Source organism: Streptosporangium sp. NPDC002721, from assembly GCF_042888905.1.
In the GTDB taxonomy this organism is placed as follows: Bacteria; Actinomycetota; Actinomycetes; order Streptosporangiales; family Streptosporangiaceae; genus Streptosporangium.
The window spans coordinates 483728-541398 of the sequence record NZ_JBIAQI010000001.1 but is presented as its reverse complement, the minus strand read 5'-3'; the positions used below and the strand labels follow the sequence as shown (position 1 = coordinate 541398).

At 72.0% G+C, this 57671-nt stretch carries 43 protein-coding genes (2 of these 43 running past the window's edge); 20 read left to right on the top strand and 23 right to left on the bottom strand.

Annotation, left to right across the window (positions count from 1 at the left end):
• Window positions 1-367, top strand: the 3' end of a protein-coding gene (locus tag ACFYWM_RS02185) for a 3-hydroxybutyryl-CoA dehydrogenase (protein WP_389907474.1). 494 nt of this gene lie to the left of the window's left edge; the window shows 367 of its 861 coding nt (coding positions 495-861); the start codon falls outside the window, past its left edge; it ends in the stop codon at window positions 365-367.
• Window positions 368-1057: 690 nt separating this feature from the next.
• Here ACFYWM_RS02185 and ACFYWM_RS02180 read toward each other — a convergent pair.
• Complete coding sequence (locus ACFYWM_RS02180) at window positions 1058-1852, bottom strand: thioesterase II family protein (protein ID WP_389907472.1); 795 nt, start codon at window positions 1850-1852, stop codon at window positions 1058-1060.
• A 613-nt stretch (window positions 1853-2465) separates the two neighbouring features.
• On the opposite strand from ACFYWM_RS02180, the gene ACFYWM_RS02175 reads away from it, so the two are divergent.
• The gene (locus ACFYWM_RS02175; RefSeq protein WP_389907470.1) at window positions 2466-5246 is read left to right on the top strand and encodes an AAA family ATPase; all 2781 of its coding nucleotides are present in this window, start codon (window positions 2466-2468) and stop codon (window positions 5244-5246) included.
• Window positions 5247-5412: 166 nt separating this feature from the next.
• On the opposite strand, the gene ACFYWM_RS02170 is transcribed toward ACFYWM_RS02175, so the two are convergent.
• On the bottom strand, window positions 5413-6939 hold the full coding sequence (locus tag ACFYWM_RS02170; RefSeq protein WP_389907468.1) for an MFS transporter: 1527 nt from the start codon (window positions 6937-6939) through the stop codon (window positions 5413-5415).
• A 446-nt stretch (window positions 6940-7385) separates the two neighbouring features.
• On the opposite strand from ACFYWM_RS02170, the gene ACFYWM_RS02165 reads away from it, so the two are divergent.
• A complete protein-coding gene (locus tag ACFYWM_RS02165; RefSeq protein ID WP_389907466.1) occupies window positions 7386-8153 on the top strand; it encodes a TetR/AcrR family transcriptional regulator in 768 nt (255 codons plus the stop codon).
• A gap of 110 nt (window positions 8154-8263) precedes the next feature.
• Here the strand turns inward: ACFYWM_RS02165 and ACFYWM_RS02160 are convergent, their stop codons facing one another.
• Window positions 8264-8605 carry a DUF5988 family protein gene (locus tag ACFYWM_RS02160; RefSeq protein ID WP_389907464.1) on the bottom strand — a complete coding sequence of 114 codons (342 nt, stop codon included), beginning with the start codon at window positions 8603-8605 and terminating at the stop codon, window positions 8264-8266.
• 107 nt (window positions 8606-8712) lie between these two features.
• Window positions 8713-9585: a glucose-1-phosphate thymidylyltransferase RfbA gene (rfbA, locus tag ACFYWM_RS02155; RefSeq protein WP_389907462.1), complete on the bottom strand. Its 873-nt coding sequence runs from the start codon at window positions 9583-9585 to the stop codon at window positions 8713-8715.
• Between the two features lie 378 nt (window positions 9586-9963).
• On the opposite strand from rfbA, the gene rfbB reads away from it, so the two are divergent.
• On the top strand, window positions 9964-10947 hold the full coding sequence (rfbB, locus tag ACFYWM_RS02150; protein ID WP_389907460.1) for a dTDP-glucose 4,6-dehydratase: 984 nt from the start codon (window positions 9964-9966) through the stop codon (window positions 10945-10947).
• Between the two features lie 100 nt (window positions 10948-11047).
• Here the strand turns inward: rfbB and rfbC are convergent, their stop codons facing one another.
• Together rfbC and ACFYWM_RS02140 are read right to left on the bottom strand one after the other, a co-directional pair.
• A complete protein-coding gene (rfbC, locus tag ACFYWM_RS02145) occupies window positions 11048-11647 on the bottom strand; it encodes a dTDP-4-dehydrorhamnose 3,5-epimerase (RefSeq protein WP_389907458.1) in 600 nt (199 codons plus the stop codon).
• 207 nt (window positions 11648-11854) lie between these two features.
• Window positions 11855-12571, bottom strand: a complete 717-nt coding sequence (locus tag ACFYWM_RS02140) for a DUF1996 domain-containing protein (RefSeq protein WP_389907456.1) — start codon at window positions 12569-12571, stop codon at window positions 11855-11857.
• Window position 12572: 1 nt separating this feature from the next.
• Between ACFYWM_RS02140 and ACFYWM_RS02135 the strand changes: the two genes are divergently transcribed.
• A complete protein-coding gene (locus ACFYWM_RS02135; protein ID WP_389907454.1) occupies window positions 12573-13043 on the top strand; it encodes a hypothetical protein in 471 nt (156 codons plus the stop codon).
• A 341-nt stretch (window positions 13044-13384) separates the two neighbouring features.
• Here the strand turns inward: ACFYWM_RS02135 and ACFYWM_RS02130 are convergent, their stop codons facing one another.
• The 3 genes from ACFYWM_RS02130 to ACFYWM_RS02120 are packed head-to-tail and all read right to left on the bottom strand — an operon-like array spanning window position 13385 to window position 16257.
• Window positions 13385-14050 (bottom strand): LuxR C-terminal-related transcriptional regulator, encoded by a 666-nt coding sequence (locus ACFYWM_RS02130; RefSeq protein ID WP_389907452.1) that lies wholly within the window; start codon window positions 14048-14050, stop codon window positions 13385-13387.
• A gap of 19 nt (window positions 14051-14069) precedes the next feature.
• Window positions 14070-15335: a sensor histidine kinase gene (locus ACFYWM_RS02125; RefSeq protein ID WP_389907450.1), complete on the bottom strand. Its 1266-nt coding sequence runs from the start codon at window positions 15333-15335 to the stop codon at window positions 14070-14072.
• Window positions 15336-15348: 13 nt separating this feature from the next.
• Window positions 15349-16257, bottom strand: coding sequence for a hypothetical protein (locus ACFYWM_RS02120; protein WP_389907449.1), 909 nt, complete (start codon window positions 16255-16257; stop codon window positions 15349-15351).
• 357 nt (window positions 16258-16614) lie between these two features.
• Here ACFYWM_RS02120 and ACFYWM_RS02115 point away from each other — a divergent pair, with 357 nt between their 5' ends.
• The 3 genes from ACFYWM_RS02115 (at window position 16615) to ACFYWM_RS02105 (ending at window position 21112) form a co-directional block, all read left to right on the top strand.
• A complete protein-coding gene (locus tag ACFYWM_RS02115; protein WP_389907447.1) occupies window positions 16615-16758 on the top strand; it encodes a hypothetical protein in 144 nt (47 codons plus the stop codon).
• Window positions 16755-17858 carry a mannose-6-phosphate isomerase, class I gene (gene manA / locus ACFYWM_RS02110; RefSeq protein ID WP_389907445.1) on the top strand — a complete coding sequence of 368 codons (1104 nt, stop codon included), beginning with the start codon at window positions 16755-16757 and terminating at the stop codon, window positions 17856-17858. Before ACFYWM_RS02115 ends, manA begins: the two co-directional genes overlap by 4 nt.
• Before the next feature lie 1004 nt (window positions 17859-18862).
• Window positions 18863-21112, top strand: a complete 2250-nt coding sequence (locus tag ACFYWM_RS02105) for a hypothetical protein (RefSeq protein WP_389907443.1) — start codon at window positions 18863-18865, stop codon at window positions 21110-21112.
• Window positions 21113-21320: 208 nt separating this feature from the next.
• Here the strand turns inward: ACFYWM_RS02105 and ACFYWM_RS02100 are convergent, their stop codons facing one another.
• Window positions 21321-21596, bottom strand: a complete 276-nt coding sequence (locus tag ACFYWM_RS02100; RefSeq protein WP_389907441.1) for a hypothetical protein — start codon at window positions 21594-21596, stop codon at window positions 21321-21323.
• Window positions 21593-22264 carry a DUF1524 domain-containing protein gene (locus tag ACFYWM_RS02095; RefSeq protein ID WP_389907439.1) on the bottom strand — a complete coding sequence of 224 codons (672 nt, stop codon included), beginning with the start codon at window positions 22262-22264 and terminating at the stop codon, window positions 21593-21595. The genes ACFYWM_RS02100 and ACFYWM_RS02095 overlap by 4 nt, the downstream gene beginning before the upstream one ends.
• Window positions 22265-22586: 322 nt before the next feature.
• Between ACFYWM_RS02095 and ACFYWM_RS02090 the strand changes: the two genes are divergently transcribed.
• Complete coding sequence (locus tag ACFYWM_RS02090) at window positions 22587-23087, top strand: calmodulin-binding protein (protein ID WP_389907437.1); 501 nt, start codon at window positions 22587-22589, stop codon at window positions 23085-23087.
• A 79-nt stretch (window positions 23088-23166) separates the two neighbouring features.
• Here ACFYWM_RS02090 and ACFYWM_RS02085 read toward each other — a convergent pair whose 3' ends face one another.
• The 3 genes from ACFYWM_RS02085 to ACFYWM_RS02075 form a co-directional block, all read right to left on the bottom strand.
• On the bottom strand, window positions 23167-23508 hold the full coding sequence (locus ACFYWM_RS02085) for a hypothetical protein (RefSeq protein ID WP_389907435.1): 342 nt from the start codon (window positions 23506-23508) through the stop codon (window positions 23167-23169).
• Between the two features lie 149 nt (window positions 23509-23657).
• A complete protein-coding gene (locus tag ACFYWM_RS02080) occupies window positions 23658-24269 on the bottom strand; it encodes a glyoxalase (protein WP_389907433.1) in 612 nt (203 codons plus the stop codon).
• Window positions 24270-24333: 64 nt separating this feature from the next.
• Window positions 24334-24690, bottom strand: a complete 357-nt coding sequence (locus ACFYWM_RS02075) for a VOC family protein (protein ID WP_389907431.1) — start codon at window positions 24688-24690, stop codon at window positions 24334-24336.
• A gap of 263 nt (window positions 24691-24953) precedes the next feature.
• Here ACFYWM_RS02075 and ACFYWM_RS02070 point away from each other — a divergent pair, with 263 nt between their 5' ends.
• On the top strand, window positions 24954-27770 hold the full coding sequence (locus ACFYWM_RS02070; protein WP_389907429.1) for an ATP-binding protein: 2817 nt from the start codon (window positions 24954-24956) through the stop codon (window positions 27768-27770).
• A 9-nt stretch (window positions 27771-27779) separates the two neighbouring features.
• On the opposite strand, the gene ACFYWM_RS02065 is transcribed toward ACFYWM_RS02070, so the two are convergent.
• The 3 genes from ACFYWM_RS02065 to ACFYWM_RS02055 all read right to left on the bottom strand — a co-directional run bounded on the left by ACFYWM_RS02065 (window position 27780) and on the right by ACFYWM_RS02055 (window position 35880).
• The gene (locus ACFYWM_RS02065; protein ID WP_389907427.1) at window positions 27780-28736 is read right to left on the bottom strand and encodes a cyclase family protein; all 957 of its coding nucleotides are present in this window, start codon (window positions 28734-28736) and stop codon (window positions 27780-27782) included.
• A 221-nt stretch (window positions 28737-28957) separates the two neighbouring features.
• Window positions 28958-29926, bottom strand: a complete 969-nt coding sequence (locus tag ACFYWM_RS02060; protein WP_389907425.1) for an NAD(P)-dependent alcohol dehydrogenase — start codon at window positions 29924-29926, stop codon at window positions 28958-28960.
• Between the two features lie 260 nt (window positions 29927-30186).
• Window positions 30187-35880 (bottom strand): GH92 family glycosyl hydrolase, encoded by a 5694-nt coding sequence (locus ACFYWM_RS02055; protein WP_389907423.1) that lies wholly within the window; start codon window positions 35878-35880, stop codon window positions 30187-30189.
• A 526-nt stretch (window positions 35881-36406) separates the two neighbouring features.
• On the opposite strand from ACFYWM_RS02055, the gene ACFYWM_RS02050 reads away from it, so the two are divergent.
• The 8 genes from ACFYWM_RS02050 (at window position 36407) to ACFYWM_RS02015 (ending at window position 47800) form a co-directional block, all read left to right on the top strand.
• Window positions 36407-37420, top strand: coding sequence for a LacI family DNA-binding transcriptional regulator (locus ACFYWM_RS02050; RefSeq protein WP_389907421.1), 1014 nt, complete (start codon window positions 36407-36409; stop codon window positions 37418-37420).
• Window positions 37421-37995: 575 nt separating this feature from the next.
• Window positions 37996-39543: a multiple monosaccharide ABC transporter ATP-binding protein gene (gene mmsA / locus ACFYWM_RS02045; RefSeq protein WP_389907419.1), complete on the top strand. Its 1548-nt coding sequence runs from the start codon at window positions 37996-37998 to the stop codon at window positions 39541-39543.
• 5 nt (window positions 39544-39548) lie between these two features.
• On the top strand, window positions 39549-40838 hold the full coding sequence (mmsB, locus tag ACFYWM_RS02040; RefSeq protein ID WP_389907417.1) for a multiple monosaccharide ABC transporter permease: 1290 nt from the start codon (window positions 39549-39551) through the stop codon (window positions 40836-40838).
• A gap of 66 nt (window positions 40839-40904) precedes the next feature.
• Window positions 40905-42026 (top strand): substrate-binding domain-containing protein, encoded by a 1122-nt coding sequence (locus ACFYWM_RS02035; RefSeq protein WP_389907415.1) that lies wholly within the window; start codon window positions 40905-40907, stop codon window positions 42024-42026.
• 215 nt (window positions 42027-42241) lie between these two features.
• Entirely contained in the window at window positions 42242-43210 is a 969-nt protein-coding gene (locus tag ACFYWM_RS02030; protein WP_389907413.1) for a GlxA family transcriptional regulator, read from the top strand.
• A 346-nt stretch (window positions 43211-43556) separates the two neighbouring features.
• Window positions 43557-45275, top strand: a complete 1719-nt coding sequence (locus ACFYWM_RS02025) for an ABC transporter ATP-binding protein (protein WP_389907410.1) — start codon at window positions 43557-43559, stop codon at window positions 45273-45275.
• Window positions 45272-46999, top strand: a complete 1728-nt coding sequence (locus ACFYWM_RS02020) for an ABC transporter ATP-binding protein (RefSeq protein WP_389907408.1) — start codon at window positions 45272-45274, stop codon at window positions 46997-46999. Before ACFYWM_RS02025 ends, ACFYWM_RS02020 begins: the two co-directional genes overlap by 4 nt.
• Window positions 47000-47026: 27 nt before the next feature.
• A complete protein-coding gene (locus ACFYWM_RS02015; RefSeq protein ID WP_389907406.1) occupies window positions 47027-47800 on the top strand; it encodes a TetR/AcrR family transcriptional regulator in 774 nt (257 codons plus the stop codon).
• Window positions 47801-47972: 172 nt separating this feature from the next.
• On the opposite strand, the gene ACFYWM_RS02010 is transcribed toward ACFYWM_RS02015, so the two are convergent.
• The 3 genes from ACFYWM_RS02010 to ACFYWM_RS02000 form a co-directional block, all read right to left on the bottom strand.
• The gene (locus ACFYWM_RS02010; RefSeq protein WP_389907404.1) at window positions 47973-48671 is read right to left on the bottom strand and encodes a GNAT family N-acetyltransferase; all 699 of its coding nucleotides are present in this window, start codon (window positions 48669-48671) and stop codon (window positions 47973-47975) included.
• Complete coding sequence (locus ACFYWM_RS02005; RefSeq protein ID WP_389907402.1) at window positions 48668-49588, bottom strand: NADP-dependent oxidoreductase; 921 nt, start codon at window positions 49586-49588, stop codon at window positions 48668-48670. The genes ACFYWM_RS02010 and ACFYWM_RS02005 overlap by 4 nt, the downstream gene beginning before the upstream one ends.
• A gap of 140 nt (window positions 49589-49728) precedes the next feature.
• The gene (locus ACFYWM_RS02000) at window positions 49729-50676 is read right to left on the bottom strand and encodes a TauD/TfdA dioxygenase family protein (RefSeq protein ID WP_389907400.1); all 948 of its coding nucleotides are present in this window, start codon (window positions 50674-50676) and stop codon (window positions 49729-49731) included.
• A 400-nt stretch (window positions 50677-51076) separates the two neighbouring features.
• On the opposite strand from ACFYWM_RS02000, the gene ACFYWM_RS01995 reads away from it, so the two are divergent.
• Complete coding sequence (locus ACFYWM_RS01995) at window positions 51077-52897, top strand: ABC transporter ATP-binding protein (RefSeq protein ID WP_389907398.1); 1821 nt, start codon at window positions 51077-51079, stop codon at window positions 52895-52897.
• A gap of 348 nt (window positions 52898-53245) precedes the next feature.
• Complete coding sequence (locus ACFYWM_RS01990) at window positions 53246-54934, top strand: PQQ-dependent sugar dehydrogenase (RefSeq protein ID WP_389907396.1); 1689 nt, start codon at window positions 53246-53248, stop codon at window positions 54932-54934.
• Between the two features lie 133 nt (window positions 54935-55067).
• Here ACFYWM_RS01990 and ACFYWM_RS01985 read toward each other — a convergent pair whose 3' ends face one another.
• The 3 genes from ACFYWM_RS01985 to ACFYWM_RS01975 form a co-directional block, all read right to left on the bottom strand.
• Window positions 55068-56642: a carboxylesterase/lipase family protein gene (locus tag ACFYWM_RS01985; protein WP_389907394.1), complete on the bottom strand. Its 1575-nt coding sequence runs from the start codon at window positions 56640-56642 to the stop codon at window positions 55068-55070.
• A gap of 115 nt (window positions 56643-56757) precedes the next feature.
• Window positions 56758-57081, bottom strand: coding sequence for a DUF4387 domain-containing protein (locus ACFYWM_RS01980; protein ID WP_389907392.1), 324 nt, complete (start codon window positions 57079-57081; stop codon window positions 56758-56760).
• Window positions 57074-57671 carry the 3' end of an acyclic terpene utilization AtuA family protein gene (locus ACFYWM_RS01975; RefSeq protein ID WP_389907390.1) on the bottom strand. It continues 788 nt past the right edge of the window, so the window shows 598 of its 1386 coding nt (coding positions 789-1386); its start codon lies off the right edge, out of view; its stop codon occupies window positions 57074-57076. Before ACFYWM_RS01975 ends, ACFYWM_RS01980 begins: the two co-directional genes overlap by 8 nt.

Below are 57671 nucleotides of genomic sequence, written 5' to 3'. Positions count from 1 at the left end.
CCGCGTCCGCGCCGAGGCGTTCGTGGTCGGGACACTCGGCAAGCAGGTGATCCGCTCCCCCGACCGGGCGGGCTTCGTGATCAACGCCCTGCTCATCCCGTACCTGCTGTCGGCCATCCGGATGGTGGAGACGGGTTTCGCCACCGCCGACGTGATCGACAAGGGGATGGTGCTGGGCTGCTCGCACCCGATGGGACCGCTGAAGCTCGCCGATCTGATCGGGCTGGACACGGTGGCCTCGATCGCCGGCGCGCTGTACGAGGAGTTCAAGGACCAGCAGTACTCGCCCCCGCCGATCCTGCTGCGCATGGTCGAGGGCGGCCTCCTCGGCAGGAAGACCGGCCGGGGGTTCCACACCTATCCGTAGGTTCCTCAGGTTCTCCCCTCCGCCTTCGAGAACGGCGCCCGGACACCGTCCGGGCGCCGTTCTCGCGTCCGGCGCGGGATCCCCGGGAGGACGTCCGGGAGCGGCGGCGTCGAAACATTTCGACGCGGACACCGGAACGGTTCCGACGCGGCGGCAGTCATTTCGACACGGGTGGACAGTGTACGGAATGAGATAAAGACGTTTTTCAACACGAAGGCCACGGAGAACGCGGAGACCAGGGAGACCGTGAAGGCCAGGGAGACCGTGAAGGCCAGAGGGACCGCTAAGGCCAGGGAGACCGCAGAGACCGGGAAGACCGCGGGGTCACACTTCGCCCCGCGAAAACACGCCAGATGGCGACACGCGGACACACGGACACACGGACACACGGACACACGGACACACGGACACACGGACATAAGGACATGCGGACATGCGGACCCGGAACCGGCGGTGGCGCGCGGCCCGGTAACAGGCACGCGGCCCGATGCGCGCCGACCGCCACGACACCCCGGGCGCGAGGCCCGTGGCCCCCTGGCGCGCGCCAGGACGCCCCCACGACGTTCACAGGACGTCCCACAGAACCGTCCCACAAGGCGACAGGACGGCCCGCAGCACGTCCACGGTCGCTCCACGGAGGACTGGGCGGGAAACACGGCCGGGGCGCCTCGAAGCGCCCGTGCGGCGGGCTCAGCGCCCCGGGTTCCCCACGGCCAGGGCCGACGAGACGCGCGAGGCGACGATGCCGACGATCTCCTCGACATGGTCGGTGAGGTAAAAGTGGCCGCCGGGGAAGAGCCGCATCTCGAACCCCGCCTCCGTGTGGTCGCGCCACACCCCCACGTCGGCGGGCCGAGCCTTCGGGTCGTCGGTGCCCGACAGGGCCACGACCGGGCACGACAGCCCCGGACCCGGCCGGTAGCGGTAGGTCTCGACGGCCCGGTAGTCGCTTCTCACCATGGGGAGCACCGCGCGCATGAAGTCGTCGTCGCCGAGCACCTTCGCGGCGGTCCCGCCCAGCCCGCGCAGCTCCGCCAGGAACCCGTCGTCCGGCCTCAGGTGTGCCCGCTCGTCACGGTGGATCGACGGGGCGCGCCGCCCGGAGGCGAACAGCACCAGCGGCGCGGTGCCGCGCTCCTGCAACCTGCGGGCCACCTCGAAGGCGACGAGGGCCCCCATGCTGTGACCGAAAAGGGCGAGGGGGCGGGTGGTCCACACCTGGAGCGCGTCGGCGATCCGGTCGGCCAGCTCGCCGATGTCGTCCAGGCACCTCTCGGCCCGCCGGTCCTGCCTGCCCGGGTACTGCACCGCGAGCACCTCGATGCCGGGCGGCGCCAGGCGGGCCACCGGGAGATAGAAGCTGGCCGCGCCTCCGGCGTGCGGAAAGCACACCAGCGCGGCCGGCGCGCCGGCCGCCTCGGCTCCCGCGGGCCCGAAGAGCAGACGCCGGACCCACGCGTCGTCGCCGCTTCTGACGTCGTCCATGACACCGTCCCACTCTCGGTTTCGCCACCCGGCACCCGGCCGGTTCGCCGGCCTCGCGCCGATCCCCGTACAACCGTTTTCGGCCGTCACGAACCCGGGAACCATCAATCCGTTTCACAATTGCGAGCGAAGAAAAGTGATCCAGGTCACCGTCGCCCGCACGGATTCATTCACCACCGAACGTGATCCGCCAATCACAAATTGGCAATACATGGCCGTCTACATGCGCCACGATATCCAAACCCACCTGCGGGGATCCAGCGGAACGGGACCGGGCGACCCCCCTAAATCAACCTTCTGCATAAGGGTTGATAGGGGGTTTGCATTTTTCGCGGAATAAGTACATGATCTCGCTGGGCGCATAGGGGCCACCCCGACATCATATACACGATGCCGTGATGAAACTAGCCGTAGGGGGAATGATGAAATCATACTTATCCATGTGATGAAATGCATCGAGCCACCTTCCCCCCCTTTCGGGGCATCGGCGGGGGAAACTTGACAGCATCCGTGGCCAAAGGTGGGTCCCCGCCGGGTCCTGCCCGTATGCATCAGATGCAGTAGTTCCACCATCTGCTTTCATCTAAGGACACCGGGGCGAACGGGGAACCCGATGACATTAATCGACCGCAACAGTGAGATAACATTTCTTAACAACCTGTTAACGGACTGTGCGCACGGCCGTGGCCGCGTCACGACGATCAGCGGACCCACCGCGACGGGCAAGACCGAACTGGTGTACGCCTTCAGCCGGCGCGCCGTGGAGTCGGGGGCCGTCTGGCTGAGTGCCACCTGCTCGCAGAACGACCAGAACGTGCCGCTCGGCGTGGTGAGCCAGCTCTTCCACAACGCGGCGCTGCCGATCGCCCACGCCTCGCGGGCGGCGCGGCTCATAGAGGACGCGGCTCCCGGGGCGAGACCGCCGGGCGAGCGCCCCGACGACTCCGACTGGCTCCGCGTCACCCAGGGGCTGTGGGCCATCATCCTCGAACTCTCCAAGTCGAGCACCGTCCTCATCACCGTGGACGACGTCGAATACGCGGACTCCATGTCGTGGCAGCTTCTGCTGAATTTCGTGCACCGGCTCAAAAGCGCCAATGTATTCATCGTCCTGACGGCCACCGAGGGTCTTCAGGGAATGAATCCCCATACCGAGATAGACCTCATGCGCCACCCCCACTACGAACGCATCAGATTGGCACCCCTATCTTTAAGGGGTGTCGAGAGGATAATCTCCGATTCCATGGGGGACGCCGTCGCGGCCAAACTCGGGCCGGCGTGCCACAAGGTCAGCGGAGGTAACCCCCTGCTGGTCAAGGCATTGGTCGAGGATGCCGTGAACGGTGGCGGCGACCCGGGGGAACTCGTCGTCTCCGACGTTTTCTCACGGTCCGTGCGCGCTCTTCTGTACCGCAGCGATCCCACCATGCTGGTGGTCGCCCGCGGCCTCGCGATTCTCGGGGAATACGCCCTGCCGAGCCTTCTGGCCGAACTTCTCGACCTCACGACGACAACGGTCAACCAGGCGCTGAACTGCCTGGAGGCCATCGGCGTCCTCGATCCCCCGCGTTTTCGACACGCCAGTGCCCGCGAGGCCGTCCTCGACGACCTGGACCCGCACAAGCGTGAGGAAATGCACCGGCGCGCCGCGCAGCTCCTGCACGCCGAGGGGGCAGCCGCCACGGTGATCGCCGAGCACCTGATCGGCACGTCCCACTTCTTCCAGGAGCCCTGGGCGCTGGCCGAGCTCCGCGAGGCCGCCGAGCAGGCGCTCACGAACGACCGCCACGAGTTCGCGGTGCGGTGCCTGAAGTTCGCCCTCGAACTGTGCGACGACGACCGGCAGCGCACGCTGACGACGACGATGCTCGCGCGGGCCGAGTGGCGCCTCAACCCCGCCGCCGCCAACCGCCACGTCAACCGGCTCATGGCGACCGCCCGGCAGAAGGGACTGGACTTCCAGGAGCTGGACGCGCTGCTGAGGTACCTGCTCTGGAACGGGCGGCACGACGAGGCGGTGGAGGTCCTCGAACAGATGGACGTGCTGGCCACCGAACCCGACGCCGACGAGGAGGCGGCACGGCTCGACGTCCTCCACCGGCGCCTGTCCAGCTCCCATCCCCTGGTCCTCTCCCGCACCCGATCCGTCACGGGTGTGGGTGTGGGCGCGGGCACGGGCGTCGTCTCCCCCGCGAGGACGGCGTGGACGGCCACCGGGAGCGGCCCGCACGCGCAGGCCGCGTCGCTGCTGGCGTCCGTCCTGCGCGACGGCCCCGACGACAGGACGCTCGGGATCGCCGAACGCGTCCTGCACTCCACCTCACTGGACGACGCGAACCTGGAGACCGTCGAGTCCGCGCTCTTCGCCCTGATCTACTCCGACCGCCCGGACATCGCGGCGCCCTGGTGCGACGTCATGTACTCGGAGGCGGTGATGCGCGGCGCGCCCACCTGGCGCGCGGTGCTCGCCTCCCTGCGGGCGGGCATCGCCATCCGCCAGGGGGACCTGGTCCTCGCCGAGGAGTACGCGCGCCTGGCCCTGGACATCGTGCCGCCCCGGAGCCTGGGGGTCCTCGTCGGGCTGCCGCTGGCGGTGCTGATCCGCGCCAACACCGAGATGGGCAAGTACGACGTGGCCGCGCACCACCTCAGGCGGCCCGTACCCGACACGCTCCTCCAGACCCGGTTCGGGCTCTACTACCTGCAGGCCCGCGCCCACTACTATCTGGCGACCAACCACTCGCACGCCGCGCTCGACGACTTCTCCACGTGCGGGCGGCTGATGCGCGCGTGGGGGCTGGACACGCCCTCCCTGGTGCCGTGGCGTCACGGCGCCGCGGCGGCCCTGCTCCAGACGGACCAGCGGGAACAGGCCAGGGCCCTGCTGCAGGAACCCTACGACCTGCCCAGCGGCGACTCGCTCCGGGCGAGGGGCATCTCACAGCGCCTCCTCGCCGCGGCCAGTGACCTCAGGCAGCGTCCGTCCATGCTCCGGGAGGCGATCGACATGCTGCAGGCCGCGGGCGACCGCCTGGAGATGGCGTACGCGCTGGTCGACCTCACCCACACCCTCACCGAGCTCGGCGAGCCCAACAAGGCGCGGATGGTCGGCCACCGGGCCGTCAGCGTGGCCGGCGAGTGCCAGGCGGAACCGCTGCGGCAGGCCGTACGGCACAACACCGACGGCTACGACAACACCGGAGGGCTGGAGGGGATGAACATGCTCAGCGACGCCGAGCAGCGCGTCGCCTCCCTCGCCGCGCTGGGCTACACCAACCGCGAGATATCCAGGAAGATCTACATCACCATCAGCACGGTCGAGCAGCACCTGACCCGCATCTACCGCAAGCTCAACGTGAAGGGACGCAGGGACCTGCCGGCACAGTTCTCCTGACCCGCTCACGGCATGGGCGCGGTTCTCCCGGAACCCGGGGAACCGCGCTTTTCCGATTGACCCTCTGATCAGATCCGACGCCCCCGTCCCCCCGGCCCTCCCCGATCGAACCTGCCCGCCGCCCGCGCGCCGGTGGGGGCAGCCGGGGGCGCGGGCGGCGGGCGGTTCACTCGGTATGGCTGTCCACCTTTACCGAGCGGAGAAGGACCATGGCGAGTACCGCCGTCAGTGCCATGACGACGGTGCCCAGGATGGCGGCCACCTGCATGCCGCTGGTGAAGGCCGAGCGGGCGACGTCGAGCAGGGCCGCCCCGGCCTGCTCGGGCAGCCGCGCGGCCACCCCGAGCGCGCCGCCGAGGGTCTCGTGCGCCACCCGGGCCTCCTCCCCGACCAGACCCGCGGGGTTCGCCTCGGCGAACTCCTCGCTGTAGACGGCCAGGCCGATGCTGCCCAGGATCGCGATGCCGAGCGCGCCACCCAGCTCGGTGGAGGCCTCCATGACCGCCGACGCCGAGCCCGCGCGTTCCGGCGGGGCCACCGCGACGATCATGTCGGAGGCCAGCGCCTGCACCGCTCCGATCCCGGACCCCAGCAGGAGCAGGCCGGCGATGAGGAGCCACCGGTCGGAGTCGACCTCGATCCAGCTCATCACCAGGAAGCCCCCGGCGGCGAGCATCATGCCGGCGCCGATGATGTATCCGGGGCGCACCCACCGCGCGACCACGGCGGCGAGCATCGAGCCGACGAGGGCGGTGCCCGCGGCGGGCAGGGTGAGCAGTCCCGCGACGAACGGCCGCAGCCCGAGCACCATCTGCAGGTACTGCGCGATGAAGTAGAACAGCCCCACGAGAGCGAAGATCGCGAGCGTGCTCGTGATCAGGGCCATGCTGAAGCCCCGGCTGGAGAAGAGCCTCAGGTCGAGCATGGGATCGGGCAGGGCCCGCTGCCTGCGCAGGAACACGACGCCGAACGCCAGCCCGACGATGACGCTGAGCAGCGCCTGCGGGCTGAAGTCGTCGGCGGCGAACTGCTTGATCCCGTAGACCGTCGGCAGCACGGCCGCGAGCGACAGCAGCGCGCTGAGCAGGTCGAACCGCCCCGGTTTCGGATCGCGGTACTCCGGCAGCAGGATCGGCCCCAGGACCAGCAGCAGGACCATGACCGGCACGTTGATCATGAACACCGAGCCCCACCAGAACCGCTCCAGCAGCCAGCCGCCCACGATCGGCCCCAGCACGCTGCCCCCGGCGAAGCCGGCGGCCCAGATGGCGACGGCCATCCGGCGCTGCTGCGGGTCGTGGAACATGTTGCGGATCAGCGCGAGGGTGGGCGGCATCAGGCTCGCCGCCGCCGCGCCCTGCAGGGCGCGGGCCACGATGAGCAGCTCGGCGTTGGGAGCGTACGTCGCGACGACCGACGTGATGCCGAACGCGGTGGCGCCGAGCAGCAGGAGCTTGCGGCGGCCGATCCTGTCGCCCAGGGTGCCCATCGGGATCAGCAGCCCCGCCAGCAGGAAGGCGTAGATGTCGACGATCCACAAAAGCTGGGAACCGGTCGGCGCCAGGTCGGCGCTGAGGAAGGGCAACGCGAAGTACAGCACGGTGACGGTGATGGAGATGAGCAAGACGGGCAGGACCAGCACCGCCAGCCCGAGCCACTCCTTCCGCCCGGCCGTGGCTACGCCCTGTGTCATGAGCACAACTCCTCGGGTACGTCGTACGTCGTCAGGTGCATACATCGTACGCACAATTCTGGGCCCTAAGCAACGATTCACTGGGAACTGTGATCATATACAGTAAGATGCAGTTGAGGGACCGGATAAATGGCCAGATCAGCACCATGGAGGCACGCTCCCACCGTTGAATATCATCACGCGGAGGCATTCATTACGTCACAAAAGTCATGTGTTAGGATTTCGTCACACAGCTGGTTACGCCGGAGTCGGACGAGGACCATATGTTGACGTGCGCACAGTGCGGCAAGACTTTGAACGCCGCACCACGGGGGCGGCGCCCGCGATACTGTTCCCGTGCCTGTCAGGCACGGGCCTACCGGGTTCGCACCGCCGAACGAACCACTCCACCCGCTTCTTCCACCACCACGACCGCTCCGTCCACCAACGGCTCCGGGGGCCGCGCCGTGTCCGGTCAGGCCGGGGGCACCGGGCAGCTGGCGGAGCACTACGTACCTCCGAGCGGCCTGAGCACGGAACGCATCGTGCGCACCGCCGTTCACATCGCCGACACCGAAGGGCTCGACGCGCTGTCGATGCGCCGCGTCGCGGCCGAGCTGGGCGCGGGCACGATGTCGCTGTACCGCTACGTGTCGGGCAAGGACGCGCTCGTCGAGCTGATGGTCGAGTCCGTCTTCGGCGAGACCTCCTACCCCTCCCCCGTTCCCGGGGGCTGGCGCACCAGGCTGGAGGTCGCCGCCAGGAGGGAGTGGGGGATGTACTCCAAGCACCCCTGGGCGCTGCGGGTCATCGCCACGCCCCAGCCTCCGATCGGGCCCAACGTGCTGGCCGACGTCGAGTGGGCGATGCGCGCGATGGACGGCCTCGGCCTCGACCCGACGACCATGCACTGGGTGGCCATCATGGTGAGCGCCCAGGTGCAGGGCGCGGCCCTGCTGCTGGTGAACGAGGTGGAGGCCGAGCGCCGCACCGGCGTCACGACGAGGCAGTGGCGCGCCTCCAAGACGCCGATGCTGCTGGAGATCCTGGAGTCCGGGCAGTTCCCGATGCTGTCCAGGCTCTACGCGGAGCAGGGCGACGCGATCGACATCGACAAGTGGTTCGAGTTCAGCCTGCGACGGCTCCTCGACGGCCTCGCCGTCCTGATCGAGGACCGGGACAAGGGGTCGGGGTACGGCGTGCGGCAGGGGTCGGTGCGCGACCTGGCGAGATAGAGGCGGCCCGGCGGGGTCCCGGGGCGCGAGCCGCCCCGGACCGCCCGGGGGCGCCTTCACCGGAAGGCCGTCCCACCGGAGGACCACGCCGGGCCGGGGCCGCGTCTCGGCTACTCCGCGATCTTCGTCCGGGTCGTCCATCGGAAAACCAGCGCGTCGTCCTCGGGGATCGCGCCGCCGGGGGTTGGCGGCGCGAGGGGGCGCTCGAAGTGCTCGTAGCCGTTCTTCCTGGGGATCTTTATCTTCCCGTACGCGAACACCGCCTCGTCGACCCGGAGGGTCCTCGGGATGTCCACGGGGCCGCCTTCGAGGACGACTTCCACGTACGCCGGGCCGGGCGGTGGCGGAACGGCTCCGGGAAGGGCGCGCTCTCGCGCCGCGCCCTCCTGGCCGCCCCGGTCGATGGAACCGATGGAACCGATGGAACCGATGGAACCGATGGAAACGCTCACCTGGAATACCTCCGGTCGGTGTGTTCAGCCGATGTGGCCCGCCGGGACCCGCCAGGGCCCGCGACCGGCCGGGGCCGCTCCCGCGCCGCCCGTGCCGCGGAGACCGCTCAGCGGAACTCCGCGGCGACGGCGCGCACGTAGCGGCCGTAGCTGGAGGTGGAGAGCCGCGCCCCCAGCCGGTCGCAGGCCTCGGCGTCGATGAAGCCCATGCGCAGCGCGATCTCCTCGACGCAGGCGATCCGCACCCCCTGCCGGTTCTCCAGCACCTGCACGTACTGGCTGGCCTGGAGGATCGACTCGGGCGTCCCGGCGTCCATCCACGCGAACCCCCTGCCCAGGTCGCGCAGGCGCGCCCTGCCCTGTGCGAGGTAGGTGAGGTTGACGTCGGTGATCTCCAGCTCGCCGCGGGCGGACGGCTTGAGGTTCTTGGCGATGTCGATCACGTCGTTGTCGTAGAGGTACAGGCCGACGATCGCCCGGTTGGAGCGGGGGTTGGCCGGCTTCTCCTCGATCGAGAGGAGCCTGCCGTTCTCGTCGGTCTCCCCGACGCCGTAGCGCTCGGGGTCGCTGACCGGGTACCCGAACAGCACGCAGCCGTCCAGGTCGGCGACACTCTCCTGGAGGAGGTCGAAGAAGGAGTTGCCGTGGAAGATGTTGTCGCCCAGCGCCAGGGCCACCGGGTCGCCCCCGATGTGGTCGGCGCCGACGATGAAGGCGTCGGCCAGTCCCCTGGGCTCGTCCTGCTGGGCGTAGGTGATGTCCAAACCCAGGTGCGATCCGTCCCGCAGCAGGCGGGCGATCTGCGGCAGGTCGGTCGGCGTGGAGATGATCAGAATCTCCCTGATGTCCGCGAGCATGAGCGCCGAGAGCGGATAGTAGATCATCGGCTTGTCGTTCACGGGCAGGAGCTGTTTGGAGACCGCGAGCGTCAGCGGATAAAGCCTCGTGCCGTGACCACCTGCGAGAATGATACCTTTCACGGAAAAACCCCTCATGACGAGGCCGGCGCCTGAAGGTCAATCGGGCAGCGAGCCGGCAGGTAACGGAAGACTCGCAGGGGGCATAAAGGCCAACAACCCCCTATCGCCGCCCCTGTCCCCCTACTTATCGCCAAATATTTGACCGGCGCAATCAGGGTTTCTCACATCGGATCCCCCACCTACAGTCGGAGCCGCGGGCCGGAATTCCACGGTGGTGAATCACGGCCGAATAGCGAGTTACCGTACGCGTACCGGAATACGGCGCGCGTGCCGGAATTCCAGGACCCGCGCATTCACGGAAGGGCACCGCCCCTGCGACGCCCCCGGCCGCAGGGCCGGATCTCCCCCGCCCAGCGACCACAGCGAGGTGGATCTCAGATGAGGATTCTCGTCACGGGAGGCGCCGGTTTCATCGGCTCCCACTACGTACGCACCCTTCTCGGCCCGGACGGCCTCGACGGCCTCGACACGGTCACCGTCCTGGACAAGCTCACCTACGCGGGCAACCCGGCCAACCTCGACCGGGTCCGCGACGACGCCCGCTTCGAGTTCGTCCACGGCGACATCCGCGACGCGGAGCTCGTCGGCAAGCTCGTGGCCGAGCACGACCAGGTGGTGCACTTCGCCGCGGAGTCCCACGTCGACAGGTCGATCCTCGGCGCCTCCGAGTTCGTGCTGACCAACGTGGTGGGCACCCAGACACTCCTGGACGCCGCCCTCCACAGCGGGCTCGCGACCTTCGTGTACGTCTCCACCGACGAGGTCTACGGCTCGATCGCCGAGGGCTCCTGGCCGGAGACCGACCCGCTGAGCCCCAACTCCCCCTACGCCGCCTCCAAGGCCGCCGGTGACCTGCTGGCGCTCTCCTACCACCGCACCCACGGCCTGGACGTGCGGGTGACCCGCTGCTCCAACAACTACGGGCCCCACCACTTCCCCGAGAAGGTCATCCCGCTGTTCATCACCAACCTGCTCGACGGGCTGAAGGTCCCCCTGTACGGCGACGGCCTCAACGTCCGCGACTGGCTGCACGTCGACGACCACGTCAGGGGCATCGAGCTGGTACGCGAGGGGGGCCGCCCCGGCGAGGTCTACAACATCGGCGGCGGCACCGAGCTGAACAACCTGGAGCTCACCGGCCTCCTCCTGGAGGCCTTCGGCGCCGACGAGAGCAGCATCGCCTACGTGGAGGACCGCAAGGGCCACGACCGCCGCTACTCGGTCGACTGGACCAAGATCAAGGAAGAGCTGGGATACCGGCCGCGCAAGGACTTCACGACGGGCCTGGCCGAGACCGTGGCCTGGTACCGCGACAACCGCGCCTGGTGGGAGCCCCTCAAGGCCGGGGCGCGCGTCGGCTGAATCCCGTCCTCAGGTCCCCGTGCCCCCGTCGCGCGAGACCCCCGCCCCCGGGCCGGCCTGGGGGCGGGGGTGTGCGGGACGGGGGCACGGGTGTCCACGTTCAGGCGCGGAGCTTGGCGTAGAAGCCGAGGCACTCCTCGTAGACGGGGAGCATGCCCGCGCGCCGCGCCTGCGCGAGGGTCGGCGCCGCCGCGTCCTTCTCCGACAGCAGCGGTTCCACCCCGGCGGGCCACTCGATCCCCAGCTCGGGGTCGAGCGGGTTGATCCCGTGCTCGCGGCCGGGCGCGTACCCCTCGGAGCACAGATAGACCACGGTCGCGTCGTCGGTGAGGGCCATGAAGGCGTGGCCGAGCCCCTCGGAGATGTAGACGGAGCGGTGCCGCTCGTCGTCCAGGAGGACCGACTCCCACTGCCCATAGGTAGGCGACCCGACGCGGATGTCGACGATCACGTCGAAGACCGCCCCCCTGACGCACTTGAGATACTTCGCCTGGCTGGGCGGGACGTCGGCGAAGTGCACGCCCCGCAGCGTCCCCCTGCGTGAGACGGAGTGGTTCGCCTGCAGGAGGGCCAGGCTCTGGCCGGTGGTCTCGCGGAAGCCGTCTCCGTGGAACCACTCGTGGAAGCTGCCCCGGCTGTCGGGGAACACCTTCGGCTCGAACACCCACGCGCCGTCGATGCCAAGCGGGCGCATGCTCATCACTGTCTCCTTCCGGGGATCACGCCCCGTCCCGCCGACGGGCGGATGGCGTGAGACGGTGAGGCCGTGGGCGCCGCGGGCCTCCTCCCAGCGGAGTCTTCAGTTCCGTGCCCACCTTGGGAACCCCTCATCTGCGGACGCGAACAGGGGTGTCACGCGCCCGCGTGACACCCCCGCGCCGGTCGGAGCGGCGTTACCGGACCCCGGTCACGGCTTGTGCCGGTCGTAGCCGACGCCGTTGCACTGGCGTCCGCCGTTGACGCAGTGCTTGACCAGGGCCACCTGGCGCTGCTGGTCCCAGCCGTTCATGAAGTCGTAGTGGAAGGAGTAACTGACCCCCGAGGAGAACGACAGCCCCTTGGTGACGCCCCCGGGAAGCTTGTAAGGGATCTTCATCTCCAGCATCGGCACCGGCACCGGGTGGCTTGCCGGGCACACCCCGCGCACCGGGTACGCCACGTGGCTCTTGTGGTTCGCGCTGTCGAGATCGGTGCCGTTCCAGCAACTCGGGGCCTGGTGCCGCATGATCAACGACGACCCCGCGGGGCACGACGCCGGGAAATCCTTCGACTTCGCGTTGCCGCAACTCCAGTAACCCTTGAAATCCGCTTCCGACGTCATTTTCGTGTCACCGACGATCAACCGGAACCCCACGGGGAACGGCTGCACCGTCCGATAATCGGAGACACCCGACTTGTAATAGATCGTCGCCATCTCCGGCTTGACCGGCTTACCGCCCTGCAACAACGTCGGCGACCAATACGCCGAACCGTCCTTCGGATCCTGGCAACTCGTCGGCCCGGAAACCAGGGAGGCGTTCGTCGACCGCGCGTCCGTCCCCTTGTTGCCGAAGAACGTGTGATTGTGCGCCGCGCCCGCCAGACCCGGATAAACGATCGGGTCGTCCGGCAGGTAATGCGTCATCGTGCAGTTCGCCGCGAACTCCCGGTACTGCGCCCGCGGCGGCGGCCCGGAGAACGTCGGGCTCGGGGTCGCGGCCGGCCTGGTCGAGGCCGGCGTCGGGGTCGCGGCCGGCCTGGTCGAGGTCGAGGTCGGCCTCGGGGCCGGGGTCGCGGTCGCGGCCGGAGTGGCGGCCGGCTTCGTGGTGGAGGACGCGGCGGGCAGTGCCCACGCCCGCTCCCCCGCGGCGAGACCCGCGGGCGACGTGGCGGCGGCCGGCGGGCTCACCGCCACGACGAGACCGGCGGCGAGGAGGGCGGTCGCGGCGGCGCGGCCCAGGCGACGTCCCCGCCGCGCGATGGCCCGGAATCCGGGAACGCCCGGCAGACCGGCGTCGGCCCCGCCCCGTCGTCGCTTCTGGTCGACCATGAAGGTCCTTTCGAATGACTGCTGTTCGGATGGCTGGTACTCGGATGACTGCTACTCGGATGGCTGAGCGAGGCGTGCAGGCGGGCTCGCGGCCCGCCGGTGGAGCGTGAGGCCGCAGCGCGGCCACGGTCCCGTGGCCGGCTGATCGCCGGGGAGCGCCCTGCCACGTCCGGCGAGCGCCCCGTGCGACGGCGCGTCGTACGCTAACGGCGGGCGGGAGGCCACGAACCGGGCCAAAGGTCCCGGTCCGGCCGAGGACCACGGCCCACTTCCCGGGCACGTGCCCGGTGAGCCGTCAAGCCTTCCCGAGGACCCGGGCCGGTGCCGGACTTTCCCTGGGACGGACTCGACGGGGTGCCGGACCTTCCCCGGTACGGGCTCGGGCTTTCCGGGGAGCCCGGCGAGACCTCAGGCGGGCGGGTCCCCCGTCCAGACGATGACGGCCTCGGTCCTGCTGCTCACCCGGAGCTTGGCGAAGATCTGGCTGAGGTGGTTCTTGACGGTCTTCTCCGTCAGTCCCAGGCGCACCGCGATGGAGGCGTTGGACAGGCCCTGGGAGAGCAGGGTCAGCACGTCGCGCTCGCGCCGGGTGATCCCGTAGCGGGTCTGCGCCGTGCGGCGGCGCTCGGCGCGCTCGCGCTGCTCGCGCTCCTGCTCCGCCTGGGTCCGGAAGAGCGAGGTGGCCACGGAGGCGGCGGCGGGAGAGAGCCAGCCCCGTCCGGCGGCGACGGCGTGGACGGCGCGGAGCAGGTCCGGCGGATCGAACTGGCCGTGCACCAGGTAACCGCGCGCCCCGCCGCGCAGCATCGCGGTGATGAGATCCTCGCCGGAGTCGCTGGTGAGCACGAGGACGGTCGTGTGGAGGGCCAGCTCGCCCAGGACGGAGAGCCCGTCCGCGATCGGCATGCGGTGGTCCAGCAGGGTCACCGCCGGCCTCAGCCGCTGGGCGGCGGCGAGCGCCTCGCGGCCGTTGCACGCCTCGCCCACGACCCGCACCCCGTCGTCGGCGTCCAGGAAGGCGCACATCGCGGCGCGGACGATCGGGTTGTCGTCGACCACCAGCACGTCGATCACAGGGACGGCTCCACGTCGATCACAGGGACGGCTCCACGGCGTTCGGCGGCGTGAGGGACGCGGGAGGGACCGCGCGGCGCGAGAACTCGCCGGCGCCCGGCGCGTCCCCTGAGGTCGGCACCCGCAGCGTCACCACGGTGCCGTCGCGCGGGCCGGACACCACGCGCAACGAGCCCCCCAGGGCTCGTGCCCGCTCCGACATGCCGACGATCCCGAAGTGCCCGCGGGCCTGCAGCCCGTCCAGCTCGCGCGGGACGTGGAAGCCGAGGCCGTCGTCGGCGACGACGAGCTCCAGGAAGGCGTCGAACGGTGTCAGCCGTACGACGACCTCCCGCGCGCCGGCGTGCCGTTGCACGTTGGCCAGGGCCTCCTGCAGGACGCGGGTAACCTCGTAGCGCACCGCGACACCGGGGTCGCAGCGGGCGGCGGTGATCCGGACCCCGACACCGGACCGGCGCGACCAGGAGCGGCACAGCCCGTGGATCGTCTCCTCGAACGCCTGGTCGGGCACGTCGCTCCGCAGCCCCTCCAGCAGCTGCCGCGCCTCCCTGGCCGCGGCCTCCGCGCCCCGGGAGACGGTGTCGGCCAGCTGTTCGGCGAGAGCGGGCTGGCGGCGCAGCGAGGAGGGCAGCGCCAGGGCGGCGAAGGACACCCCGCGCAGCGTCTTGCTGACGGAGTCGTGCAGTTCCCTGGCCAGCCGGGCGCGCTCGTCGGCCGCCGCCGAGCGCTGGGCGGAGGCCACCACCTCCACGGCCAGGTCCATGTAGCGGACCAGGGCGGCGGTGGCCACCGCGCCGCCCACCCCGGCCAGGACGCTGGTCATCGGGAAGGCCATCACGAAGGCGGCGACGTCGGGCGGGGGCATGCTCTCCCGCAGGGCCCAGGCCGCGGCCGCGAAGCCGCACGCGGCCTGGGCCGCCCAGATGGCCAGCGCCCGCATCCCCAGCAACGCGCCCCCCAGGGCGGCCGAGCCCGCGGCGTAGCAGAAGTAGGCCATCCCGCCCTTGCTGAGCGCGAGGATCGCGAGGGCGACGAGCCAGTCGGCCGCGATCACCGGCAGGGCCCTGCGTACGACGGCCGGCCACCGGGTCAGCACCGTGACCTCCGCCACTGTGGCGAGGACGGTCACGGCCAGCACGGCCAGCACTCGCCAGCGGTCGGTCACCAGCAGCAGCCCGGCCCCGGCCGCGGTCAGCACGACCGCCGCGCGGCCCAGCATCACCGCGCGGCACAGTGCCGCCGCCGCCACCACGGGGTCCACCGCGTAGGCGGGCGAGCGTGTCACCGTCCTGCCCCCCTCAGCCCCTGAACACGATGTCGTCGACGAAGAACTCGTACGCCTGCGGCATCTGGTCGGTGGCGATGGCCAGGTCGACCCGGCGCAGCCGCCCGGGGGTCAGCGCCCCGACGCGCAGCGTGAAGCTGGACCAGCGGAGCGGGGGCGCCCGGAGCACCATGGTCCGGGTGCCCGCGCGACCGGCGGACGGCGAGGCGGAGACCCGCAGGATCGTGCCGAACTCCCGGCCGCCGAAGATCCGCAGACGTAGCGTGGTGTTCCCGCCGACCGTGAACGGCGAGGCGGCGAGCAGCGTCACCGTCGCCGGGTCCTCCCGCTTCTTGACCCTCTTCTGCACCCTCATCGCGGTCTGCTCGCCGTCCGGCGGCCTCTGTCCGGGCGTGACGTTCGTCCCGGTGCCGAGGGCCTGCCATCCGGTGTCCAGGACGTCGGTGTAGACGGCGCAGGAGGGGCCGGTGGAGGTGATCTCGACGGTACGGCCCGCGCCGGACCCGGTGGGGGCGACGCAGGAGAGCCCGGGGGCACCGGAGGGGCGGGAGGTGGACCGCACGGCGGGCGAGGCCTCCGGCCGGAGGGCCGGCCGGGATCTCCTCGACGCGCTCGGGGAGACGGCGGGGTCCGGCGTCCGGGATCCGGCGGTGGTCTTGGGGTCGGCCTCGGAGGTGGCCTCTGGGGTCGCCTCGGGAGTGGCGGCGGGCGTCGCCGGGGGCGTGCCGGGAAGCGTGACGGCGGGCGGGGCGTTCCGGGGTCGCGCGGTGATCGAACCGTCCCGCTCGGGGATCAGCAACGGAGGCACCCCGATCGCGACGGCTCCCACCGCGACGGCGAGAACCACGTACCTCGTCTGCCGCCCCCAGGGGTACCGCTCCGGGAACCCGCGTTCACGGCTCGCGCGGCGGCCTGTGCCCACGGTGAACCTCCTGTCCCCTGATACGCCGCGAGAGACGGTCTCACCCGCGCCGCGCAGACCTGAGTAAACACCATTTTCACCGCGTTTCACTCTCCGCTCGCGGGAGGTCCGCGTCCCGGCCGCGCACCCCCGTTCCCTGCCCGGAAATCGGGACCCGCCCGGCCCTGAAACCGGGACTTTCGTCCTGGCGGCCCCGGGCGGCCGTACGGCGTCCCCGGCACGCCCCGGCGGCCGTACGGCATCGAGGACGCGTAACATCGGCGTGCTGCGACATTCACCCGGCTCCCGCTCGCGGGCTCACCCGAGCTCACCCGGACTCACACAAACTCACCCGGACTCACACGGACACAGAGGATCATGAACGACTCCTTCATCCCCGCCGCCCGCGCGGCGGCAGGCAAGGCCGGGCCCGGCGGCACCGCCGCGCTGCGGTCCTCCCGGCCGGAGAACGGCCGCGGACGGCCCGGCACCGCCGCGCCCGCATCGGTGGAGGCGTCATGACGGACCTCCTGCGCAACCCGGTGAAGAACTACGACTGGGGCTCGCGCACGGCCATCGCCACGCTGGCCGGGCGCCCCTCCCCCGCGGAGCTGCCCGAGGCCGAGATGTGGTTCGGCACGCACCCGTCCGGCTCCTCGTCGGTGCTGCGCGGCGGGACCTGGCACTCCCTCGCCGAGACGGTGGCCGCCGACCCGGTCGCCGAGCTGGGCGAGGAGACCGTCGAGCGGTTCGGCTCGCGGTTGCCGTACCTGCTGAAGCTGATCGCCGTGGACCTGCCGCTCTCGCTCCAGGTCCACCCCTCGCAGGAGCAGGCGCGCGAGGGGTTCACCAGGGGCACCTACGTCGACCCGTTCCCCAAGCCCGAGCTGATCTGCGCGCTGACCCCGTTCACCGCGCTGGCCGGATTCCGTCCTCCCCAGGAGGCCGCGGCCCTCATCGGCGCCCTGGGCGTCGCGGAGCTGAAGCCCGTCGTCGCGCCGCTGGCCGCCGGGGACGCCTCCGCCGCGCTCCGCGCGCTGGTGGAGTGGCCGAAGGACGGCAGGGCGGATCTCGTGACCGCCATCACGCGCGCCGCCTCGGCCGCCGGCGGCCCCGACAACGAGCTGGTCGTACGCCTGGCGGGCATCCACCCCGAGGACCCCGCCTGCCTGGCCCCGCTGTTCCTGCGGCGCCACGAGCTGCGGCCCGGCGAGGCGCTCTTCCTGGGCGCCGGGGTCCTGCACTGCTACCTGAGCGGGTTCGGCGTGGAGATCATGGGCGGCTCCGACAACGTGCTGCGCGCCGGGCTGACCGGCAAGCCGATGGACGTGGAGGAGCTGCTGCGGGTCACCGACCCCTCGGTCCCGGCCCTGCGGATCGAGCCGTCCGGCAACCTCTACCGGGTCCCGGTCCCCGAGTTCCGCCTCGGCACGGCTGTCCCCGGCCCCGGCCTCACCCTGGAGGGCGGGGTACCGCGCATCCTGGTGTGCACCGAGGGCGAGATCGGGACCGGCGAGCACACCCTGCGCCCCGGCGAGTCCGTCTTCGTCCCCGCGGCCCACGGGCCCGTCGAGCTGCACGGCCACGGAACGGTCTTCTGGGCCGAGCCGGGAACCGACTGACACGCTCCCCGGCGGCCCCCGAGGGCGCCGGGACCGGAGGGCCAGGCCCCGCGCGGGACACCGGGCGGGGCCTTCACCTTCATACCGGCCTGGTATGGCGGATACACCCCCGGGGCGGGCGGGGCGTCCCCACCGGCGAGGCTGGAGGTATCCGATGACACCGTCCGACGACCTCGCGGATCCAGACCTCCATCTGGAGCTGATCCTGGTCGAGGTACTGCACCACGAAGCCGAGCACCTCGCGGCCGGCTGAGCGTCCCGGTCCCGGCTCCAACGGGGGGAGCCGGGAGCGGGGGTGCCGGTCTCTCCGGTGTCCGCGACGTCCCGGCGACGGCTGTCCGCGATGTCCGGGTGACGACCGGCCCGCACCCTTGTCACCCCGGCCCCGAAACCCCATATAGAGGGGTAATCACAGTGCCGCGAGCCGCCGCAAGCGGTATGAGCAGGCGATATACCGCCCGTCAAAACGTAACGCGTCCGCGCCGTCACGGGGTGTCATGAGGGAAGGCCTCGCGCAACCCTCACCGGGAGTTCACCGTGGAACCCGTGCTGCTCGTCCTCGCCGTGCTCGTCATATGGGTTTTTTACGATTGGGTGCGTAACTACCTATCGAAATGCCGCAAATGCCGAGGGTCGGGCACGCTGAAGGCCACCTTCTTCCCCCGGCAGTACCGCCCCTGCCCCCGCTGCACGAAGGGCGAGGTCAGGCACGGTTTCGCTCCCAAGAAGTGATGAGAAGGTCGCACCCGGAGCGATGGGGCGGCGACAGGCCCGGTGGCTGGGTGCCCGCCGCCGGGTGACCCGGCTCGCGCCACCGGCCTGGGCACCCGGCCTCCGACGGCCGCGGTCCCGGACCCGGCCCTGGTCCCAGGCCCGGTCCCGGTCCCGGCCCCGCGTCGAGACCGGGCCACGAGCCCTCCCGGCCTGGGTAAGGTGGCCGGGCCGACTCCCCCCGGGGAGCCGGTTTCCCCCTGTTTCTCGTGCCCGACGGGAGGCCGCGCGGCGTGACCGTGATCGACGAGGTGACCCTGTTGCGGGCCTGCGCGGCGGGCCAGGTCCTGCGGGCTCGGGACGGCGAGGAACTCGCCGTCGAGGGCGGCCTCATCCGTGAGCTGTGCCGGCGTGGCCGCGAGGAGATAGACCCGCGCGGGCTGGAGATCCAGGGCGCCAGGATCGGCGGCGACCTCGACCTGAGCGGGATGGAGGTGCTCTTCCCGCTGCGTTTCACCGGGTGCGTGTTCGACCGGCCCGTCCGGCTGGAGGGCGCCGACCTGCACCTGCTGGTGCTGGACGGCTGCACGGTGCCGGGCCTGCTGGCCAACGGGCTACGGGTCCGCCGCGACCTGGACCTGTCCAGGTCGCGCGTCACCGGCGACCTGTGGACCTCGGCCAGCACCTCCCGCAGCGCGGCCGTCTGGCTGTGCGAGTCGGAGATCGGCGGGCGCCTGCTCTGCCTGGACACGGTCATCGACTCCGCGATGCGGGCGGTCCAGGCCGACCGGATGCGGGTCGGCGGGACGATCCGGCTGCTGCACGGTTTCGAGGCGCGCGGCGGGATGCGGCTGCTGGGGGTCCAGGTGGCGGGCTCGCTGGACCTGACCGGTGCCCGGCTGACCCGTCCCGATCGCGGGCTGGCCCTGGACCTGGGCGACGCGCAGATCGGCGGCAGCGTCTTCCTCATCGACGACCAGACGGGCCGCCGCCCGCTGGTCCGGGGCCGCGTCGAGCTGGGCAACGCCCGGATCTCCGGCCAGTTCCTGATCCGCGACGCCACCTTCGAGCCCGTCGACGTGGTCAGCGGCACCGGATACTCCAGCAGGCGCGACGGCGGGAGCGCGATCAACGCTCCCGGCCTCTTCGTGGGCGGGGATTTCGGCGTCGAGGGCGAGTGCCGGATCGGCGGCGGCCTGAACCTCTCCATGGGCTCCTTCAGCACCGTCCGGATCCACCGGGGCTGCGAGCTCACCGTCGGCGGGGGGCGCGCCCTCGACCTGACCAACGCCGAGGTGCGCTCCAGCCTCGTCGTCGAGGAGGGCGTGGCGGTACAGGGCACGCTGCGCCTGGCGGGGGCGCACATCAGGGGCGGCCTCGTCCTCCGGGGAACCCGGTGGAGCCTGCCGGAGAGGAGCTCGCTCGTCGCGGCCCAGGGCGTGGTCGTCGACAGCATGGTGGACCTGCGGGAGATGGAGGCCACCGGCGGCAGGCTGCGGTTCCGCTCCGCGACGATCGGCGGCGCCCTGGACGCCCACCACGCCCGGCTGCGCAACCCGGGCGCCGAGGCGCTCCTGCTCCAGCAGGCGGTGGTACGGGGGTCGGTCCTGCTCAGGGAGGGCTTCGTCGCCGAGGGCCGGGTGCTGCTGAACCGGTGCGTGGTCGAGGGACGGATCGACTGCGACGGCGGCACCTTCGCCGGAGGGGTCGAGGCTGTGTCGGCCACGGCGCGCGGCGGCATGCGCCTGCGCTGGGCCGACGTCCCGCCGCTGGTGAACCTGACGGGCGCGTCCACCACGCTGCTCGCCGACGACCCGGCCGGATGGCCACGGGACTCGTTGATCGCGGGATTCGTCTACGACCGCTTCGACGGCGCCTGGGACTGGCGGGCCCGTCGTGACTGGCTGCGCGGGATGGCCCCCTTCGACGCCGGCCCGTACGAGCAGGCGGCCAGGGTGTTCCGCCAGCACGGCCATCCGGCCGAGGCCGAACAGCTCCTCATCGAACAGCGCCGGCAGGCCAGGCGGGCGCCGTCGCCGGGGGGCCGCTCACCGCGCCGGCTGCTCGGGAACGCCCGCGACCTGCTCTACGGGCTCACCGTCGGCTACGGCTACCGGCCGGGCCGGGTGCTGTGGCTGCTGGGCGCCCTGCTCGCCCTCGTCGGCGTGATGATGCTGCTCCCCGCGGTCCAGGAGACCCTGCGGGCCACCGATCCGCGCGGGAACGTCTACGCGGTGGACGGCAGGCTCGTCACCGTGGACGACGTGACGGCGCCCGCGGACGGCACGGCCACCGCGTCGGGGCGCGGCGCCCGTCCCGGGCCGTGCGGGGACGGGCAGGTGCGCTGCTTCGACCCGCTGTTCTACACGGTGGACACCGTCGTCCCGCTCATCTCGCTGGGCCAGCGCGCGACGTGGTACCCCGAGACGCGCAGCCAGGCGGGCGCGCTCACCTCGGCGCTGCTGAACGTGGCCGCCCTGCTGGGCTGGCTGCTGTCGACGGTCGTCGTGCTCTCCTTCGCCCGGCTCGCCAGACCGGCGTGAGCTCCTCGGCCCCGTCCCGCCCGGTCCCGCGACCGGGCCCGGGACCGGGAGCCGAGCCTCGACCGAGGTCACGACCGAGCCGGGACCGGGACCGGGACCGTAGTCAGGGCCAGGGCCACGACCAGAGCCGAAGCCGAAGCCGGAGCCGAAGCCGAAGCCGAAGCCGGAGCCGGAGCCGCGACCGGAGCACGACCGGAGCCGGGCGGGATCAGCCGAGCCCGCCGGGCAGGCCCGCCTGGATGGCGGCCAGCACCGCCTCGTGCACCTCCTCGCCGGTGTGACCGGCCAGCGGGGCGGGGCTGCCGGTCAGGGTGTACCACTCCTCCGCCCCGAGGTACTGCACCGCGACGTGGGCCTGGTCGTCGTGGACCTCGGTGCGGACGACGAGGTCACCGGTGATGACCCCCACCTCGTCGGTCATCACCCCGCCGGGCCCGGCGAGTACCTGGTTGTCGTAGTGTTCGCGGCCGGTCACGTCGCTCACCCGCGTTTCTCGCCGGCCGGCTGCGGGCGGCAGGTGTCGAGCATCTCGGCGAGGGCGGCCTTCTCCTCGGCGGTGACGGTGAGGCGGTAGTGGTACTTCACGTCCGCCCAGGCGCGGGCGTACATGCAGCGGGAGGCGGCGAGCGGCGGCTTCCACGCCTCGGGCCCCCGGTCGTCCCTGTCCCTGTTCGACGCGGCGGAGACGGCGAGCAGCTGCGGCCGTTCCAGGTCGTTGGCGAAGTTCTCGCGCTCGGCGTCGGTCCAGGTGTCGGCGCCGGAGCGCCAGGCGTTGGCCGGCGGCACGATGTGGCTGACGTCGACCTCCTTGACCGAGCTGAGGGTCCGCCCGTCGTACGCCGAGTACCAGGAGCCCGACACCGCCCGGCAGTCGTCGTCGCGCCGCACGTTCTGGCCGTCGCGCGCCAGCACGGTCTCGCGGGTGTCGCAGGCCGGGCCGCTCGGGCTCCAGTGCGGGAAGCGGTCCCGGCCGTAGCCGTCCATCGACCGTGGCTCCGCGACGACCAGCAGGTTCAGCTCGGCGCGGGCGATCGGCGGGACCGACGGCTCGGGCAGCCTGACCGTGGCGGCCGACGGCCCGGCGAGGGTGACGAGGAGGGCGGGCAGGGCTGTGAGGGCGGCGGCCGTACGGCACCGTTGTCGTGTCAGCATGTGCCACCACTACCAGCAGCGATCGCCTGGAGTAACGAGAAACGCCGTCGCCGCCACGGAGAGTGGCGGACACGTGGGAGAACATTCCCTCCTCGCGGGGGCGGCTCTCACGGGAGCGGCTGTCCGGAGCCGCCTCGGGCGACGGCCGGCCGCGGCCGGCCCCGGCGACCGTAAGCGCGGGAGCGGCGGCGGGGAAAGTCGCGGTAAGGGGCGGAGACGCATTGATCAAAATCGGCGTGGGACCGGGTGGCCGGTGGGTGAGGGGCCCTAGAAGAGCGGTGGGGCCGTGATGGTCACGGCCCGCAGGCCCCAGGAGGAACCCGTGCGACGTCTCTTCAGCAGGACCGGCTGTCTGGCCGTCATCGCGATGCTCGCCACCATGATGGCCGTACCCGCCCAGGCCGCACCCGCGACGCGCGCCTGCGCGACGCCCCTCACCGTGCGGACCGACGCGCCCTCACCGGCCGCCGAGTCCGAGCCGGTCTACTTCACGATGACGACCGCCGGCTCCCCCAGGCCGTTCGTCATCAAGCTCACCGACCCCGAGAAGATCAGGCACGCCCGGCGGATCCTCAGCGGCCAGGAGACCGAGCGGACGCACGTCATGGGCCGGATCATCAAGAGGCCGGCCCCGTACAACCCCGCCTACGGCTTCCACCTCGACCCGAACACGATCGACTTCTTCCAGATGGCCATCGAGGTCTGCGACGCGACGCTCTCCTACGTCGAGGAGCACCTCGACGAGGCGTGCGGCGCCTTCCTGCCCGGCTGCTTCTTCTGCCCCTGGACCTCCAGGCTCGTCGCCGAGGTCCCCGCCCCCTGACGCCCGCCAGGCGGGTTCGCGTACGGCCACCGCTCCCTCTCCGGACCGGTGGCCGCCGGGCGGGCCCGGTGAGGCGTCGTCACGCCTCCCGGTCGCGCGAGGTGGTGGAGGTCAGCACCTTCTTCGCCTTCGCCATCAGGGCGAGCGCCACCACCGCGAAGGCGAGCGCGAGCAGGGTGAAGACGGTGAGCGACAGCTCGTCTGTCCAGCCCAGCAGCCGGGGCGACGCCGTCGAGACGGCGAAGAGCGCGAAGAACAGCATCGACCAGGCGTACAGCCTCACCCGCAGGACGTGGCCCGGCCCGGCGACCACGCGCGGGGCCCGGCCCGTCACCAGCACGTGGACGCTGTGCGCGGCGATCACGCATCCGACCGCCAGCAGTGCCCAGCTGAACGCGACGGACAGTGTGTGCACGCTCATCGGGATCGCACCTCCTCGGCGCCGACGACGACCGGAGACGACATCTCCGATCTTCGGCCGCCTGCCCGGCGAGAGGTGCGGCAAACCATCCGCACGTACGGCGCCGCACGGCCCCGGCCCGTCTCCCGTCGCCGTGAGAAGCCCCCGCCTCAGGCGGGCACGGCCTCCCACACGAACCCGTCCGGGTCGGTGAAGGGCCCGGCGTCGCCGCCGATCACGATCCGGTGCGATCCGCCGCCCTCCTCGGGGAGGCCGGTGTCCCTGGCGAGGGCGCGGCGCGGGTAGAGCGCCAGCGTGACGGCCGAGGACGGGGTGTCGAACTCGACGTACCTGCCGCCGAAGCTCTTCGCCACGGCCAGGCCCCGGCCGACGTAGAAACGCCTGCTCGCCTTGACGTCCGCCACTCCCAGCAGGAGCGCGACCTGGTCGATCCGCCGGGCGGCGGGGCCGGTGTCCTTCTTCCGTGAGGTCGCGATCTTGCAGATCGTCCCGTCGGGGGCGCGCACGACGCCGCCGTACCCCCAGAAGCTCTTCGTGGCCGGCTTCAGCGTCGTGGCGCCGGCGTCGAGGGCGGCGTCGACGAGGGCGTCGACGTCGCCCGGCTGGGAGGCCACGAGTGACAGCGCGAACCCGCGGAAGCCGGTCGCCGGCGCGTCCGAGGCGCGTACGTCCACGTAGGGGTCCAGGCCGAGGGCGTCGTAGAAGGCGTTCGCCGCGGCGGGGTCGGACACCTCGAGGGTGACGGATTCGAGAGAGGTCATGGCAGGTCCTTCGGGGGAGGTGGGTTCGTCGTCGTGTCGGCGTCCGCCAGGAAACGGCGGGTGCTCACCGGTCCTGCAGGAGCCCGAGCACGTTGCCGTCGGGGTCGGTGACGGTGGCCGTCAGGCGGCCGCCGCCGACCTCGTGCGCGGGCTCCCGCACGGTGGCCCCCGCGGCGGCCAGGTCGGCCAGCTTCGCCTCGATGTCCGGTACGTGCCAGTAGGCCACCGGCGAGGTCATGTCCTGCGGCCCGCCGCCCGGCACCAGCCCGATGTGCTGGCCCTCGGCCTCGAAACCGACGTAGTAGGGCGAGTCGGTCTGTGGCGGGACGCCGAGCAGGGCCGCGTACACCGCCCTGGCCTTCGCCAGGTCGGACACGGGGTGCAGCACGGTCCTGATTCCCCGGGTGGAAGAGCCGGTCATGGTCACTCCTGTGGTCGTGGGTCACGTCTGGTCGCGGGTCACGTCTGGTCTTGGGCCACGTCGACCCGCCGTGTTCGTGTTCACAGCCTCTCTCCCGGCCCGCCCGGTCCACATCCGTGGTGACCACGGAACCGGCCACGGAGTCGGCCACGGAACCGGCCACGGAACCGGCCACCGACCGACGGCACGGACCCGCGCACGGACCCCCGCGCACGGCGGCCATTACCGAAGGGCGCGCGGAGGGGATGCGGCAAACTGGGACAGTGACGGCAGGAGTGGAGATCTCACCTCGGGAAGCCGGGGTGCTGGAACTGGTCGGGGCCCATCTCAGCAACGCCGAGATCGCGGCCCGGCTGTGCATCTCGGTGCGTACCGTGGAGAGCCACGTCTCCTCGCTGCTGCGCAAGCTGGAGGTACCGGACCGGCGGGCGCTCGCCCGGCGGGCGCCCGAGCGGGCCGGTCCCGGCCCCTCCCGCCCGGCGCCGGTCCTTCCTGCCGCGCTGACCTCGTTCGTCGGCCGGGCGGGCGAGCGGGCCGAGCTGGGCGAGATGGTCAGGGCGCACCGCCAGGTCACCGCGGCCGGTCCCGGCGGGGTGGGCAAGACCCGGCTCGCGCTGGCGGTGGCCGCGGACGCGGCCGGTGAGTACGCCGACGGGGTGTGGTTCGCCGACCTGGTCCCGGTCGCCGATCCGGGGATGATCGCGGCCGCGGTCGCCGGGGCGCTCGGCCTCGGCGAGCAGCCGGGCCGCGACCTGGCCGAGTCCGTGGTCGCCGCGCTGGCCGACCGTCACGCCCTGCTGGTCCTGGACAACTGCGAGCAGGTGCTGGACGGGGTGGCGCTGTTCCTCGGGCGGCTGCTGGCGGCGTGTCCTCGCGTGACGGTGCTGGCGACCAGCCGGGCCCGGCTGATGGTGCCGTTCGAACGGGTGTACCCGGTCCCGCCGCTGTCGCTGGCCACCGGCGGCGGGTCGGACGCGGTCGCGTTGTTCATGGAGCGGGCGGCGGCGGCCGGCCGGCCGCCGGACCCCGCGTCGCGTGACCGGGTCGCCTCGATCTGCGAGCGGCTGGACGGGATGGCGCTCGCGATCGAGCTGGCCGCCGCCCGGCATCCCGCGCTCGGGCTGGACGGCATCACCGCCGCCCTGTCCCACCCGCTCCGGATGCTCACCGGCGGCTCCCGCGCCGACGAACGGCACCGGTCGGTACGCGCGGCGCTGGACTGGAGCCACGCCCTGCTGGAGCCGGCCGACCGGGCGCTGCTGCGCCGGGTGTCGGTGTTCGTGGCGCCGTTCACCGCCTCCGCCGCCGCGGAGGTGACCGGGTCGGAGGAGGGCCCGGTCGCCGACGGGCTGGCCCGGCTCGCCGAGCAGAGCCTGCTGGTGGTGGCGGCCTCCCCCGGCGGCACGGAGTACCGGGCGCTGGAGACCATCCGCCAGTACGCGACGGAACGGCTCGCCGAGGCCGGTGAGCTGGCCGACGCCCGGTCCCGGCACCTTCGCTGGTGCCTGGCCGAGGCCGCCGGCCTGGCGGTGGCGGGGCGGGACCGGCGGGCCCGGTTCGACCTGGTGGCCGACGACCTCCGCGCGGCCCTGGCGTGGGCGGCCGACCGGCCGGAGCGGCGCGCGGACGCGTACGATCTCGCCCTGCGCCTGGCGGAGCTCACCTTCGCCCGCAACCTGACCGGCGAGTCGCAGCGGCGCCACGAGCAGGCGGCCGCGCTCGCGACCGACCCGGCCGCCGCCGCGTCGGCGCTCCGGCGGGCCGCGGCCGTGGCCGGCTGCCGGACGGCCGGCGACGACATGTACCGCCTGCGCCGCGCGGCCGCGGACGCCGCCCGCGAGTCCGGCGACACCGTCGGCGCCGCCGCCGACCTGGCGACCGCCGCCACCATCGCGTACCGGTTCTCGACCACGTTCGTGCGGGTCCCGTCCCGGGAGGAGGCGCTCGCGCTGATCGCCGAGGCGCGGGAGCCCGCAGGCGACGATCCGGCCGCGCGGGCCGCGGTGGCGCTGGCCGAGGCCGCGGTGCTCACCGACGCGTTCGGCGCCGCCCAGGGCCCGCCCGGCAACGCCGTGCCCGCGACGATCGCGCGCGCCGAGCTCGCGGTCGAGCTCGCCCGCCGGACCGGCGACCCGCTCGCCGAGTCGGCCGCGCTCGACGCGCTCACCGGCGCCCAGAGCTGGGCCGGGGACACGTTCGCCACCGCGGCCACGGCCGGGCGCCGGATCACGCTCCTGTCGTCGCTTCCCGTCTCGCCGGCCGGCACCCACGAGCTGATCGACGCGCTCGGCATGGCCGCCGAGGCCTGCCTCGGCGCGGGGGACGTGCCGGGCGCCCGCCGGTGGGCGCGCCGGCTGGCCGGCCATCCGTCGCTGGCGGAGGCCGGCCACCGCGCCACGTGCCGGTTGCTGATGGCCGACGCGCTGGCGGGCGACGCCGGCGAGGTGCTCGCCGGGAGCGTCCGGTTCCTCGACGCGTGGCGGCGGGCGGGCGGCCCCGCCCTGCCGATCCTCTGCCCGGCCGTGGCCGCCGTGGCGATGATCCACGACCTCCGCGGCGACCGGGACGCCGGGCGCGAATGGCGGGAGGTCCTCGGCCGGCTCGGCAGCCCGCCGGAGCACACCTACGGCTACGGGGCGGTCTTCGACGCGATGGTCCTGCTGCACCGCGGGCGGGCACCGGAGGCGCTGGAGCGGATGGCCCCCGAGCCCGGCCAGGTCTGGAAGTGGGTCACCTGGATCTGGCACCACTGGTACGTCGCGCTGCGGGCCGAGGCCGCCGTGCTGGCCGGGAGCCCCGGCGCCCGCGGCCGCCTGGCCGAAGCCCGGGGCGTCGTGGCCGGCAACCCGGTCGCCGCCGCCATCGTGGAGCGGGCCGGGGCCCTGCTGGACGGCGACCGGGAGGCGCTGCTCGTCACGGCGGGCGCGTTCGACGCCGCCGGCTGCCGCTACCAGGCCGCGCGGAGCATGGTGCTCGCCGGCGGCGACCACGCGGAGCGCGGCGCGGCCGCGCTCGCCGGCCTCGGCCTCGCCCCGATGGCCCCCGCCCCGGGACCCGCGACGCCCCCGGAGAAGGCCTGACCTCCCCGGTCAGAAGGTGGCGATCGGGTTGACCGGGCTGCCGGACGTACCGGCGAAGCGGACCGGCGCGACCGCGAGCTGGAAGTCCCACTGGCCGAGTTCGGTGGCCGTCCTCGCGCACGCCTCCAGGTCGCAGTTGTCGAGCATCCACAGACCCATGGCGACGAGGCTCACGGCGTGAACCGGCATCAGCACGCCTTCGTACCCCGACGGCTGGACGTCCTGGGGGGTGTCGGCGCCGATGAGCGCGACCTCCCGCTCGTGCAGCCACGGCAGGCAGGACGCGTGCCAGCCGGCCTGCGTGAAGCCGCCGACCGCACCGGTCTCGTGCCGGAAGCGGCCGTAGCCGGTCCGCAGGAGGACCGCGTCGCCGGCTCGCACCCGCACACCCTGGCGACGCTCGGCCTCCTCGAGATCCTCGGGGAACACCCCCTGTCCCGGTTCCAGCCACGGCACGTCCCGCGCGCCCGCGACGTCCAGCAGGACACCACGCGTGACGATCCCGTTCGCCGCGGCCGTGACGGACGCCCACGCCGATCCCGTCGCGGCGTCGACCAGCGAGTGCGACCGCCCGTTGTACATCGTGCCGTCCCAGAAGATGTGGCACGGCGAGTCGACGTGGGTGAGGGTGTTGCCGTGGAAGGCGATGCCGAGCCGCTCGGACGAGAAGCCCCAGCGCCGGTCGCTGTGGAACTCGGGCACCGGCATGTTCTCGGCACCCGGCATGTCGGCGGCGCACGGGCACGTCGTCGTCGACCGCTCCATGTCCTCCGGTACGGAGACCTCCCACGCGCACGACACGCTCCTGCCGTGGCGCACGGCCCGCGCCGCCGCCAGCCGGACGTCGTCGGTGATGTGGTTCAGGGTGCCGAGCTCGTCGTCGTCGCCCCACCGCCCCCAGTTCGACAGCGTGTCGAAGTATCCGAGCACGTCGTCCAGTGTGGGCATCGGTCGCCCTGCCGTCATCTCAGCATCGACTCCTCCGGTCACGTGGTTCGAGGCACCGCAGGCAGGGTATCCCGCCCTCTCCTCCGACCTGACCTCGCCGGGGCCGACCCGGGTGCCGGCGGCCCGGCCGGGGTGTGAACACGACCTGACCCGCGCCCGTGCCCATGGCCCGGTGGGAGCTCTGTGGCTCGCCGCCGCCCAGACCGCCGCTTCGATCACGAGCGGTCACCGGGAAAGGCTCAATGCCCGACAGTAATTACGACATTTCCTATTTTCTGGCCTGTTTCTACGTACCGATACGCTTCGACGATCTCCTCCAGCGGATACCGCCTGTCGATGACCGGCGTGAATTCCCCGGACTCGATGAGCCCCTTGAAATACCGGGCCACCTCGGGGTCGCCCTGCTTCGGGATGGGGAAGACGACCTTCCTGCCGCCGAACAGCGGGGTGACGAGTGCCAGGAACAGGTTCTGCGACAGGGTGCCCAGGTCGGAGGCGAGATAGATCCCGCGCGGCTTCAGCAGCCGCCTGCACCGGCCGAACGAGCTCTTGCCGACCGCGTCGATGACGGCGTCGTACTCCCGCTCGTCCCTGGTGAAGTCCCCGGCCGTGTAGTCGACGACCCTGTCGGCCCCCAGCCCCCTGACCAGCTCGACGTTCCTCGTGTCGCAGACCGCGGTCACGCCGGCGCCGAGCCCTTTCAGGAGCTGGACCGCCGCCGAGCCGATGGCCCCGGTCGCGCCGTAGACGAGGACGTCCTGGCCGCTCCGGACGCCCGCCCTCCTGATGATCGTGAGGGCGTAGTGGGAGCCCTCGGTGCTGGGGGCGGCCTCCTCGTAGGTGAGGCCCTCCGGGATGATCGCGAGCGCGCCGTCCTGGGAGATCGACATGTACTGGGCGTGGGCCCCGAACGCGCCCTCGTTGTATCCGAACACCCTGTCGCCGACCTTGAAGGAGGTGACGCCTGCGCCGACCGCCTCGACCTCCCCCGCGAACTCGTTCCCGAGGATTCTCAGCCTCGGCCTGACGAGGCCGGTGAGCAGTCTCCAGATGAAGGGCTTCGCGGCCCGCAGCGCGCAGTCCGTGCGGTTGACCGTCGTCGCGTGGACCTTGACGAGGATCTCTCCGTCCTTGATCGTCGGCTTCTCCGCCTCCGCGAGACGAACCACTTCCGGTGGGCCATACCTGGTGCGGACCGCAGCCTTCATGACCGAATTATAGCTATTACCCGATCATCTGGCGGAAATCTGTTATTCGCCGGACTCTGGCTAAACATGAACCCTTTTCGCCGCGCCTGGACAGGCTTTCTCCCCGGAGCCACACAGGCCGACATGAATACCATGATTCCGCCCGATCTTCGTACGGGCCGGATGTGCTTCCGGCGGTCGCGAAGGAGCGACGGCACCGAACGGGAGGCCGCCGGTGGGCGGGCCGTGATGACGGCCCGCCCACCGGCGGCCTCGGTGGCTCAGTCCGAGCCGGTGACCGTGAAGGTCAGCTCGACCCGGGTCTTCGAGCCGGCACCGGCCAGCGTGACGCCGGTCGTCCCCGGCTTCGCCGTCCCCGGCACGCTGACGGTCTGGCCGGAGATGACGCCGTCGGCGTTCGCGTGCACGGTGACGGAGGTGAGACCGTCACCGAAGCCGATCGTGACCGCCTCCTTCGGCGCGAACCCGGAACCGTCGACGACGATCGCCGTGCCGCGCGGCCCGGAGGTGGTCGACAGCATCACCCTCGGCCGGTAGGTGCGCGCCACCGGCTCCTCGGCCACCTGGACCGTCGCCGCAGCCGCCGCCCGGGAGGACGCGCCGTCGGCGGTGACGGCGTACCGGCCGGGCAGCGTGTCACCGGACGGCGTCAGCGAAGCCTGCACCTCTCCACTCGCCGAGGCCACGACCGTCGAGCCGTCCTCCGGACCGGTGCCGATCCTGAGGGTCACCCGCTCCCCGGCGGCGAACCCGCTGCCCCTGACGGTGATCGGGTCACCGGCGGTGACGGGGGCGGTCGCCGACACCGAGATCGACGGCTGCGCCCCGGCCCGCGTCACGGTCACGGTGAACGTCGCGGTGACGCTCGACAGCGTGTCCCAGCCGGTGACGCGCACCGTGTAGGTGCCCTCCCGGGCGTAGGTGTGCTGCCCGCTCATCGCGCCGGACGGGCCGACCGTGACGTCGGCCGGGACCGTGCCGTCACCCCACTGGACGCGGGCCCGGTAGCCCGCCGGGCCGGGGACGCCGCCGGTCACCGAACCGAGGTCGGCCGACAGGGCCTGCCCCGCGACGGCCTTCCGGTCCTTGGGAGTGGTGCTCGCCAGCGGGACGCCCGCCGTGCCGTCGTCGGCGACGGCGAACACGTGGATCCTGCCCGCCGAGCCCGGCTCCCCGGTCTGCGCCGGCAGGGTCACCGACACGAGCCTCTTCCCGTCCGGGATCCGGTACGGCGCGGTCGCGAACAGGAACGGCTGCGCGTTGTTCCGGGTCGTGCCGAGCAGCCGGTACGCGGTCCTGGCGACCACGATGTTGCCGTAGGACGGCGTGCCGTCGGGGTTGCCGCCCAGCGTCCAGTCGCTCATCTGGATCGGGATGTCGGCCGTGCTCCCGTCGTCGAACGTGGCCGTGCCGGTGGTGTTCTGGTTGCCCTGCGTGCCGGCGCCGACGAACGAGACACTCCTCGCGTCGGCCGGCAGGTTGAGCACGATCTTCTTGCCGTTGCCGGTCGCGTTGTCGGGCCGCCCCGCCGGGACCGCCGGCAGCGTGAAGCGCAGCGCCGTTCCCGGCACCTCGTGCCGCTCGCCCTGGGTCACGCCCGCCGCCGCGAGGGCCGCGCGCGAGTACGCCCACGACTTCGCGTCGCAGTTCGCCGCGAGAACGCCCTCGTCGCCGACGCAGACGGTGTCGAACGCCGCGGCGAGGCTCGACTCCGGCGCGTAGGCCACGTCGACGCCGGCTGTTCCCGACCCCTGGCCGGTGCCGTCGGTCACCGTGACGCTCGCCTGGTAGTGACCGGGCTTGTCGTAGGTGTGCGAGCCGGTGACCTCGTACACGCCCCGCGAGCTCAGGGTCAGGGTGCCCTCGGTGGCCGGGGAGCCGTCGCCCCAGTCCACGGTGGCCCGGTAGCCGCTCGCGGTGCCCCCGGTGACGGAGGCGAGTGCCACCGGCGCCTCGACGCCGGACGTCGCGTTCGCGCCGCTCGCGGGGGTGACCGTGATGGCGCCGCCGCCGAGCTGGACGTCGCCGCCGGCGAGCAGCTCGATCTCGGCGAGGTTCGTCCGCTCGCCGCCGACGGCCTTCGTCACGGCCAGGCGGAACTGCGCGAACCGTCCCGGACGGTCGATCTTGAACGGCCGGGTGTGGTTGCGCCAGGAGAACACCTCGCCCTTGCGCGAGTCGACCGTGGCCCAGGTGATCCCGTCGTTGGAGCCCTGCAGCCGCCAGTCCACCGGGTCGCCGGTGGTCGCCCCGGAGACCGGGTCGCCCTTCCCGCCGCCCTTCTTCTTCTCGGAAGCTCCCGAATCCACGGGCGCGCCCGTGCTCGCCGCGGAGGTGAGGGTGTAGTACACCGGCGTCTGCCTGCCGCCGCGGAAGGCCCAGCTCACCTGCGGGGTGCCGGAGGTGAAGGTCATCTGCGTGGTCGAGGAGTCGTCGAACAGCTTCGACGCGTCCTGCCCGCCGCTCGCGGTCGCGGTGCCGAGACCGGGGCCCGTGGTGTCCTGCAATGGCTTGGGCACCGCTTCGCCCCTGGTCAGCGAAGGCGGCGCGTCCTTCTCGCCGGTGCCCCAGGACGACGGGTTCGGGCCCATCCGGAAGTCGATCGTGCCGCCGCGGACGAGCTCGGAGGCGTCGAGGGACACCTCGCGCTGCGTCTTGCCGTTGACCTTCACGCTCTGCACGTAGACGTTCCGCGTGCTGTTGTCCGCCGCGTTGACGACGATGTCGCCGCTCTTGCGCCGGACGGTCATCCGGGTGAACTGCGGCGAGCCGATGGCCCAGTTGGACGAACCCGCCTGCAGCGGGTAGAGGCCCAGCGAGCTGAGGACGTGCCACGCCGACATCTCGCCGTTGTCCTCGTCGCCCAGGTAGCCCTGGCCGATCTCACCGCCGACGTAGAGGCGCCGCAGGATCTCCCGCACGATCGCCTGCGTCCGCGCCGGCGCCCCGACGTGGTTGTACATGTACGGGATGTGGTGCGAGGGCTGGTTGCTCATGCCGAGCTGGCCCATCCGCACCGCGCGGGCTTCGAGCATCTCGTGGATCGTGCCGCCGTACCCGCCGGGCCTGTCGGCGTTCTCCGGGGTGGCGAAGAACTGGTCGAGCTTCTGGCGCAGCGCCTGCCGGCCGCCGTGCAGGTTGGCCAGTCCCCGGCCGTCCTGCTGCGCGGTGAAGGCGAAGTTCCAGCCGTTGGTCTCGGTGTAGACGCCGCCCCAGTCCAGCGGGTCGGCGGCGAGGAAGTTGCCCGCGGCGTCGCGGCCCCGGAAGAACTTCGCGCCCGGGTCGAAGAGGTTGACGTAGTTGCGGGCCCGCTGCAGGAAGTACTCCGACTCCTCCTTGAGCCCGTCGCGCCGCGCCCTCGGGGTGGCCGGGTCCTTGGCCAGGCCCGCGGCCATGTTGCCGAGGCCGTAGTCGTTGATGAAGCCCTCCAGCGCCCACGACACCGATTCGCCGGTGGAGGTCGGCGTGTAGCCGAGGAACAGCGAGGTCTCGATGCCCTTGCGGCCGACCTCGCTGCGCCCGGACGCGACGGTCGCGTCCTTGACCGCCGAGTCGTACGCGGCGAGCGGGTCGGGCAGCTTGACGCCGTTCAGGTAGGCCTGGGCCAGCGAGACGTTCGCGCTGGTGCCGGTCATCAGGTCGGCGTAGCCGGGCGACGACCAGCGGGCGACCCATCCGCCGTCGCGGTACTGCTGGACGAACCCGTCGGCGATCCTGGCCGCGACGTCCGGGTAGAGCAGCGAGTACGCGGGCCACACGGTCCGGTAGGTGTCCCAGAACCCGTTGTTGACGTAGATCTGCCCGTCGACGATCTTCGCGCCGGTCTGGGTGGCGGTCGAGGTGCCGGTCGGCGCCGACACCGGGCTCGCGTACTGCCAGCGCGGGGCGGCGGCGGTGCCGGTGTTCTCCGACTGCGAGTTCGGGTAGAGGTTCAGCCGGTACAGGTTCGAGTACAGCGTCACCAGCTGCGTCTCGGTCGCGCCCCGCACCTCGACCCGGCCGAGCCGGTCCTTCCACGCGGCGGTGGCGGCGGCCTGGAGCTGGTCGAAGCTCCTGCCGGTGACCTCCATGTCGAGGTTGCGGCGCGCCTGGTCGACCGAGAGGAACGACGTCGCGAGGCGCAGCGTCACCTCCCGCTTCTCCGAGACGTCGAAGGTGGCCGACGCGGCGGAGGACGCCGTCGGCGCCCGGTCGAAGGTGCCGGACACGAACATCCGGCTGCGCCCGGCCGACAGGCCGCTCCCGTTGTCGACCCAGCCGGTGAAGGTGCCGTCCGTGCCGATGGTGAACGTGCCGTTGTGGAAGACGAGGCTCCCGGTGGCCTGCCCGGACGGGAAGGCGAACCGCATCACCCCGCCGTGGTCGGTGGCGGTCATGTCCGCGACCAGGCCGTTCTGCAGCTTGACCCGGTAGAGGTCCGGCCGCGCGATCTCGTCGTCGTGGCTGAAGGCGAGCGCCCGGCCGCTGGGAGCCCCGGTGAGCGGCCCGCCGGCCGGCACCGGCATGATCGACATCTGGTTGCGGTCACCCATCCACGGGCTGGGCTCGTGCGAGATCGCGAGCCCCTCCAGCATGGGCAGGTTGGCCGCGTTGTTGCCCCGCTGGTAGTCGTACTCCCAGGAGTTGGACTCGGCGTTGGTGACCGGGGTGAGGAAGTTGAAGCCGTTCGGCACCGCGGTGATCGGCAGGTTGTTGCCGCGCGAGAAGCCGCCCGTCGAGTTGGTCCCGCGCCGGGTGTCGACGTAGTCGGTCAGCCTGGAGCCGTCGATCGGCGCCGGGACGCCCGTCAGGACGACGTCGTCGAGCCAGCCCTGGAAGCGGGTCGAGGCGGTCGCCTGGGGGTTGTCGTAGGCGAGCAGGACGCGGTCGATCGTCTTGCCGTTCGCGACCGCGCCGATGTCGGAGCGCACCGCGTTCCACTGGTCGGCGTAGAGCACCTTCGAGGCGCCCTGCCCGGCGGCGGTGAGCGGGTAGCCGTGCTGGTCGACGGGCGAGCGCCCGCTCAGGTAGCTGCCGTCGGTGAAGTGCAGGTCGAGGGCCACGTAGGTGGAGGGGTACCCGCCGTCCTGGCCGGTGAACTCGGGGAAGACCTTGTAGGCCAGCCGGGTCTTCGGCCCGACCGGGATGTCGACGTCGAACAGCCGGTTGGTCGCGTACGAGCGGCCGGCCGTCTCGGCGCCGCCCGAGTAGCGCATCGAGGCCGTTCCGGTGAACCCGGCCCGCGGCTTCATGGTGTGGCCGCTCACCGGACCGGTGCCGACGACGCTCACCATCGGGGTGACCGGCGGCCTGACGTCCGAGCCGTCGCTGATGTTCCAGTCGGCGAGCTGGATGATCGAGTCACCGGAGTTCGCGGTGACGTTCAGCCGGTAGTGCTCGTAGGCGGTCGTGTTGGCGAACTCGTAGACGTTGGTGGCGAACCGCCCGCCGAAGCTCTGCCCGGTCCGCCTGTCCAGGTCGGTCCACGTGCCGCCGTCGTCCGACCCCTGCAGGGTGAAGTCCCTGGGGTCGCGGCCCGGGGCGTCGTCGGCGGAGGTGAGCGAGTACCGCACCACCGCCGCGGGCTTGGCGAGCTTGTAGGTCGCCCAGCCGGTACGGGCGAACGCCAGCCACTTGGTCGTCGGGTTGCCGTCCTTGAGGGCCGCGGCGGTCTCGTTCGGCGGGTTCTCCGCGCTCGCGGACACCGCGCCGACCTGGCCGAGCAGGCTGCCGGGCAGTCCGGTCGGGCTCGATCCGCTCAGGTTCGCCTGGATCGGTTTGCCGTCCGTACCGACCTCGACGGTGCTCGTCGCGGGTTGCGGGTCGGGCGACTCGAAGGAGGAGCCGAAATTCCCCGGAGGGGCCGCGGCGCTCGCCGGGGGTACGGCGACGAGCAGGCACAGCGGCAGCGACAGTGCCGTGGCCACGGCGAACCGCCGCAGGGACAGGATTCGGGCGATGGGGGGATGCGACATGGCGGGTGCCTTTTGACTCGATAGGGGCGTCGAGAACGTCGAACGTCGGCGGGAAGGAGGGGAAAAGGAGGAGGAGCCAGACCGTCGCGGCCGGTCGGCCGCGGCAGAGCGCGGGTGCGCCCGCCGGCACTCCGGCACGGCATTCCGGTACGGCTCGCCACGCGGCGGCGTGGTCACCGGTACCGGTGCCGGGACATGGGTCTCAGACCATGCGGGAAGCTCCATGGGGGCACGTGGGGGGAAGGCGTGCTCACGGAGGAGCGCACCCGGGTGTGATCGCGGCCCAGCGTTTCCCCCGGAAGACAACGTTGTCAAGAGCTGATCGGATAACCTCCCGGAAACCGCCCGCTTCCCCGGGCCGCCCGGCCGGGCCGGACGTGTCCCCCGGGCCGACCTCCGGACCCGGTCAGAGGGGTGGCATGCCGGGCGGCGGGTGCTATCGCCGCCCGCACCGGCGTCCTCGCGGGAGCGACGGCTTGGACAACGTTGTCACCACCTCGATCGACGTGTCTGTATGGTTCGTGGCATGACCAGCGACGGCGGCCGTACGAGGCGGCCCACCATGGTGGACGTGGCGACCCGGGCCGGAGTGAGCCTGAAGACCGTCTCGCGGGTCGTGAACAACGCGCCGCACGTCCAGCCCGAGCTGGTCGAGCGGGTGCTCGCCGCCGTGGCCGAGCTGGGCTTCCGCCGCAACCACCTGGCCAGCTCGCTGCGCTCGGGGCAGGCGACCGCCACGATCGGGCTGCTGATCGAGGAGATCGCCAACCCGTTCTACGCGACGATCGCGGGGGCCGCCGCCGAGGTGGCCCGCCAGCACGGCACGATGCTCATCATCGCCAGCTCCGAGGAGGACCCGGCGCGCGAGCAGCAGCTGCTGCGGGACATGTGCGCCCGCCGCGTCGACGGGCTGCTCGTGGTGCCCGCGGGCGACGACCACTCGTTCATGCGCGCCGAGGTCGAGCTGGGTACCCCGGTGGTCTTCCTCGACCGGCCGGCCGGCGGGCTGCTCGCCGACACGGTGCTGCTCGACAACCGCGGGGGCGCGCGGGCCGGGGTGGCCCGGCTCGTCGAGGCGGGCCACCGCCGGATCGCCATCCTGCTCGACTCGATCGGCGTCTACACGATGCGCGAGCGGCTCGACGGCGCGCAGGACGCGCTCGCCCCGGCCGGCGCGCCGTACGACACCCGGCTGGTGCGCGACGGCGTCCGCGATCCGGTGGCGGCCGCCCGGGTCGTCTCCGAGCTGCTCGACCGGCCGGACCCGCCGACCGCCTTCTTCAGCCTGAACAACCGGATCACCCTCGGCGTGATCGAGGAGCTGCACCGGCGCGGCGGCGACGCCGCGGTGCTCGGGTTCGACGACTTCGACATGGCCAACCTGGTCCCGTACCCGCTGACGGTGATCGCCTACGACGCCCGCGAGCTGGCCAGGACGGCCGCCGAGCTGCTGTTCCTGCGGATCGGGGGGGACCGGTCGTGGCCGCGCACCGTGGTGCTCCCCACCAAGCTGGTCGACCGGGGCATCTCCCTGCACTGAGACGCACCGGGCCGCGCCGGGCCACACTGAGCCACACTGAGCCACACTGAGCCGCACCGGGGAGCGCCGGGCCGCACCGGGGAGCCGGCCAAAGGATCATGTGCCGTAAAACTCACTGGGCGTCACGATACGTTACAAAATGGCCACATTGGGAGGGGTCCAATTGACACGCCCGTAACGCGGGTGGAGTCTCTACCCGCTGCCTGCTGACAACGATGTCATGGCCGATCGGAGGGAACCGGAATCGTTATGATCATCGACTTCCGCCCTCCCCCGGCTTCGCGTACGGCGAGGTGGCGGGCACGACGGGGCGGCGGCACGCGTCACCGCCTCGCGGGCGGATCTCGAAAAGAATGAATTAATTTAGATTTTGCGGAAAGCCCCTGGCTTCCGATGTGGTTCAGGCCACAGCAAGCGAACGAACTGATGACGAACCTCCCGGAGGCAACCATGTCGGTGGTGACCTGGCGCGGTCCCCTGCAGCCGGACGCGCGCGGATCCCGCTGCCGGCCCAGAGACGGCGACACCGCCCCGAGGCCGTGCCCAGCGCGGGCCCGGACCGGGGTGAGCCGGTGATGGGCGACGCACCCGTCCTGCTGGAGATGCGTTCGATCACCAAGGAGTTCCCCGGGGTCAAGGCGCTCTCCGACGTCAACCTGGTGGTGCGGGCCGGTGAGATCCACGCCATCGCCGGGGAGAACGGCGCCGGCAAGTCCACCCTGATGAAGGTGCTCAGCGGGGTCTACCCGTACGGCACCTACTCCGGCGAGATCCGCTACCAGGGCAAGGAGAGCCGGTTCTCCGACATCCGGGCCAGCGAGAACTCCGGCATCGTGATCATCCACCAGGAGCTCGCCCTGGTGCCCGGCATGTCCATCACCGAGAACATCTTCCTCGGCAACGAACCGGGCCGCGGCGGCGTGATCGACTGGAAGGTCGCCAACCGCCAGGCGCTGGAGCTGATGGCCCGGGTCGGCCTGGAGGAGGACCCGGACACGCTGATCAAGGACATCGGCGTGGGCAAGCAGCAGCTCGTGGAGATCGCGAAGGCGTTCGCCAAGGACGTGAAGCTCCTCATCCTCGACGAGCCCACCGCCGCGCTGAACGAGGCCGACTCCCAGCACCTGCTGGACCTGCTGCGCCACTTCAAGCAGCGGGGCGTCACCTCGATCATCATCTCCCACAAGCTCAACGAGATCGAGCAGATCGCCGACACCATCACCATCCTGCGGGACGGCCGGACGATCGAGACCCTCGACATCAAGGCGGACGGCGTCGACGAGGACCGGATCGTCCGGGGCATGGTCGGCCGGGAGCTGCACAGCCGCTTCCCCGACCACACCCCCGAGATCGGCGAGGTCTTCTTCGAGGTGCGCGACTGGACGGTCCGCCACCCGATCTCCGCCGAGCGCCTGGTAGTCAAGAACTCCAGCTTCACCGTGCGCCGCGGCGAGATCGTCGGGTTCGCCGGCCTGATGGGCGCCGGGCGCACCGAGCTCGCGATGAGCGTCTTCGGCCGCTCCTACGGCACCTACGTCTCCGGGAAGATCCTCAAGGACGGCCGGGAGATCGTGCTGAAGTCGGTGTCGGACGCCATCGCGCACGGCCTGGCGTACGTCAGCGAGGACCGCAAGTCGATCGGCCTGAACCTGCTCGACGACATCAAGACCTCGATGGTGGCCGCCAAGCTGTCCAAGGTCTCCACCCGTGGCGTGATCGACCCGGTGCGGGAGCACAGGGCGGCCGAGGGCTACCGGACGAGCCTGCGGGTGAAGGCCCCCACCGTCGACGAGGGGGTCACCAAGCTCTCCGGCGGCAACCAGCAGAAGGTGGTGCTGGCCAAGTGGATGTTCACCGACCCCGACCTGCTGATCCTCGACGAGCCGACCCGCGGCATCGACGTGGGCGCCAAGTACGAGATCTACGGCATCATCCAGCGGCTCGCCGACCAGGGTAAGGGCGTCATCGTCATCTCCTCGGAGCTGCCCGAGCTGATCGGCCTGTGCGACCGGATCTACACGGTGTTCGAGGGGACCATCACCGGCAACATCGACCGGAAAGACGCCAGCCCCGAACTCCTGATGAAGCAGATGACCTCAGCGAAGAAGGCACGCCGACCATGAGCCGTGTGAAAGAACTCCAGAAGTCCCTGTTCGGAGGGACGACCTCCAACGCCCGGCAGTTCGGGATGATCTTCACGCTGGTGGCGATCGTCCTGCTGTTCCAGATCCTGACCGACGGCCTGACGCTGAACTCCGGCAACCTCATCTCGCTGGTGAGCCAGTACTCCTACATCCTGATCCTGGCCATCGGGATGCTGATGGTCATCGTCGCCGGGCACATCGACCTCTCCGTCGGCTCGATCGCCGCGTTCGTCGGCATCGTGGTCGCGAAGGTCATGCAGGACTACTCGGTGCCCTGGTTCCTCGCCATCCTGATCGGCCTGGCGGTGGGTGTCCTCATCGGCACCTGGCAGGGCTTCTGGGTGGCGTACGTCGGGGTGCCGGCCTTCATCGTCACCCTGGCCAGCATGCTGCTGTTCCGGGGCGGCAACCAGTACATCGGCAACGCCGACACCATCCCCGTCCCCGAGGGGTTCAGGGTCATCGGCTCCGGCTTCCTGCCGGAGGTCGGCCCGGACACCGGCTACAACAACCTCACGCTCCTGCTCGGCCTGCTGGTCTGCGTGGCCGTGGTGGTCAGGGAGTGGAAGGCCCGCAAGACCAGGCGGGAGATGGGGGCCGACGTCGCCCCGATGTGGATCTCCGCGATCCGGGTCGCCGTCCCGATCGTCGTGGTGGTGTTCGCGAGCCTGCAGTTCGCCGGCGGCCGGATCGGGACCAGCTTCCCGGTCTCCGGGATCATCCTCGGCGTCCTGGTCGTCATCTACGCGTTCATCACCCGCAACACCGCCGGCGGCCGGCACATCTACGCGGTCGGCGGCAACCCGCGGGCCGCCGAGCTGTCCGGCGTGAAGCTCAGGCGGGTCAACTTCCTGGTGATGATGAACATGTCGGTGCTGGCGGCGCTGGCCGGCATGATCTTCGTCGCCCGTTCGGCCGCCTCCGGGCCGCAGGACGGCATCGGCTGGGAGCTGGACGCGATCGCCGCCGTCTTCATCGGCGGCGCGGCGGTCACCGGAGGCCTGGGCACGATCAGCGGCTCCATCGTCGGCGGCCTCGTGATGGCCGTGCTCAACAACGGCCTGCAGCTGATGGGCGTCGGCTCCGACCGGGTGCAGATCATCAAGGGCCTGGTCCTGCTGCTCGCCGTCGCGCTCGACGTCTACAACAAGAAGCAGGGACGCTTCTCGGTCATCGGGTCGCTGACGCGCCCGTTCCGCCGGGAGACACCGAGCGGCCCGGCGTCCGGCACGGAGACGGACCAGGACCGCGGCAAGAGTCCGGTGGCCGGCTAACCGGTCACCGTCGACGGGGCGGAAGGCCTCCACCCCGTCATTCTTCTAAGAAGGGCACCTCTGAAAATGCGCAATATCCTCGTCAAGGGCGTGGCGGCCGGGGCCATCGCGCTTCTGTCGCTCACCGCCTGCGCCTCCGAGCGTTCGCAGACCCCCGCCGCCGACACGGGTGCCTCCGCGGGCGCCTCCGAGGGCGCGAAGGGCTTCGCCGCCGACTCGCTGATCGGCGTCGCGCTGCCGTCGAAGACCTCGGAGAACTGGGTCCTGGCCGGTGACCTGTTCACCAACGGCCTGAAGGAGGCCGGCTTCAAGTCCGACGTGCAGTACGCCGGTGCCTCCTCCACCGTCGCCGACCAGCAGGCGCAGATCTCGGCCATGGTCACCAAGGGCGCCAAGGTCATCGTCATCGGCGCGACCGACGCCGCGCAGCTGAGCACCCAGGTCGAGGCCGCCAAGGCCGCCGGCGCGACCGTCATCGCCTACGACCGCCTCATCAAGAACACCGACGCGGTCGACTACTACATCGCGTACGACAACTTCAAGGTCGGCCAGCTCCAGGGCCAGGCCCTGCTGGACGGCATGAAGGCCAAGAAGGCCGACGGCCCGTACACCATCGAGCTGTTCTCCGGCTCGTCGGACGACAACAACTCGGCGGTCTTCTTCGACGGCGCGATCGAGGTGCTGAAGCCGAAGATCGACGACGGCACCGTGGTGGTCGGCTCCGGCCAGACCGACATCAAGCAGACCGCCACCGACGGCTGGAAGGCCGAGAACGCCCAGCGCCGGATGGACTCGCTGCTCACCTCCACCTACAGCAGCAAGACCCTCGACGGGGTGCTCTCCCCCAACGACACGCTGGCCCGCGCCATCATCACCTCGGTCAAGGGCGCCGGCAAGGACCTGCCCGTGGTGACCGGCCAGGACTCCGAGGCGGAGTCGGTCAAGTCGATCGTGGCCGGTGAGCAGTACTCGACGATCAACAAGGACACCCGCGAGCTGGTCAAGCAGACCATCCAGATGGCCAAGGACCTCCAGGCCGGCAAGGCCCCCCAGGTCAACGACACCAAGTCGTACGACAACGGCGTGAAGGTCGTCCCGTCGTACCTGCTTGAGCCGCTGATCGTGACCAAGGAGAACGTCGTCGAGGCGTACGCCAACGACCCCAAGCTGGCCCCGCTCACCAAGTAGCGGCACCCGGCCGGTAGGCCACACCCGTGGGTCCCCGGAGGCTTGGCCTCCGGGGGCCCACACTCGTTTCCGGACGGCCACCGGCGGAGCACCGACGTCACCTCTTCCAGCTGGCGGGGAGGACGCGGGCACAGCCGGTCGTGCGAACCGTGGCCGGTCACGATCCTGTCGGTAAACTGAGGATTCGTGTCGGTTCTCCGGCAGGATGGGCATTCATGGACGAGCGGCTGACCGTCGTGATCGGGTACCCCCAGTCGGAGTTGCTGGACATCGCCTCGGTGACCACGCCGCTCCACATGGCCAACGAGCTGGGGGCGGCTCCCCGCTACCTGACCCGTCTCGCCACCTCGGGCGGCAGGCCGCTGGCCTGCGACTCGGGCCTGACGCTGGAGAGCCAGGTGGCCCTCGAACGCGTCACCGGGCCGCTCGACACCCTGGTCGTCTCCGGCGGGATCGGCCACGAGGCCGCCGCGGGCAATCCCGTGCTCCTGGCGCACATCCGCCGGCTCGCCGCGGTCAGCAGGCGGGTGGCGTCGGTGTGCACGGGCGCGACCCTGCTCGCCGCCGCCGGGCTGCTGGACGGGCGTCGCGCCACCACGCACTGGAGGTACGCGGGAACGCTCGCCGCCCACCATCCCAACGTCACCGTCGACCCGTGCCCGCTCTACATCCGCGAGGGACACGTGTCGACCGCGGCCGGCGTCACCAGCGCCCTGGACCTGACGCTCGCCTTCATCGAGGAGGACCACGGCCCCCACCTGGCCCGCATCGTGGCGCGCGCCCTGGTGACGTACCTGCAGCGGCCGGGCGACCAGGCGCAGATCAGCATGTTCGTGGGCGCGCCGCCGCCGGAACACCCGCTGATCCGGCAGGTGGTCGACCAGGTCGTCAGCAACCTCGACGGCGACCTGAGCCCCGCGAGACTGGCCGCCCAGCTGAACGTGAGCGAGCGCCACCTGACCCGGCTCAGCCTGGAGCACCTGGGCAGGACACCCGGCCGCTTCATCAGGCACGCGCGCACGCGGGCGGCCGAGCAGCTCCTCGTCTCGTCGTCCCTCTCCGTGGCGGACATCGCGACCCGCTGCGGGTTCGGCTCCACCGAGAGCCTCCGGCAGTCGTTCGTCGCCGAGTTCGGCGTCTCCCCCGCCCGCTACCGCCAGGCCCGGTCGCAGGACTCCCAATAGGGGGACCCCACCCTTCCTCGGCTCTCCTTGACGCGTGGTCCCATTTCGCAACATGCTGTCGCCAATTGGTGAGGACCGCCTGAGAGGCGAGGTGCGCATGCCGACGACCCCGGCCGAGCAGGCCGATCCGACAACGCGAGGACGTCCGGCCACCGCGACCGGCCCGTCCCCGTCCCCGTCCCCGTCCCCGTCCCCGTCCCCGTCCCCGTCCCCGTCCCCGTCCACGAACCCGAACCCGAACCCGAACCCGAACCCGGACACGGACCCGGACCCGGACACGGACCCGGACCCGGACCCGGACCCGGACCCGGCGGAGCCTCGGGCCCCGGGCTCCCGGCCTCGCGGGGTGTTCGGGAGGATCCTCGGCCCGGTCGTCCCCCGGCTGGGGGTGGCGGCCGCGTTGCAGGTCGTCGCGTCGGCCGCGGGCCTCACCCCGTACATCATGGTCGCCGAGCTCGCCCGCGAGCTGCTGGGCCCGGCTCCCGTGGACGAGGGGCGCGTCCGGACGATCGTCGTCGCGGCGATCGCGGGCCTGGTGGTCAGGACGGTCGCCATGGGCGCGGCGGCCACCGTCACCCACCTGGCCGACGTCGACCTCCAGCTGTGGCTGCGCCGCGACATCGTGCGGCGGATCGGGCGGGTGCCGCTGGGCTGGTTCACCGCGCGGACCTCCGGCGAGGTGAAGAAGGCCGTGCAGGACGACGTCCACAACCTGCACCACCTCGTCGGGCACGCCGTGCTCGACCTGGTGTCGGCGGTGGTGGTCCCGGTCCTGACGCTGGCCTACCTGTTCTGGGTGGACTGGCGGATGGCGCTCGTGACGGCCTCGACGCTGCCGGTGTACCTGGCCGCCTACGCGGTGATGATGCGCGGCTGCCAGACCAAGCTGGCCGAGATGAACGACGCCACCAACCGGATCAACACGGCGGCCGTCGAGTTCGTGAACGGGATCGCCGTGGTGAAGACCTTCGGCCAGGCGCGCAGGTCGCACCGCCGCTTCGTCGAGGCCGCCGACGACTTCTCCGCGCGGTTCCGGCGCTGGGTGGAGCCCATGACCCGCATCGAGGCCTCGGCGCAGAACGCCATCGCGCCGGTGACGATGCTGCTGCTGGTCCTCGTCGCCGGCACGCTGTTCGTCTCGGCCGGGTCGCTGCGGCCCGTGGACGTGCTGCCGTTCGCGCTGCTCGGCCTAGGTCTGGGACAGCCGATCATCGGCCTGGGCTTCGGGATCGGCGCGATGCAGGAGGCGCGCGAGGCGGCCGGGCGGGTGGCCGCCGTGCTGGACGCGGAGGAGCTGCCCCTCGCCCGGGAGCGGGTCTCACCGCAGGGGCACACCGTGGAGTTCGAGGCGGTCGGCTTCTCCTACGACGGGAACTCCGAGGTCCTGCACGACATCACCCTCACCCTGCGGCCCGGCACGGTCACCGCCCTGGTCGGCCCCTCCGGGTCGGGCAAGTCGACGCTCTCCCGGCTGCTGCCGCGCTTCTGGGATCCCACGCGCGGCCGGGTCCTCATCGGCGGGGCCGACGTCCGCCGGATCCCGGCCGAGGAGCTGCACCGGCTGGTCGGGACCGTCTTCCAGGACGTACGGCTGCTGCGGATGAGCGTGCGCGACAACATCCGCCTCGGCCGCCCCGGCGCGACGGACGCCGAGGTCGAGGCCGTGGCCCGCGCCGCGCGGGTCCACGACAGGATCCTCGCCCTTCCCGGCGGCTACGACGCGGTGGTCGGCGAGGCCGCGCACCTGTCCGGCGGCGAGGCCCAACGGGTGAGCATCGCCCGCGCGCTGCTGGCCGACACCCCGATCCTGGTGCTCGACGAGGCGACGGCGTACGCCGACCCCGAGTCCGAGGCCGCGATCCAGGACGCCCTCTCCGCGCTGGTGGCCGGGCGCACCGTGCTCGTCATCGCCCACCGGCTGCACACGGTCACGGGCGTCGACCAGACCGTCGTCATGGACCGGGGCCGCGTGGTGCAGCGCGGCCGCCACGAGGACCTGCTGGCCGGAGAAGGACCGTACCGGTCGATGTGGGAGAAGGCCGCCGTACCCGAGGAGACGCGATGATCCGGATGCTGATGGAGCTCGTGGGAGCGGGCCGGGTCCGCGCCTACCTGCTCACCCTGGTGAGCCTGGCGGTCGCGCAGGGGCTCGCCTTCGCGCTGGTCGTCCCCGTGCTGCGCGCCCTGTTCGCGGGTGAGGCGGCGCGGGCGTGGCCGTGGCTCGCGGCGCTGGCCGTCGCCGTCGCGGTCTGCGCCGTGCTGCAGTACCGGCAGGCGGTGATGGGCTTCTCCGCCGGCCTCGAACTGTCGCGGACCCTCTACCACCGGCTCGGGGACCACCTCGCGGCCCTCCCGCTCGGCTGGTTCGAGGCCGACCGGATCGGGCGGATCGGCCGGCTGGTCGTGCAGGGGGTACGCGTGGTGATGGGCGTGCCTGCGCACCTGCTCCAGCCGCTGGTCACCGCCTACGTCACCCCCGCGACCGTGGTGCTGGTGAGCTTCCTCTTCGACTGGCGGCTCGGCACCGCGCTCGCCGTCACCGGCGTGCTCCTGGCGCTCACCTACCGCCTCACGGCACGGCTCTCGGAGAGGGTCGACCATCTGGTGGACGCGACCTCGGCCGAGGCGGGCGGCCGGGTGGTGGAGTACGCGCAGGCGCAGGCGGTCCTGCGCGGCTTCGGCCGTACCGGGGCCTCCTACGACGAGCTGGAGCGGGCGCTGCGGGACCAGCACCGGGCGGCGCGCCGTTCGATCACCGGCGTCGTGCCCGCCCTGGGGCTCAACGCCCTCTCCGTGCACACGGCCTACGTCGTGCTGCTCGCCCTCGGCACGTTCCTGGTGCTGGGAGGCTCGCTGGACGCGGCCGAGCTGCTCGCCCTGCTCGCCCTGGCCACCCGGTTCACCGAGCCGCTGGTGCTCGCCGCCGAGCTGGGGGGCGCCCTGCGGGTGGGCCGCAACAACATGGTCCGCTTCACCGAGATCCTCGCCGTCCCCGTACTGCCGGAACCGGCCGCGCCCCCGGAGGCCGTCGCCGGGGAGGCCCTCGCGATCGAGTTCGACCACGTCACCTTCGGCTACGGCGGCGCTCCCGTGCTCCGCGACGTCAGCCTGCGGATCCCGCCGAGGACGCTGACCGCGCTGGTCGGCCCCTCGGGGTCGGGCAAGACCACCGTCACCCGGCTCATCGCGCGCTTCTTCGACACCGGGACCGGAACCGTGCGGGTGGACGGGCACGACGTCCGCGACCTGACCACCGAGGAGCTGATGTCCCGCCTGTCGCTCGTCTTCCAGGACGTCTACCTCTTCGACGACACCATCGAGGAGAACATCCGCCTGGGCCGCCCCGGCGCCACCCGGCAGGAGGTACGGCACGCCGCCGCGCTGGCCCGGGTCGACGAGATCGTGGAGCGGCTGCCGGACGGCTGGCGGACCAGGGTCGGCGAGAGCGGCGCGGCCCTGTCGGGCGGCGAGCGCCAGCGCGTCTCGATCGCCCGGGCGATCCTCAAGGACGCCCCCATCGTGCTCCTGGACGAGGCGACCGCCGCGCTCGACCCGGAGAACGAGGCCGCCATCGGCGACGCCCTGCGCGCGCTCGCCGCCGACAAGACCCTCCTGGTGATCGCCCACCGCCTGTCGACCGTGATGGCCGCCGACCAGATCCTCGTCCTCGACGAGGGAAGGGTCGCCGAGTCCGGCGACCACGAGACCCTGCTGTCCCTGGAGGGCAGGTACGCGGACTTCTGGCGCGAACGCCACCGGGCGCTGGGGTGGCGCCTGCTGTCCTCCTGACCGGGCGGGAACGGGATGATGGAGGTCATGAGCGCCGTACCCGCCCGCTCCGGCCCGCGCCGGGGGCGCAAGCCCACCTTCAGTCTCCATGACGTGGCCGAGGCGACCCTCGCGGTCGGGTTCCGCGACCTCACCATGAACGCGGTGGCCGACCGGCTCGGGGTCAAGCACTCCTCGCTCTACCGGCGCGTCCCGAGCCGCGACGCGCTGGTGACCGCCGCGATGGACCTCGCCGTCCGGAGGGCCGACTGGCCCGAGGCCGGGGACGACTGGCGCGCCTACCTGGAGAGCACGGCGGACGCCGTCTGGGGGATCTTCGCGGCCCACCCGGGGATGGCCGAACAGATCCGCGACCTCGAACGCACCCCGCCCGCCATCACGCACGCCTTCTACGCGACCGTACGGGAGCTGACCCGGTTCGGGTTCCCTCCCGGGCTGGCCGTGCTCGCCGTCGACACCGTCACCGACCTGGCCGCGGACGTCTACGTCGGCTGGGAGCGCCTCAGCGGGACACGACCGGGCGAGGCGCGACCGGGCGAGGTACGACCGGGCGAGGTACGACCGGGCGAGGCGCGGAAGGAACGGGAGGAGCGAGGGCCGCGGGAGGAGCGGGAGGCGCGGGAGGTGTCCACGCGCCGCGACCTGCTGCGCGAGGCGTGGGCGGGCGAGGACCTCGCCCCGGACACGGCCCCCTTCGCGGAAATCGTCCGCGACATCATCGAAGGCGATCCGCACGACTGGTTCCGCGCCAAGCTCGCGCTCTTCCTGGACGGGGTGCGAGCCCGCCTCGACCACTCCTGAACCCCTCCGGCGGCCGTACGGCACCGGAGGGACATCAAGGGAAATCAAGGGACATCGAGAGACGCGGAAGGACATCGAGGGACGCGGATTGCTTCGGTCTCGCCCGTCCTCGGCCTCCCCTGTGCCGGCTCGCCGGCAAGCGTGACGACCTCGGCGGCGGCCGGCTCCACGCTCACGCGACCGGCACCTTTCCGGGAACGCGCGCGGAGACGAACGTGACGGTACGGCGGAGCCGGAACCCGAGCGACTCGTACAGGCGGATGGCGCCGGTGTTGGTGGCGACCGCGTGCAGGAAGACTCCCTCCCCCCGGTCCCGGATGCCGGCGGCGACGGCGAGCACCAGCCGGGTCGCGAGCCCCTGGCCCCGGAACGCCTCGTCGGTGCAGACCGCGCTGATCTCCGTCCAGCCCGGTGGGTGCAGCCGCTCACCGGCCATCGCGACCAGCGCGCCGCCGCGCCGGATGCCCAGGTAGGTGCCGAGCTCGACCGTGCGGGGCAGGAACGGCCCCGGCTTGGTCCGCGCCGCGAGGGCCAGCATCTCCGGTACGTCCTCGGCGCCCAGCCGGACGGCCTCGTCGTCCGGACGGGCGGCCACGCCGTCCTCGACGAGCTGGACCCCCTCCCCGATGACCTGCACCTCCCACCCGTCCGGCGGCGGGACGCGCACGCCCGCGAGCGGGACCAGGCCGCCGGGACCGGCCAGCGCCGCCAGCTCGTCCCAGTCGGCGGCCTCCGGCTCGGCGGGCAGGGCGACGAACGGGGAGACGTCGACCGGGTAGCGCAGCACGTTGCCGTACCGTTCGGCCAGGTACGCGTGCGGCCCGGTCAGGGACGACCGGGCGGGGTTGTCCAGCGGGTGGGGCTCGCTCACCCGGCCACCTCGACGACGATCTTGCCTCGCGCGTGACCGGCCTCCACCGTCCGCAGCGCCTCGGCCGCCTCGTCGAGCGGGAAGGTCGCGGTCACGTACGGCCGCAGCACGCCCCGCTCGACGAGCTTCGCCACCGCCTCCAGCACCTCGCGGTCGCGTTTGCGCGCCACGGGCGAGCCGCCGAGCCGCGCCACGGTGTCCCGGTCGGCGGCGGTGATCAGCTTCGAGGGGTCGGCGAGGAGGCCCGCCACGGCCTCCAGCGCGTCCCCGCCGACCAGGTCGTAGATCGCGTCCACCCCGCCGGGGGCCGCGGCCCGCACCCGGTCGGCGACGTCCGGCCCCGGCTCGACGTGGACCACGCCGAGCTCCTCGACGAAGTCCTTCTTGGCGGCGCTCGCGGTGCCGATCACCTTGAGCCCGGCGTCGCGGGCGATCTGCGCCGCGGCCACGCCCACCCCGCCGCCGACGCCGACGATCAGCAGGGTGGCGCCGGGAGGCAGCCCGAGCTGGTGCACGCCGTCGTAGGCGGTGGCCGCCGCGATGGGCAACGTGGCGGCGTCCGCGAACGACACGGCGCCGGGCTTGTGCGCGGCCAGCTCGACCGGCAGGAGCGTGTACTCCGCGTAGCCGCCGGTGAGGGGGTTGCCGAACACCGCGTCACCGGGCTTGAACCCCTCGACGCCCTCGCCGGCCTCCTCGACCACCCCGGCGACCTCGCCGCCGAGGACGGCCGGCAGCTCGACCGCCGGCGCGCCGGGCGGCAGGTAGCCTGTCCTCCGCTTCCAGTCGACGGGGTTGACCCCCGCCGCCCGCACCGCGACCAGCAGCTGGCCGGGCCCGGGGACCGGCCGGGGAAGGTCGGCGAACGCCTCCATCTCGGGCCCGCCGTGCTGGGTGTACGTGTACGCCTTCGGCATGTCGTTCCTCTCTTATCTCTACTCTTCCTACATGAATAGTGGAGATAAGAATCTTATTCCCGCCCTCCGGCCGGGGGGGCGGGAACGACCAGACGACGGGGAACGGCCGGGAGACGGGAACGGCCGGGACAGGCCGCCGCTCAGCCGGCGATGGGCGAGTAGGCACCGGCGTCGCCCTTGCGGACCACACTGACGTCACCGTTGACGCCGATCGGGATGTCGCCGGCCAGCGTGATGCGGTGGAGAAGCCGTGGCAGGTCGTCGTAGTCCGCGACGGCGTAGTGCTGGGTGGCCCGGTTGTCCCAGATGGCGATGTCCCCGTCGCGCCAGTTCCAGCGCACCGTGTTCTCCAGACGGGTGACGTGCCGCTGCAGCAGGGAGAACAGGTCGTGGAAATCGGCGCTGCTCAGGCCGACGAACGACCTGACGAAGTGACCGAGCAGCAGGGACGGCTCGCCGGTCTCGGGGTGGACGCGGACGACGGGGTGCTCGGTCTCGAACTCGCTGCTGCGGAACTGCTCGCGGTACTCCTGCTCCTTGACGTCGATCCCGCCGATCTGCGGGCGCTGCGCCGCGTAGTCGTACAGGTTCGAGTGCACCGCGCGCAGCCGGCCCACCAGCGCCTGCAGGCCGGGATGCAGCCGCCGGTAGGCCTCCACCGTGTTGGCCCACACCGTGGTCCCGCCGTAGGGCGGCAGCGTGATGGCGCGCAGCACGCTGATCGCCGGGACGCGGTCCACGAAGGTCACGTCCGTGTGCCAGCTGTTGGCCTTGCCCTGCTCGGAGTCGATCGGGAGCACGGCCTCACCGTCGCCCGCCACCGTCGGATGCGGCCTGGTGACGGTGCCGAGCAGCCTGGTGAACGCGTACTGGTCGGCGTCGGTGGCATGCCCCTGGTCCCGCAGGAAGATCACGCGGTGGCGCAGCAGCGCGGCACGCAGCTCGGCGACCGCTGCCGCGTCGACCTCGCCGTCCACCCGGATGCCGCCGACGACCGCGCCGATCACGCCGCCGACCCGCGTGACGTCGATGTGCCGATAGGAGCCGTCGGGGACGACAGGCGTCCCGTGGTCATGGAGCTGGGTCATTCCCTGAGACCTTTCGATGGGCGATGTACGGGCGGGCCATCACAGCGTGTGCCGGGAAAGAAATAATGTCAACTATTCCTACAGGTTTACTAGGGAATTTTTCACGCCCGATCCAGCGCCCGGTTCACGTCCGGCTCGCACCCGATTCGCGTCCGGCTCGCACCCGATTCGCGTCCGGTTCAGCGTCCGGTTCGCGCCCGATTCAGCGCCTGGTTCGTACCCGATTCGTACTCGATGAGGAGTGATCGTGCCACCGGCACCCCCTCTCCCGCCGCGAGCCGGGAGGGGTCCCCGGCGGCCCGGCCGGCGAAAAACCGTTCGCCTCCCCCGCCCGTCCTGGGCCAACATGACCACAGCCGCCGGTGTCCAAGGCCGTCGGTGTCCGGAGGGGGGAGTGACCGTGCCTGAATCACCTGACTCCCCCGACAGGCCGTCCCCCCGCAGGTCGGCCGTCCTGCTGGCGCTGCGCTACTACAACGGGGAGCTGCTGAGGCAGTGGCGGGTCGCCATACCCGCGCTGCTCCTGCCGGCGATGGGGAACACCTGCCTGTTCTACCTGGCGCCGCTGATGGTGGGCGCGATCGTGGGGCGCCTGTCCGAGGGCGGCGATGCCTCCACCGCCGTCCTCGTGCCGTACGTGCTCGGCTTCGGCGCGCTGCTGCTCACGGGCGAGATCCTGTGGCGGGTGGCCATGCACTTCCTGAACCGCCTGGACGCCCGGGGCATGGAGCGGCTCGGCGCGACGGGCATGGACGAGCTGCTGGCCAAGGACGCCGCGTTCTTCCACGACAACTTCGCCGGCTCGCTGACCAAACGGGTGCTGAGCTTCTCCAACGGGTTCGAGGGCTTCGTCGACACGCTCACGTTCTCGATCCTCGCCAAGGTGGTTCCGCTGGGGTTCGCCTCGGTGGTGCTGTGGCACTACCACCCGTTGCTGGTCCTCGTCCTCGTGGGTCTCATCGCCGTCACCTGTCTCCTCGTCGCCCCGCTCATCCGCCGCCGCCAGCGGCTGGTGGACCGGCGCGAGGCCGCCAAGGTGCGGGTGTCCGGGCACGTCGCCGACGTACTGGCCAACATGGAGACGGTCCGCGCGTTCGCCGCCGAGGGCCGCGAGGCCGCGCAGCACCGGACCCGCGCCGCCGAGCAACGCGAGCTCACGCTCCGCTCCTGGGACTACGGCAACCTCCGGGTCGACACCGTCATCGCGCCGATGTCGATCCTCACCGGCACCGTCGGCCTGCTGCTCACCGTCGTCCTGCGAGGCGGCCTGGGCGTGGAGGCGATCGTGGTGACGTTCAGCTACTACTCGACCTCGATCGGCATCATGTTCGAGTTCAACCAGATCTACCGTCGCCTGGAGAGCGTGCTGACCGAGTCCGCGCAGTTCACCGAGCTCCTCCTCACGCCGCCGGGGGTGGTCGACCCGGACGACCCGCAGCCGTTGCGCCCCGCCGACGCCGGTGTCCGGTTCGAGCGGGTGGCGTTCGCGCACGCGGGCAACCCGCCCCTGTTCGACGGCCTGGACCTGCACATCCCCGCAGGCACCAAGATCGGCCTGGTCGGCCGGTCCGGCGGCGGCAAGAGCACCCTCACCCGGCTGCTGCTCCGCCTCATGGACGTCGACGGCGGCCGGATCCTGGTCGGCGGCCAGGACATCACCCGGCTCCGCCAGGCCGACCTGCGCGGCCTCATCGCCTACGTCCCCCAGGAGCCCGCGCTGTTCCACCGGTCGTTGCGCGACAACATCGCCTTCTCCCGGCCGGGCGCCACCGACGCCGAGATCCACCGGGCCGCGCGGGCGGCGCACGTCACGGAGTTCGCCGAGACCCTGCCCGACGGCTTCGACACGCTGGTCGGGGAGCGCGGCGTCAAACTCTCCGGCGGCCAGCGGCAGCGCGTCGCCCTCGCCCGCGCCATCCTGCGCGACGCGCCGATCCTGCTGCTGGACGAGGCCACGAGCGCGCTCGACTCCGAGAGCGAGATCCTCGTCCAGGAGGCCCTGTGGAGCCTGATGCGTGACCGCACCGCCCTCGTGGTCGCGCACCGGCTGAGCACCGTCGTCAGCATGGACCGCCTGGTCGTGCTCGACCAGGGCCGCATCGTGGAGCAGGGCGACCACCACGAGCTCCTCCAGGCCCAGGGCCCGTACGCCCGCCTGTGGCACCACCAGTCCGGCGGCTTCCTCCTGGAGGAGGACACCCCGGACACCGTCCACCGCTGACACACACAGGCGTCCCCGTCCCCGTCCCCGTCCCCGCCCCTGTCCCCGGCACCGGCACCGGCACCGGCACCGGCACACGGACATCCAGCCCCACCACCGCACGCGGACCGCACGCGGGCGTCCCGGCCCCGCCCGCAAGCCCCCGGAAACCGATCCCGGAACACCGACCACGCGACACCGCTCCCGAACCACGACTTTCGTCACTCACATGAAAGTTTCACGGGCGCGGCGTCGTCCTCGCAGATTGTCAGGGCGGCCCGGCCGGGGTGTTTGAGGTTCGGCGGCCCGCGTGCCTACGGTGCTGGCATCCGCACAGTGGTCCGGTCAAGGAGTCCCGAGGAGCCCATCATGCGCGCCCGTGTCATCCCGGCCCTGATTCTGGCGCTGCTCGCGCTGGTCGTCACCGCCCCCGAGGCCCGCGCCCAGGTGGTGGGCGGCTTCGACTTCTCCCGGGCGCAGGTCTCCGTCACGGGCCTCCAGGTCCCCTGGGGCCTGGCGTTCCTGCCGGACGGCAGCGCGCTGGTGTCCGAACGCAACACCGGGCGCATCCTTCAGGTGCGGCCCGGCCAGACTCCCACGACGGTCGCGACCGTCAGCGGGGTGAGCGCCTCCGGTGAGAGCGGCCTGCTCGGCATCGCCGTGTCGCCCGCCTACGCCCAGGACGGCTGGGTGTACGCGTACTTCACCAGCACCGCCGGGGACAACCGCCTGGTCAGGCTGCGGCTGACCGCGCCCCAGACGCAGCCGGTGGTCTTCTCCGGGGTTCCGAGCAGCACCATCCACGACGGCGGACGCATCGCCTTCGGGCCCGACGGCATGCTCTACATCGCGACCGGCGACGCCGCCAACACCGCCAACGCGCAGAATCTCAACAGCCTCGCCGGGAAGATCCTGCGCATCACGCCCACCGGCGGCGTGCCCTCGGACAATCCGATCGCGGGCTCCCGCGTCTGGACCTACGGCCACCGCAACGTCCAGGGCCTGACCTGGGACTCCCAGGGCAGGATGTACGCCGCCGAACTGGGGCAGAACACCCGGGACGAGATCAACCAGATCGTCGCGGGCGCCAACTACGGCTGGCCGACGTGCGAGGGCACGTGCACCAACCCCTCCTTCCGCAACCCGATCGTCACGTGGACGACCGCCGAGGCGTCGCCGAGCGGGCTGGCCTGGGCCAACAACACGCTCTTCGTCGCCGCGCTGCGCGGCCAGCGGCTCTGGGCGGTACCGCTGACCAGCGGCGGTACGGCCGGCACGCCGCTGGCCGAGTTCCAGTCCACCTACGGGCGGCTCCGCACGGTCGCGGTCGGGCCCGACGGCTGGCTCTGGGTGACGACCAGCAACCGGGACGGCCGCGGCACCCCGGTGGCACAGGACGACCGCGTCGTCCGCGTCCCACCGGCCTCCACCGGGGGCGACACCACCCCGCCGACCGCGCCGGCCGGTCTGGCCGCGTCGGGGACGACCTCCACCGCGACCACCCTGACCTGGACCGCCTCCACCGACGACGTGGGCGTGACCGGCTACGACGTCCTGCGCGCGCCGGGCGCGTCCGGCGGCACCTTCACGCAGGTGGGGACCTCGGCCACCACCTCGTTCGCCGCGACCGGGCTCACCGCGAACACCACGTACCGCTACCAGGTCCGGGCCCGCGACGCGGCGGGCAACCTCTCGCCGGTTTCGAACACCGCGACGGTCACCACCACCCCGGGCGGCGGGAACCCCGGCGGATGCTCGGTGACGGCGACCGTCCAGGCGCAGTGGGGCAGCGGGTACGTGCTCCAGCCGGTCACGGTCACCAACACCGGCACGTCCGCGCTCAACGGCTGGACGGTGACCTTCACGCTGCCGAACGGCCACGCCGTCACCGGCTCGTGGAACGCCACTCCGACCGTCAGCGGTCAGACCGTCACGGCGCGGAACGCCGGCCACAACGGCGCCCTCGGCCCCGGCCAGAGCACCACCTTCGGGCTGCAGGCGAGCCGCCCGAGCGGCAACACCCAGACGCCGTCCGGCTACCGTTGCACGAGCCCCTGAGTCCCGCCCGCGGCCTCCCAGCCGCGGGCAGCCGGGAAACCGCGCGGCCATCGTCACCGTGACCTCCCGGCCGCGGGGGCCGGGAAACCGCGTGAACCTCGTCACCCGCGGGCGGTAGGGGAAGCGACCTCCCCTACTGTCCCGCGAGCAGCGGGAGCGCCGGGAAGGTGTGGTCCCGCCACAGCAGCCGTGAGGCCTCCTCCGGGTAGGAGGTGACCGTCGACGGCGTGTCGAAGAGCCGCGCGAGGCGGCGGTCGGCGTCGTACGCGGGCCAGCCCGGGTCGCCGTGCGCGGCGAACGCCGTCCACGCCTCGCGGATCCGCGCGGACAGCTCCTCCGCCGCCGGGGAGGACGGGTCGCCGATCAGCGCGGCGGTCTGCCCGGTGCCCAGGTTGCCGAAGACGAGCGGCACGTCCAGGCCGTGGCAGGCGCCCAGGGCGCCGCCCAGCCCCGGGGCGGGCCAGGTCAGCTCGTAGAGGTGGGCCCGGCCGCCGCCGGCGATCTGCGCGTCGGCGAGGTGCAGGCTCGGCATACGGAACAACCAGTCGGCGTTGACCAGCTCGTACAGCTCCTCGTCGGCCGCCTCCGGGAACGCCCGCCGGTATCGGGACGCGCCGTCGGGGCCCGGGGCGAGCATGCGCAGGGCGGTCTCGGCCTGCTCGCGCGTGACCTGGCCGAGCACGCCGTCGATCAGGCTGAACAACCGGTGCTCGTCGCGGGTGTGCCCGACGAGAAGCCCGACGTCGCGGGCGGCGCCGCCTGCCAGCGCCCGCCAGGGGGTCGCCGGCAGGACGTCGCCGTCGACGACCGGCGCGAACGGGATCGGCCGGTGGGTGATCTGTCCCCAGCGCTCCCGCCACTGGAGCGTCTTGGCGAAGACCGCGTCGCCCGCGGCGGGCAGCAGGGCCGGGTCCACCGCCGACAGGCCGGACACCGTGGGCTCCACCCCCAGCTCGGCGGCGCAGGCGGCGGCGATGTCGGCGGCCAGCTCGGGGGAGAAGAACGTTCCCGGCACGCTCTGCGCGACCGCCCGGTGGAAGAGCCCGGCGGCGCGCGGCATGGCGAGCAGCGCGGCGACCGATCCGCCGCCCGCCGACTGCCCGAAGACCGTGACCCGGTCCGGGTCGCCGCCGAACGCCCGGATGTTGTCGCGCACCCACCGCAGGGCCGCGACCTGGTCGAGCAGCCCGCGGTTGGCCGGGGCCCCGCCGACCTGCGCGAAACCCTCGACGCCGAGACGGTAGTTGAGGGTCACCACCACGGTCCCGCTGCCGGCCAGGTGCCCGGCGTCGTACTCCGGGAGGCTGGAGTCGCCCATGGCGTAACCGCCGCCGGGGATCCACACCATCACCGGCAGCCCCGCCGCCGGACCGGGTTCCGGGGTCCAGACGTTGAGCGTGAGCCAGTCGTCGCCCGCGACGTCCTGAGAGACCCCGAGCACGCCGGACTGCGGGGGCGGCGGGCCGTACGCGAGCGCCGGGCGCACGCCGTCCCAGCCGCGCACCGGCCTCGGCTCGGCGAAACGAAGGGCCCCGACCGGCGGCTCGGCGAACGGGACGCCGCGGAAGACCGCCAGGCCCGCCTCCCGGCGACCACGAAGGACACCCGCCCCCGTGCGAACCTCCGGCGCGGACGGTTCGGAAGGCGCGGACGGCCCGAGCTCGGACGACCCAGGCTCGGACGGCTTCCTGGACTCGGTGACGGCCATCTCGCGGTCTCCTCTCCGTTCCTGCTCGGCCGAGCATCTCAACGCGCGCCGCCCGCGGGCAAAGCGTTTAAGCCTCGCCCCGCACGAGCCCGGAACCCGCTGTCACGTGTGACTCTCACGGGGGCACGAGCGCCGCCAGGGGGACGTGGTGCTGGCCCGCGTGGATGTCGCGGTCGCGCAGGCTGCCCTGGGCCACCGGCCGGGGAAACGAGATCTTCACGACGTTGAGGGCGGGGACGCGGAAGATCTGGACGCTCGCCGCGTCGAGGTCGTACAGCCGCGCGACGACCTCCTCGTTGATGAAGTCCTCGTCGGCGACGATCGCGTAGTCCTCCGCCGTACGCATGAAGAGTTCCATGGTGACCCAGAACGGGCCGGCGTTCTTCGAGCGGACCTCCAGCGCCATCTCCCCCAGCGTGGGCCTGCGGTCGTCAGTCACGGGAACCGTCCTCGGCGATCTCGATACGGAACATGGCGGTGGGCTCGTCCACGTCCACGACGTGGTTGAGCACGAACTGGTAAGCGGGCCCGCGCTCGCTCTCGGCCGGCGAGGTGGCGAAGGCCAGGCTGGGCAGGTGATCCATGTCGGGAGTCGGGAGATGCAGCATCAACGGGTTCGCGATCTTGGCGATCGCGGTGGCCGTGGCCTGGTCCGGGGCGTTGACCAGCATCATCACCCCGACCTCCCGGGGCGGCCCGGAGGCCGGGTCGATGCTCCCCAGCACGGCGTTGTACCCGTAGGGGCGGATGTCCACGGCGTACTCGGAGGGTTCGAGACCCAGTGTCTGCCGCACGCGCCCGGCGAGGATCTCGTACATCAGCGCGACCCACTCCTCGATCCTGGCGAGGATGTGCGGGTCCCGGATCGCGGTGAAGGACATGGTCTCGTAGCCCGTGACGCGGGCCCCTTCGAGCTTGATCGTGTACTGGTCGGCGATCTCGAAGCGTGACCCCTCGACGCGCACGCGGCGCTCGTCCAGCGCGGTGTAGACCGCGTCGGAGACCACCAGCGTGCCCGCCGGCTCGCGC

What these genes read in the sequence shown, in the direction of transcription:
- manA (WP_389907445.1), top strand. Translation starts at nt 16,755, where the DNA reads ATGACGGACCTCCTGCGCAACCCGGTGAAGAACTACGACTGGGGCTCG.
- ACFYWM_RS02055 (WP_389907423.1), bottom strand. Translation starts at nt 35,880, where the DNA reads ATGTCGCATCCCCCCATCGCCCGAATCCTGTCCCTGCGGCGGTTCGCC.
- ACFYWM_RS02030 (WP_389907413.1), top strand. Translation starts at nt 42,242, where the DNA reads ATGGACGAGCGGCTGACCGTCGTGATCGGGTACCCCCAGTCGGAGTTG.
- ACFYWM_RS02180 (WP_389907472.1), bottom strand. Translation starts at nt 1,852, where the DNA reads ATGGACGACGTCAGAAGCGGCGACGACGCGTGGGTCCGGCGTCTGCTC.
- ACFYWM_RS02020 (WP_389907408.1), top strand. Translation starts at nt 45,272, where the DNA reads ATGATCCGGATGCTGATGGAGCTCGTGGGAGCGGGCCGGGTCCGCGCC.
- ACFYWM_RS02140 (WP_389907456.1), bottom strand. Translation starts at nt 12,571, where the DNA reads ATGACGCATTACCTGCCGGACGACCCGATCGTTTATCCGGGTCTGGCG.
- ACFYWM_RS02115 (WP_389907447.1), top strand. Translation starts at nt 16,615, where the DNA reads ATGAACGACTCCTTCATCCCCGCCGCCCGCGCGGCGGCAGGCAAGGCC.
- ACFYWM_RS02050 (WP_389907421.1), top strand. Translation starts at nt 36,407, where the DNA reads ATGACCAGCGACGGCGGCCGTACGAGGCGGCCCACCATGGTGGACGTG.
- ACFYWM_RS01990 (WP_389907396.1), top strand. Translation starts at nt 53,246, where the DNA reads ATGCGCGCCCGTGTCATCCCGGCCCTGATTCTGGCGCTGCTCGCGCTG.
- rfbB (WP_389907460.1), top strand. Translation starts at nt 9,964, where the DNA reads ATGAGGATTCTCGTCACGGGAGGCGCCGGTTTCATCGGCTCCCACTAC.
- ACFYWM_RS02035 (WP_389907415.1), top strand. Translation starts at nt 40,905, where the DNA reads ATGCGCAATATCCTCGTCAAGGGCGTGGCGGCCGGGGCCATCGCGCTT.
- ACFYWM_RS01985 (WP_389907394.1), bottom strand. Translation starts at nt 56,642, where the DNA reads ATGGCCGTCACCGAGTCCAGGAAGCCGTCCGAGCCTGGGTCGTCCGAG.
- ACFYWM_RS02095 (WP_389907439.1), bottom strand. Translation starts at nt 22,264, where the DNA reads ATGCTGACACGACAACGGTGCCGTACGGCCGCCGCCCTCACAGCCCTG.
- ACFYWM_RS02080 (WP_389907433.1), bottom strand. Translation starts at nt 24,269, where the DNA reads ATGACCTCTCTCGAATCCGTCACCCTCGAGGTGTCCGACCCCGCCGCG.
- ACFYWM_RS02065 (WP_389907427.1), bottom strand. Translation starts at nt 28,736, where the DNA reads ATGACGGCAGGGCGACCGATGCCCACACTGGACGACGTGCTCGGATAC.
- ACFYWM_RS02015 (WP_389907406.1), top strand. Translation starts at nt 47,027, where the DNA reads ATGAGCGCCGTACCCGCCCGCTCCGGCCCGCGCCGGGGGCGCAAGCCC.
- ACFYWM_RS02075 (WP_389907431.1), bottom strand. Translation starts at nt 24,690, where the DNA reads ATGACCGGCTCTTCCACCCGGGGAATCAGGACCGTGCTGCACCCCGTG.
- ACFYWM_RS02170 (WP_389907468.1), bottom strand. Translation starts at nt 6,939, where the DNA reads ATGACACAGGGCGTAGCCACGGCCGGGCGGAAGGAGTGGCTCGGGCTG.
- ACFYWM_RS02085 (WP_389907435.1), bottom strand. Translation starts at nt 23,508, where the DNA reads ATGAGCGTGCACACACTGTCCGTCGCGTTCAGCTGGGCACTGCTGGCG.
- rfbC (WP_389907458.1), bottom strand. Translation starts at nt 11,647, where the DNA reads ATGAGCATGCGCCCGCTTGGCATCGACGGCGCGTGGGTGTTCGAGCCG.
- ACFYWM_RS02000 (WP_389907400.1), bottom strand. Translation starts at nt 50,676, where the DNA reads ATGACCCAGCTCCATGACCACGGGACGCCTGTCGTCCCCGACGGCTCC.
- mmsA (WP_389907419.1), top strand. Translation starts at nt 37,996, where the DNA reads ATGGGCGACGCACCCGTCCTGCTGGAGATGCGTTCGATCACCAAGGAG.
- ACFYWM_RS02060 (WP_389907425.1), bottom strand. Translation starts at nt 29,926, where the DNA reads ATGAAGGCTGCGGTCCGCACCAGGTATGGCCCACCGGAAGTGGTTCGT.
- ACFYWM_RS02005 (WP_389907402.1), bottom strand. Translation starts at nt 49,588, where the DNA reads ATGCCGAAGGCGTACACGTACACCCAGCACGGCGGGCCCGAGATGGAG.
- ACFYWM_RS02175 (WP_389907470.1), top strand. Translation starts at nt 2,466, where the DNA reads ATGACATTAATCGACCGCAACAGTGAGATAACATTTCTTAACAACCTG.